This is a genomic window from Paraburkholderia sp. UCT70, assembly GCF_050434085.1.
GTDB classification, from domain to species: Bacteria; Pseudomonadota; Gammaproteobacteria; order Burkholderiales; family Burkholderiaceae; genus Paraburkholderia; species Paraburkholderia tuberum.
Genome location: NZ_JBNPVZ010000004.1, coordinates 3,841,530 through 3,899,200, shown reverse-complemented (window position 1 = coordinate 3,899,200; position 57,671 = coordinate 3,841,530). Strand labels below are relative to the sequence as shown.

Here is a 57,671-nt window from a genome sequence, read left to right as displayed (position 1 = left end):
AGCAGCAAGTCCGGAGGTTGCCGCCTGATGCGAGGCCGCCGCCGGATTCACGACCTGAGTCGCGTACGTGCGGCAGCTATAGTCGTCCTGCTGGAACTGATTGAGGGTCTTGCCGTTCGCTGGGACCGCCATGACGGTAGGAGCACTCGGCGGTGTAACCGCACACCCCGCCATGCCCAACCCAACAGCGAGGCTGACAAGCAGTAGCGCGGTACGAGTCGATGTCAGATTCTGGTTCATTGATAATCCTCTCACGATGATGCAGCGCGAAGTAAGTGCTCAGAAGTGGTAAGCAGCGCCCACCGATCCAAATACAGCCGCGCGTCGTTCAACGATCGGACTGTTCGCAGCATCGCCGAGCAAGGAACCGACGCCTAAGGCGCTTTGCAGTGACCACTGCTGGTTCAGCCGATGATCCCAGTCGACCTTGAGGTCGACTCGCGAAAAGCCAGCTGAGGGGTGATACGGCGAGAGGCCGGCCGTGCTGGACGCAGCCTGCTCGCTGTCGATTCCGAACCGCGTCTGCTGCGAAGGTCCGTTGGACCACACGGTGTCGGCGGACACCTTCACCCGGTCAACGGCTTTCTGGACCAGCGCATACGACGCGCTCAGCGTGACACGATTGCCATAGCCGGCATGCGCGGACTGAAGGAAGCGGAGACTCGCGCTCGCTGGACCATAGTGCCAGCGCGCGAACGCACCGAAGTCGAAGGACGTTGCGATATCTCCGATGCCGTTGAGCACCGCCGCATCGTCCTGGTTGCGGCCCAGCTGAACGCCGATCAGCGGGCCCACCGCAACACTCGGCCCCAACGGGTAGGCGACGCCGCCCGTGAGCCCCTGCACGAAGATTGCCCCCTTCGACAGCGACAGTATGGGCAACGGCAGCACACGATAGGACTTGCCGCCTTCATAGTGGGGCAATGCGGTCACGTCGACGCCCACGGTGTTGTCCGGCGACGACTGCGCCAACGCCGGTGACTTATGCAGGCACGCGCTGGCGATGACAGCGAGCGCGCCCAGCCACCGTCGTGCGCGGCCTCGCTTGAAAACTGCGGTGACAAAGCGATAGTCAAGCATGTTCAAGCCCATCCATCGATGGTTGTCGGGCGAACCGCAACGCCCACGCTGATATCAATCGCCAGGGACCCAGCAGGCGCCTTGCCGACAGCCATAGAAATTGCCGCACTGGCAGCAGACATGAGAACGATTCGAAATTTCACTTCACACTCTCCATGTGATGGATTCGCCCCACTGGCGAACCCCGCATGACACAGCCGCCAATGTAGAGAACCTGTGCGCTACATGTTGTTAGAAATGTGTTGCATGCCATGTCAAGTCAGGTCGCGACGAAGCGATACCGCACGAGTGGACGTAATGGGGCCTTGCACGCAGTTCGAGACGCGGACTTTGAAAGACAGTCGTGGGCGCTACCGCGCTCTGGACCACGCAGGTCGGCAGATGACGTCGCAACGGCGCGCCCGCTATCATGGGATCGGGCCTAGCTCTTCGACGACATCCAGCCGCCGCCAAGGCTCTTCACCAGCCCAACGCCGCTTTTCGCCAGTGCCCCCTGCGTGTCGTTCAGGTTCTGTCTGGCCGTCAGTAGCGTCACTTGCTGAGTCAAATCGGAGTGCTCGCTCGCGGCTCCGGCCGTCAGTTGTGCGGCGACGCTCTCCAGCAACTGCTGGTTGCGCTGGTAAATGTCGGCAAACGCGTGCTCCTGCTGGCGCAGATGGTTCAGTGACGACAGGTTGTCTTCCACGTTCTGGAACGCCGTGAGCACGGCTTCGCGGTAAGATGCGACGTCTTCGTCATAGGTCGCCTGCGCCTTGTGCACGGCGGCCACGCGGGCACCCCCGTCAAACAGCGTGGCGGCAAGTGAGGGACCGAGGGTCCACATCCGGGTCGGCAATGAGAACAGCGTCGCGAAGGTGTTGTGTTGCACGAGACCCTGTGTCGATAGATCGAGGTCGGGAAAGAATGCGGCCTGCTCTACCCCGATGAGCGCGTTCGCAGCAGCAGCGGTGCGTTCCGCGCTGACCACGTCAGGCCGTCTTTCCAGCAACGCCGAGGGCAGCACGGATGGCACCTCGGGCTGGCGAAACACATAGTCGAGCCGCGGTGCAATCGACAACGAAGCCGGCGGCACACCCGTGAGCGCCGCGATTGCGTGCTCGTCCTGCTCGCGCGAGGTCTGTGAAATTTGCAGGTTCGCGACAACCGCCTCCTGCGTGTCCTGCGCATTCAGCAGATCGACTTGCGACGCGGTCCCCTGTGCCAGCGCTGTGCGCGTGATCGCGAGAATCCGCCCGTTGACCGCCTCCTGCTGCCGCAACAGGTCGATGTCGATATCGAGCTGGCGGATTTCGAAATAGTCGGTCGCCAGCGTCGCGGCAATCGACAAGCGCTCGCCGGCAAGCGTCGCATCCGCGCTCTGCGCGTTCGCCTTGCCCGACTCGATCTGCCGGCGCACGGCGCCCCACAGATCGACTTCCCAACTCGCGTCGGCCTTCGCGTATTCCGTCGTCGTGCGCGAACTGTGCGAGGCCGACGCGTCGACACTGATCGTCGGAAACAGGCTCGCCCGGTCTGCAGCGACGGTGGCCTGCGCGAGCCGATAGGCGGCCGCCGCGCCTGCAATCGACTGATTCGACTGCAGCGCTGCGTCGACGAGCCGGGACAGGTCGGGATCGTCGTACGCGTCCCACCACCGGGTTGAGAGCGATGCCTGCGGGTTGGGCGCCGCAAGTCGCCACTGTGTGCCCGCTTCCTTGAACTGCGTTGGAATCGCTACGGCCGGCTGGTGATAGTCCGGGCCGACCGCGCAGCCCGAAAGCCAAAGCGTGGCGCCGAGCGCACAGGCGCAGCAGCGCATGCCGACCGACACGGCCGACAGGTATCCGATGGGCGATTTCATGCGTGTTTCCTTCGGCGCCGCAACCGCTGCGACGCCCGATCGAGCCAGAGATAGATGACAGGGGTGGTATAGAGCGTGATGACCTGGCTGAACACCAGACCGCCGATGATCGAGATGCCAAGCGGCTTGCGGAATTCGGATCCGTAGCCTGACCCCAGCACGAGCGGCAGCGCGCCGAAAATTGCGGCGACCGTCGTCATCATGATCGGACGGAAGCGGATCAGGCCCGCGCGCACGATCGCCTCCTCCGGCGGCAGTGCATGCTGACGCCCTTCGGCAATCGCGAAGTCGATCATCATGATCGCGTTCTTCTTCACGATGCCTATCAGCATCAGCACGCCGATCAACGCGATGATCGACAGCTCCGTGTGAGTGAGCAGCAGCGCGATCAAAGCGCCGACGCCCGCGGAAGGCAGCGTCGAGAGAATCGTCAAAGGATGGACCAGGTTCTCGTACAGCATGCCGAGCACGACGTACACCGACAACAGCGCGGCGAGGATCAGCAGCGGCTCGCTCGCCATCGACTCACGAAACGCTGCTGCCGTGCCGGCGAACGCGCCGGAGATACTCGCCGGCATTCTGAGCGCAGCGACGGCCTGACTGATCTGCTGCGTCACGGGTCCGATCGATGCACCGGGGCGCAGGTTGAACGATACGGTAATGGCGGGGAACGTAGCCTGGTGATTGATCGAAATGGCGCTGGGGTCGGTCGAGAACCGGGCCATCGCGGCGAGCGGCACCAGCGCTGAACCGTTCGCCTGGGCCGCGGCCGACGGCGTAGCGGCGCTTGCGCCGGTTGCCCCCCCGGCGGCGGTCGTCGACGCGCCGCTCGTGGCGAGCGTCGGGCTCGCTGGAACATGGATGTCCTTCAGTACCGAAGGACTTGTCCAGTACTCGGGTGCCACCTCCATCACGACGTGATACTGATTCGCGCTCCCGTAGATGGCCGAGACCTGCCGTTCGCCGAACGCGTCATAAAGCGCCTCGTCGATATCTTTGAAGCTCACGCCCATTCGCGCGGCGGAGTCGCGGTCGACGTCGATGCCGAACTGCATGCTCTTGTCCTGCTGGTCGGTGTTGATGTCGGCCAGCGCCGGCATCTTGCGCATCTGCGCAACTAACTTCGGCACCCATCGATCGAGTGTCGCCTGGTCGTCCGCGGTAAGGGTGTACTGGTACTGCGCGGCGCTCTGTCGGCCGCCGGCCGCGAGGTCCTGCAACGACTGCAGATAGAGCTGTGTCCCCGGCATATCGGCAAGCCGTCGGCGCACCTGAGCGATCACCTGATCGGCCGTCGCGCGACGCTCACCCAGGGGCTTGAGCGTGACGAACAGCAGTGCGTTGTTGAGCGCGTTTGCTCCCCCCACGAAGCCACCCACGAACGCGACGTTCGGATTCTCCTGCACCGCCTTGTTGACCATCTGGAACTGATGCTGCATCTCGTGCCAGGAGATGCTTTGCGACGCCTGCAGCGTGCCAAGCAGCAGCCCCGTGTCTTCCTCCGGGAAGAAGCCTTTCGGAACCACGGTGAACAGCCAGAGGTTCAGCACGAACACCAGCACCGTCACGCCACCCATCGATAGCGGATGCCGGATGACCCAGCGCAACGACGTGCCGTACAGGCGAGAAAATCCGCTCTCGTGATGGTCGCCGCCGTTCCCGCCTTGCGGTCCGCCGCGCAGGAAAATGCTCGTCAGCATCGGCGTGACCGTGAGTGAAATCAGCATCGACATCACGATCGCAACGGAAAGCGACACCGAGAATTCACGCAGCAGCCGGCCCATCAGGCCACCCATGAACAGCAGCGGGACGAATACCGCGATCAGCGAAACGCTGATCGAAAACACCGTGAAGCCCACTTCCTGCGCTCCTGCGAGTGCTGCCTCGATGGGGTTCTTGCCGCGCGCCAGATGCCGCATTATGTTTTCGACGACGACGATTGCATCGTCGACCACGAAACCGGTCGAAATGGTCAAGGCCATCAGCGAGAGGTTGTTCAAGCTGTAGCCAAGGAAATACATGACCCCGAATGTACCCAGCAGCGACAGCGGTACGACGATCGCCGGAATGAGCGTCGCGCGCCAGCTGCGGAAGAACGCGAACGTGACGGCCGTCACGAGCACGATCGATACCAGCAGGGTGATTTCGACGTCGAGCAGCGAGCCGCGAATCGTCTTCGTGCGGTCCACCGAAATCGCCAGCTTGATGGTCGACGGGATCGCCGCTTCGAGCGCCGGCAGTTCGGCCTTCACGTTGTCGACGGCGTCGATCACGTTCGCGCCCGGTTCCTTATAGAGGACCAGCAACACGGCCGGCTTGCCGTTCGACAGGCCGTAGTTCTCAAGCTGCTCGACATCCTGACGTACATAGCCGAGGTCCGACACACGCACGATGTTGCCGTTGTTCTGCCTGACGATCAGCCGTCCGTAGTCGCCGGGCGAATACAGCATGTCGTTCGCGCCGATCGAATAGTTCTGCCCGCTCGCCGACATCGATCCCTTGGGCAAATCGACATTCGCATTCCCGATCGTGCTGCGGATCTGCTCCAGACTGATGCCGTAGTGGCTGACCCGATCTGGATTCAGTTCAACCCGCACCGCCGGCAGCGCGGCGCCCCCCACCACCACGTTGCCCACGCCGGTTGTCTGCATCAGCTTCTGTTGCAGCACCGTCGACGCCGCGTCGTAAAGCTGGGCTGGCGTGGCCGTGTCGGAGGTCAGACTGATCACGAGGATGGGCGAATCCGCGGGATTGTCCTTGCGATACGTCGGGCTGCCGTCCATATTGGGCGACAGGTTGGCTTTCGCCGCGTTGATCGCGGCCTGCACGTCGCGTGCCGCGCCGTCGATATTCCTGCTCAGGTCGAACTGCAACGTGATCTGCGTTTGCCCGCGCGAGCTGACCGACGTCATCTGGGCCAGGCCCGCAATATGGCCGAACTGCCGCTCGAGCGGCGTTGTGACCGAGGTGGCCACCGTCCTCGGATCGGCGCCGGGCAGTTGCCCCTGCACCAGGATCGTAGGAAAGTCGATTTCGGGCAGCGGCGCAACCGGCAGTAGCCTGAATGCCAGGATACCGAACAACGCAAGGGCGACCGCCAGCAACGTCGTCGCGATGGGCCGCCTGACGAATGGGCCAGACAGGTTCATTGCACATACTCCGTTACGATCGGCTCGTCCGCGGCAAAGCGTCTTTCCAGACGATGCATCGCCAGATAGATCACCGGCGTCGAAAACAAGGTCAGCAACTGGCTGACGCACAGGCCGCCGATAATCGCGATGCCAAGTGGATGCCTCAACTCGGAGCCCATGCCGGAGCCGAACGCGAGCGGCAGTGCGCCGAACAGCGACGCCATCGTCGTCATCAGGATGGGACGGAAGCGCTGTTCAGCCGCACGCCGGATCGCATCGTGTGCGGACAGGCCGCGGTTGCGCTGCCCGTCCAGCGCGAAGTCGATCATCATGATCGCGTTTTTCATCACGATGCCGATCAGCAGCACGATACCGATCAGGCCCATGATGTCGAACTGTGTTCCGGTCATCAGTAGCGCCAGCAGTGCGCCAAGCGCCGCCGAAGGGAGCGTGGACAGGATCGTGACCGGATGAATGAAGCTCTCATACAGGATGCCGAGCATCAGATAGACCACGATCACGGCAGCGGCGACCAGGTACCCTTCACTCGCCAGCGACGACTGAAAGGTCGCGGCCGATCCTTCCATCGACACCTGCACGGACTGCGGCAACGCTATCTGTTCCTTGACCCGGTCAATACGGGCGATCGCAGTGCCGAGGCTGTACCCGGAAGCGAGATTGAACGACACGTCCGCATACGGGAACTGGCCCTTACGATCGATCCTCAACGGCGCGGGCATCACCTTCATCGTCGCCATCGACGCGAGCGGCGCGAGGCTGCCCGACGACGTATCGACATAGAGTCCTGAAAGCAGATGCGCAAGGTCGTCGGCGTTGTTTCTCGCGACCAGCACCACGTGATACTGGTTCAGCTGCGTGTAGATCGTCGACACCTGGCGCTGACCAAACGCGTCGTACAGCACGTCGTCGATCGCCTGCGGCGTGATGCCAAGGCGCGACGCGGTATCGCGGTCGAACGTGAGTTGCACCTGATTGCCTGACTGCATCGCCTCGCTCTGCACGTCGGCGAACGCCGGGTCGCCGCGCAACGCGCCTACCAGCACGCCCGTCCAGTGCGTGAGCAGCGCCGGATCGGTCGACTGCACGCCGAGCCGGTAGCTCGTCGTCGAGACGGTGTCGTCGAGCGTCAGATCCTGCACCGGACGCAGAAACAGCCTCACGCCCGCGAGGCCTGCGGTGTCATCGGTCAGGTGGCGGATCACCTCGTCGATGCGCGCTCGCTCGCCCTTGTCCTTCAGATTGATCAACAGCGTGCCCTGATTGATCGTCGGCCTCGTCTGGTCGATGCCGACAAACGACGAGAGACTTGCGACTGCCGGATCGCGTGCGATCCGGTCGACGACCTGCTGCTCTTGGCCGATCATGCGCTGGAACGAAATCGTCGGTGCGGCCTGCACGACACCTTCGATCAGACCTGTGTCCTGCTCGGGAAAGAAGCCCTTTGGCATCAGCATCAGCACGACGAACGTCAGCGTGGCCGTCAACACCACCGATGCGATCGTCAGGTGCCGATGCGATAACACCCAGTCGAGACTGCGTATGTACCTGCTGTTGAGCCGGTCGAAGAAATCGACCCGATGCGAGTGCGGCTGCGCTTTTAACATGCGCGAGCACATCATCGGCGTAAGCGTCAGCGACACGAACGCCGACAGGACGATCGCCACGGACAGCGTCAGCGCGAACTCACGGAACAGGCGTCCAACCACGTCGCCCATGAACAGCAACGGGATCATCACCGCAATCAGGGACACTGACAACGAGACAATTGTGAAGCCAATTTCCTTTGCCCCCTTGATCGCAGCGGCCATGGGGGTGTCCCCAGCCTCGATGTAGCGCGTAACGTTCTCGATCATTACGATCGCGTCGTCAACGACAAAGCCTGTCGCGACGGTCAGCGACATCAACGTCAAGTTATTCAGCGAAAATCCGAGCCCGTACGCGACCGCGAGTGTGCCGGCCAGCGAAAGCGGCACGGTGACTGCGGGAATCACGGTAGCGGGCACATTGCGCAGGAATACGAAGATCACCATCACGACGAGCGCCACGGCAATTGCCAGCTCCGTTTCGACGTCGGCAACCGAGGCGCGGATCGTCTTCGTTCGATCCGTCAGCACCGCGACCTTCACCGATGCGGGCAAGCTCGCCCGCAGTTGCGGCAAAATCTTCTGCAGGCTCTCGACCACATCGATCACGTTGGCGCCTGGCTGCCGCTGAATATTCAGCACGATAGACGGCGTGCTGTTGGTCCACGCCGCCTGTTGCAAATTCTCGGCGCCGTCGATCGATCTGGCGATCTGCGCCAGCCGAACCGGTGCGCCTTGCCGGTACGCGATGATCAGGTCGCGATAGTCCGCCGCCGATTGCAGCTGGTCGTTCGCGCCGATGGAATACGACTGGTATTTTCCGTCGAGACTGCCCTTCGCCTGGTCAACATTGGCATTGCCGAGCGCGGTGCGCACGTCGTCGATCGACATGCCGAGTGCGTTCAGCGCGCCGGTATCGGCCTGCACCCGCACGGCCGGCCGCTGGCCGCCGCTGATTGTGACGAGGCCCACGCCTGAAATCTGCGAGATCTTCTGGGCAAGCCGGGTATCGGCCAGATCCTCGATCTTCGTCAGCGGCAGTACGTCGGATGTCAGCGACAGCGTGAGCACCGGGGCGTCGGCAGGGTTGACCTTGCTGTAGACAGGCGGATACGGAAGATTAGCCGGCAGAAAGCTCGAGGACGCGTTGATCGCGGCCTGCACTTCCTGCTCGGCGACGTCGAGCGAAAACGACAGATCGAACCGCAACGTGATCACCGACGTGCCGCCCGAGCTCGTCGAGTTCATCGCCTTCAGCCCCGACATCTGGCCGAGCTGTCTTTCGAGCGGCGAGGTGATCGACGAACTGACCACATCCGGGCTTGCGCCGGGATACTGCGTGTAGACCTGGATCGTCGGATAGTCGATTTCCGGTAGTGCCGAAACAGGCAGCAGGATGTATCCCAGCACCCCGGCCAGAAACAACGCGATCATCAACAGCGCAGTCGCAATCGGTCGCTCGATAAAGATTCGTGAGGCGTTCATCGTCGGCTTCCGGTCAGTGCGCCACGACTTTCACGAGCGAGCCGGTATCAAGCCTGTCGGCACAGTCGGTCGCAACCCGCTCTCCTGCCTTCACACCGCCATCGAGAATCGCCGTGTCGTCGCCTTTTACCGGCCCGGTCTTCACGTTGCGCAACACCACTGCGCCTGCGCCGCCGATCACGAAAACGAAATCGCCGTTCGCGCCATGCTGGATTGCCGTAGTCGGCACAACCGGAATCCGCTGCAGAGCGTCGACCTGCATCCTGACATTGACGAATTCGTTCGGGAACAGCGCGTTGCCGGAATCGGGGAAGACTGCTTTGACGTTGATCGTGCCGGCGCTCGTATTGACGAGGTTGTCGACCGCAAGCAGCGAGCCCTTCGCGAGCAACGATCTCCCGTCGCGGTCATAGGCCAGCACCTGAACCTCCCCGTGCGACATCGCTCGCCGGATCCGTCCCAGGTAGTCTTCCGGCACCGAGTAGATCACGGTCGCCGGCTGCAGCTGCGTGATGACCGCGATACCGGTCGTGCTGGTGCTGCTCACGTAGTTGCCGGGGTCGACCTGGCGCAGACCCACCACGCCGTCCACGGGAGACGTGATGGTGCAATAGCCGACCTGAACCTGCAGATTGTTCACGTTGCCCGTGTCCGCCAGCACGGTGCCTTCGTCCTCCTGGACGGCAGCAACTTGCGTATCGAGCGTCTGCTGCGTAATCGAGCCCGCTTTGATCAGCTGCTGATAACGTTGCAGGTCCAGTTTCGCGTTTGCGAGTACAGCCTGGTCATGGCGCAGCGTACCCTGTGCCTGCAGCAACTGCGCTTCGAGCGCCCGCGAATCGATGCGTGCAATCACCTGTCCTTTCCTGACCGTCTGCCCCTCGCTGAAATCGACGGAACGCAGTATCCCGTTGACCTGCGTGATGACCGTGACGGTACGTGTCGGTGTCACGGTGCCGAGCGAATCGATGTAGACAGGAACATCGGTAACCGAAGCCGCAACCGCGCTCACGGGGATCGGATCTGGTGCGACAGCCGTCTGACGGTGACCGTGAGCCTGGTGGAACCACCCAATAGCCACGACGGCGGCCATAAATGTACTTAGTACTACAAGGTACTTTGTAAGGTCTTTCATCATACAACCTGAAAAAAATGGCCATCTCATCAAATACTCACGCTGCCCTGCCGGACCTTTGGGCGGGGCTCGAGCATCACATTAAGTCGTAGTCCGTGCGACACCACGAGGACGGCGCAGTCATCGCGCCGACAAGCGCCCGTTAAGGAATGGGAATGTGCACCACGGCCTTGAGTCCGGACGGCGAATTCTGGAAGAGATCGAGCGTGCCGCCATGCTGCTGTGCGACGTGCTCCGCTATCGCGAGACCGAGGCCGCTTCCGCCCTTTCGATCCGCCTCAGAGCCGCGCCTGAATGGTTGCTTTATCAACGACAGAAGCTCTTGAGGCAGGCCCGGTCCCCGATCCTCAACCGCAATCGTGACACTTCGCGCGTCCATGGTAGTCCGGACTGCGAGCCCGACCTGACCGTGCACGACCGCGTTCTGCATCAGGTTCATCAACAGACGCTGCATGCCGACCGGTCGGAACGCAACAGGTGGCAATTCCGCGAGCGACAATTCGAACGTGCGACCGAGACCTGCATAGTCGGCGGCGAGTTGTTCGATCAGCGCGTTCAGATCGCCGTGCGTCGCCGGTTCGCTATCCCACCCACGGGCGAAATCGATAAACTGCTGGACGATCGTGTCGATCTCCTCGACAAAGCGTTCCGCACTGGCGGCCGGTGCCTCGAATGACTCCGGTGCGAAGATGGCCATGCGCAGCTTGGTCAGCGGCGTGCGGATATCGTGCGATATGCCCGCAAGCATTTCGGCGCGCGTCGCTTCGAGATCTTCGAGCGTCGACGCCATCCGGTTGAACGCCTCCGCTACTGTTGCCAGCTCGCGCGGGCCGCTCACGGGAACCGCTTCGGGCCAAACGCCACGCTCGATGGTGCTGGCAGCGCGCGCCAGCCGGCGCAGCGCCTGTTCGACTGGCCTGTGGATCAGATAGGCCCCAAGAGCAGGAAGGGTAGCCGCACTTAACAACAGGCCGATCAGCGCCCAAGGCAGCGTACTGCTCATGGCCGAGGTTCCACGCAACCCCACCCAGTAGTGCATGTCCTGCACATGTAGACGCACCCAGATCCGGTGCCCGTCGCGCTCCCAGCGAAGCTGTTCGTCCGGGGCAAGTTCCGATGCCAGTCGACCGAAGAAGCGGTGCGCCATGTAGTCGGGAGGCAACCCGTCGTGAGCCTGTGGCGGCGGCAGTTCACCCTGGGGCGCTCGATTCATTTCAAGCAGTTGCCGGTTTCGCTCGTCGTCCGGCAGGACTGACAACAGCCGGTCCAGGATCCGGATCTGCGATGCCACGAGCGCTGCGCCATCGTCAACTCTTGGCTTCTGGATAAAGTTCAGATAGACGGCAAAGACCAGGATCTGACTTGTCAGCATCAGTACAATCAACAGCAATACGTTGCGCGCGAAAAGGGAACCCCGCCATACCGACATACCGCTTCCATTCATCTCGCTCTCTCGATGACCTGCTACGCAGGTATACATAAAACAGTCAGATGCCTTTTGCATTCGATTGACCAGTCCCGGGATCGCAGCGGGTCCTCTGCATCCTTGCCCGGGAAAGACACTCATCCACTTGCGCGGTCGTGCCGTACAGCGCGTCCAAAAAGATGGCGGACGAATTGCCATAGCGTCGCGCGAGCGCCGCCAGGTTCATTAGTGCCGCATACGGCACTGTGCACTGCGATGCCAAGCTATTAAACGATGGTGGATTATCGCTGCGGGGGACAATCGTTTGGGTGCACGTCCGTTCAGGCTCACACACCCTCCAACCGCAAGTGCACCCAGGATGCCCCGCAGCACGAAGTCGGCAAGCCGCAGACCGCGGCGAGCAGCCCTGGCGCCGAAGCGATGTGCGACATGGCTTTGCTGCTTTGATGGACAGGAGTGATGGGGCGCACGAGACGGGTTCGGCGCCGACATTTCACGACCAGTGACCGGCCACCCAGACCCCACCTACCCAGTGACCAGGCATCCAGACGCGACGCGGCATCCTAACTACATACATCACAGGACGACGTGGCATGACGACGACCGCCATTGGAGGTGGGGGCGCTGGCGCAACCGTCACAACCGGTGCGACTGCCGCTGGCACGGCTGCTGCATAACCGTTTTGCACGACCACGGTCGACGGCGCATAGACAGGTGCCGCAGGAACGACCGCGACGGGAGCCGGCACGGCGACACCGACGACCACGCCGGCGAATGCCGAAGCAGTCATGGATGTGAGCACAGCCGCACCCACCAGCATGGCAAACGTTCGAGTTTTCATGAGCATCTTCCTTAACAAGGGCACGACGTGTATCGCGCGCCGAGAAGGGAATGTACAGAAATCGCGACCTCAAATCTGTTGGAAAGGTGTGTCAAAAAATGTCACTTTGGCACCGGCGCGGGAACGACGATGCTTGATTGCTCGTGTAACACTACGACACCTAAGCGCTTCTTCCGACAAAGCCGCGTCTTACCGTGGGCAGGCGTTCAAAGTTGAGTGAATCTCGACAACTGACCCTGAAACGTGATCCGCTCGGGCTTGAACCCGCCCCGTGCGGAACGTCTGCCGTTGGGCATTTTCTCTAAGAAAACAATAATTCACCGACGTGTTGCGTTGAGATTCGGCCCTACGTGAAAGAACAGGCGAGCCATGACGAGGCAGCGACTTGGGAGCGGAGCGCCCACTCGAAACGTCAAACCCAGGGAAATCCCATAAGCGCGGGCCGTTACGATGGTCAGCCTTCAGGCAAGTCGAGGGGGCTCATGAATGTGCTTCACGGCTGAGGCACCAGTCGGTCCAGGTATATCTGGACCGTTGCAGCGGCCATAGTGGGATTGTGAAATTGATAGCAGCTGCAAGGACGATACTTGCAGAACCGTAACGCTATAACTGAGTGCGAAAGATTTGAGATCTTTCCACTCTGAAGATCAGCGACAAATATGTCCAACTGACCAGTCGGTAATTGCGCTCCTCCAGATAGCGAAATATTGGCGGAATCTATTACTTCCCTTATCGAAGTCAGCGTAGACTCCACAATAATGATCTTTGGTTTATACCTGCTGATATCAATCGATCGCAAGACTTCGTAATCGTGACCTTCCACGTCGATGGAAAGCAGATCGATTTCCTGACCGGCGTACGGGGTGTGCCCGAGAACGTCGTTCAATGTGGTGGTTTCAACGGTCCGGACGGAGATTGGTTTCTGGACTTCGGCCGCAGCCACTATGGGATCTATGGTCGAAGTCAACCCATAATTTGAAAAATTATAGATTTCCTTGAGCTGTATGTCGTTCGAGACGGCCGCACATACATTGACATCCTCAGACCGCGCAAGAGAAAACGCTTCAATTTTCACTGGATCCATGTCTATGTTGATGCCGCGCCAACCACGCTTGTAAAGCGCATGTGTGTTCGAGAACTTGACAGGGTGGTATGCACCAACGTCGACATAAACACCCTTATTGCACCGGGGACTGATTATCTCGCGCAACACCGCGTCCTCTCCAAACTGCGAGTAGTACAAACGCGGCCCGCGTGTTATCCACGTTTTGCGGACGAGCCAAAGGAAGTGTCCGAACGTCTTCAGGTTCAACATAATCGCTCCCCACTTCGAAACGATAACGGCAAAAGGTCAAACAGCGTTTGACCTGGAAGCTTGCCGAGCAGAAGGTCGGTCCGACATTACGTTAGCTAATAGTCACATAGCAGGCATCATTACCGCCGCAAATGTACCGCAGTACGGACCAAACGATATTCGCGAATTAGCTACATGCTCGGAAAGTCGTTGAGCGTTACATCTGCAGACTATTCGACGGTTAGCCGAACATTAAGCGAAAGTCATAATATTGTGTATTTTTGGCCGAAACTGTCGAGTATGCAAAAAGCTTCCGGTTCCGTTCGGTTCGCGTGTCGTCGACTACAGCCGCGGCCGATTCAGACCGGCGAAGCCTTCTGCATGAGGCCACGATCCGCCAGTTTCGGTCGCCCGACAGCGCGCTCGTTTCACTTCACTTCTGCGCAGGCCGGTGCAACGCATTACCCGCCATCCACTTGAGCCGTTCGCAATTGACCTTGATGCGAGCCGCGAATTCCTTCGGATCGCGCTCGTGCAGCGCATTCATTTGGCTATTGGTGCTCTCCGCGCGATGCCAGCCCGTATCCCAGTGCTGATCGAAATCGGTCGCACCGGTCAGGACCTTTCGGAGCCGCTCCTTATAGGCACCGATCCGCTCGGGCGACACGTCGCAAAACGCCTGCGCGAAGCTCGCGCGCTCGGCCGCCGTCTCCGCGCTCATGTTGGCGTCGCTCGCGCCGCTCGCGAGCGGCGCGGCGAGCGACAGCACCGACAGACAGAGCGCTGCGCAAAGCGGCCAATAGCGATACGATAGGTTCTTCATCTTCGACTCCTGACGATCCTTCGTGGCGACCAGGGATTGTCCCGATCTTCAACGCCGCCTCGCCGATTGTGTCCTGATTGCACTGCACGATGGCGTTTTCGCGCGCTATCCGATGCATCGCGTGGCCAAACCGCGGTGCTACGCTCGTTAAAGCGGCATTCGCGACGTGCCCGTTCCGGGGAGCCGTGGCGCAAGCACCGCAACGCCACGGCCTATCGGCAGGCCGCGACAGAAGCACGAGCGCCAGGCATGAGAACGAGCTCGAACACGACGCGCAACGAGCACAGAACGAAAGCACGACACGAAATCAAACACAAAAAGGCGAGACATCGCTGCGGGAGTGACTGCGATGGCATTTAGAACATATACCGTACTGACGCTGTTGGTGACGAGCACTGCCGCGTTCGCGTGGCGGCCTGTCACCTATCCGATCCGAAGTCAGAGCCCTTACGAGCGCAGCATCGACAACGCGATGTGCTACGCCGAGGCGAACCGCGTGACCGGGGTCAACATGGCCCACGAGTCGCAGATTCCGCCGCGTCAGCCGCCCGCGGCCAAAGGTGCGTCGACCGGCGTACCGTCGAGGCCGCCGCTTCCGCCCAGTTCCTTCTCAGCCACGCCGCTGCCGTGGAGCGCGAGCGCGCCCGAAGCCGCGAGCGCGCCGTTGGCTGGCGCGCAAGCGCCTGGCGGCGCATCGTCGGCGAAACCGGTGAACGAAGCCGCGGCCGGCGCCAGCGTGCCAGGCGCGCCAGCCACCGCGGCGGCGAATGCACCGCCGAACGCATCGGCGGCGGCACCGGGCGAGAGCGCGAACGCGGCACCCGGCGCGTCGGATGGGGCGGCCGCTTCGCTGCAGGCCAACGCGGCGTCGAACGTGAAGCTGCCGCCGCTGCCCGCGCCCGAGCCGCCGATGACCCGCTATTGGGCCGCCTTCGGCGCGTGCATGCAAGCGCGCGGTTACGTCGTCCAGTAGTCCAGCCGACGCCGCTGGCGGGCGTCGTTGCATTCATTCTTTTTGATGGCGCCGCCCTTCGGCGCCAGTGGAGCGACACGGCCATGCCGCGCGACACGACCTCCGACCAGCCATTTTTCCATCACTGCGCATACTGCGGCGTGCCGCTGTCGGGCCGCTTTTCGCCGTGTCCGGCATGCCATGCGCTGCCGATCGATTCGTTCGATACGGACGACAAGCCCGGCGAGCGCTCCGCGCGATCCCGGGCGCTGAGCGCATCGCGCACGCAGCTCGAACCGCTGCCAGCGGCCGCGAGCTTGCCCGCGGACCGTTCGTCGCGACGCTCCGCGCAAACGAAGATGAGCCCCTACGATCTGATCGACGAAGCGACGTTCGAGCCGGGCGGGCGTCGACGGCGGCATCCGCTCGCGCTTGCCGCAGCCGTGCTCGCGACGCTCGGCGTCGTGTACGTCGGCTTCGTTCTACTCAACGACGACGATGCGAGCGTCGACACACCGGTCACGGTCTTCGGCACGGTGCGCCCGGACAACCCTGGCCAAGCCCCTGCACAGAACGTTGCGCAGAATGCGTCGCCGTCGGTTGCCGCGGCGCCGAAGCCGGCGTCGATCGTCGCGCAACGGCCGCGTCCCGTTGTCGTCGCGCGGCAGCAACCGGCGAACGTGCACGCGGCCCCCGTCGCGCCACCGGCACCGCCCGTCGTTGCGACCGCGTCCACCGTAGCGCGATCGTCACCGCCTGTCGTGGCGACCGCGCCGACCGTCGCGCCATCGTCAACACAGGTCGTTGTGACCGTGCCCGCCGTCGCGCCATCGTCAACGCCCATCGTGGCGACAACGCCGACCGTTGCGCCATTGTCACCGCCGGTCGTTGCGACCGCGCCTGCCGTACCGCGATCGAGCCCGCCCATCGTGGCGACCACACCGACCGTTGCGCCATCGTCACCGCCCGTCCTTGCGACCGCGCCTGCCGTTGCGCGATCGGCTCCACCCGTCGTGGCGACCGCGCCCGTCCCAGCGCGACCGTCAACGCCCGTCGTTGCGACCACGCCGACCGCAGCGCGACCGACACCGCCCGTTGTCACGACCGCGCGCCCCGTAGCGTCAACGAAGACATCGAGCGCGGCCATCTCCGCGCCCACGCCGCGTGGCACGGCGGTCGCGTCGACCAGCACCAACACCAACACCGACACGATGGCCGCCCCGCTCACGCAAGCCGACAAACAGCGCGCCGACGCCGAGCGCAATCTGAAAGCCACGCACGGCTATCTGCAACGAGGCAATCTGGCGGCGACCAGAGCACGCCTCGCCGCCGTAATCACCGCGCAGCCCGACAATCGCGACGCGCGCAGCATGCGCGCCCAGGTGAGCACGCTAGAGCAGCAACGCGACGCGTTGCTGAGCCTCGCGCGCGGCTGCAGCAACGTGGGACATTGGGAGTGCGCGTCGCACAACGCCAATGAAGCATTGCGGATCGATTCGAGCAGCAAGGCCGCGCAGCGTCTCGTCGCGCTCGCGTCGCATGAGTCGGCGTGGCAGACCACGCAACCGACGGCGGAAGAGTCGCGCGAATTGCGCGATCTGCTGCGTCATCACTAAGGATTGCGAGGTATCTCGCGGGACGGCGGCACGGGCACGCAGTCGATCACGCCCGCCCGCGCGGCGCCCCGAAAGACGCGCGCGCGGGCAGCAGTGTCAGCCGGCGATGCTGTCGTAGCCGTAATAGCCGCCCTGATACCCTGAGCCGAGGAACGCCGCTTCCTGCGGCACGTCGGTGAGCAGCACGCCGCGCAGGCCGACGCCACCGTTACGCAGCCGTTTGGTGGTTTCGATGATCTCGTGCAGCGGCTGACGCCCATGCCGCACGACGAGCAGCGTCGTCGCCGCGTATTTGCCGATCAGCGTCGAGTCGGTCACGGCGAGCACCGGCGGGGTGTCGATGATCACGACGTCGTATTGCGGTTTCAGCACCTCGAGCATCGCTTCGAAGCGTTTGCTCATCAGCAGCTCGGCCGGGTGCGAGGGCAGCGTGCCTTTCGCGAGCACGTCGAGGTTGGGCAGCACGTCGCGCTGGATCATCGCGTCGAGATCGCCGCCGCACAGCACGTCGGACAGTCCCGGCCGATGGCTGACGCCGAAATGCGAATGCACGTCGCCGCGTCGCATGTCGCCGTCGATGATCAGCACGCGCTTGTTCGCCGACGCGACCAGCGTCGCCAGATTCACCGACAGGAACGACTTGCCCGCATCGGGCCGCGAGCCGGTGATCATCACGACGTTGTTGGCCGCATGATCGAGCGACAGCTGCAGCGAGGTGCGCAGGTTGCGCACGCCTTCCACCGCGATATCTTCGGGCGCCTGTTGCGCCAGCACATGCTGCCCGCGCTGGCGCAGCGACACCTTTTCCTGCAGCCGCAATTGCGTCTGGCTGCGCGGCACCACCGCGAATACCGGCACGCCGAGCATCCCCTCGAGTTCGTCCGGACGCTCCACGCCGCCGCGCATCGCGCGCCGCAAGAAGACCAGCAGCAAGCCGAGCGCGAGGCCGCCGCCGAGCGAGATCAGGATCACCAGCATGCGCTTCGGCAACACCGGATCGTCGGGCGTTTCGGCGAAGTCCACCACGCGCACGCCGCCCACCTGCCCCGCCTGCGCGACCCGCAGTCGCTGCACGCTGTTGAGCAGGTTCGTGTACAGATCGGTGTTCACGTGCACGTCGCGCTGCAGACGCAGCGCGGTCTGCTCGGTGTCGGGCATCGTCGAGACGCTGTGGTTCATTGTGCTCTGCGCGCCCTGCAACGCGGCGATCTGCGCATCGAGCGCGGCGACCATCGGATGATTCGGCGTAAAACGCTGCAACAGCTCCGCGCGCTGCTGCTGCAGATCGAGCAGCTTCGTCTTGTTGTCGACGATCTGCTGCAGCAGCAGCTTGCTTTCTTCACCGAGATCGACGGTGCCATGTGTATTGCGGAACTTGCCGTAGCGCTCTTCCGCGTCGTCGAGCGCCTTGCGCGCGTCGGGCAGTTGCTGTTCGAGATACGCGAGCGTGTGGTCGGATTCGGTCGAACGGCTCGCGAGATCCTGCCGCACGAACTGGCGCGCCACGTTGTTGACGATCGCCGCGGTCAGCGCCGGATCAGCGCCTTCGAGACTCACGCGGATCACGCCGGAGTCCTCCGCCGTTTCCTGCACGACCATCGTCTTCGCCAGACGCTCCACCGTGCCGAGCGTCGACGCGCGCGTCAGCTCGAAACGCGAGCCGGGCGCGCCGACCAGTGTGTCGACGTGCAGCGTGACCGGGCCGACCGCGGTATCGGTTTGCACGGTCTCGCCGACGCGCCCCGACAGGATCGCGCTGCCGTGAGGATCGCGCAGCATGAAGGTGTTGCCGGCGCCCGCGACCAGCGTGAAGGTCTCGCCATACAGGTCCTTCGACGTGTCGAAGCGCGACACCGCGATGCTCTCGTTGCCCCACGCGAACCCGCGCAGGTTGACGAACGACGGCAGCCGGAACCACCAGTGCCCGTTCACGAGTCCGGCGATCTTGCTGCCGATCACCGGCAGATAACGCGGCTTCGCCGTGATGTCGAGGTGCAGCGCGCGGACCGCCTCCTCGGTGACGAGACGCGACTTCAAAAGCTCGATCTGCGCCGCGGTCGACGGCTTCGAATCGTACGCGCCGGGAAGCGGCGCCGCCGCGTCCCGGCCGCTCGCATTGACGTTCACCGCGTTCGCCGCCCTGTCCTGGACGTGAAACAGCACGTCCGAACGATAGACCGGCGGCGTGAGGAACGCGTACGCGCAACCGAGCGCGAGCGCGATCAGCGTCACGGTGAGGATCGTGCGCCAACCGCGCACGATCGTGCGCACGTAGTCCGACAGATGCGACTGCCCCGGTTCATACACGCCGGCGTAACGGTTTTCGTAATTGATTGCCATGTTTTCACCCAACAAGGCCTGCCGGTTCAGATATCGCGTCACGCATGCGTCACTTCGACACGACGACTCCCGTCACCGCCGCGTTGATCGCAGGCAACAGCAGGTTCAACACACGGTTGAAGCGAACCAGACCGCCCTGACCGACGTACACGATGTCCTTCGGCTGCAGCTCGAACTGGTTCGCGAGCAGCATCGCCACCGGCGAGGTCGCATCGAGGTGATAGATCTGCGGCGATTCGCTGGTCGAATTGCGGATCACGAACAGCTGCTGCCCCGAGGCCGTATTCGAGTCGAAGCTGCCGCCGTCGGAGACTGCCTGCGACAGCGTCAGCGAGCCGTTGCGCAACGGCAGCACCGTGGCCGGCTTGTTGACTTCGCCCATCACGTAGACGCCGCTGTCTTCGCGCCCGTTCACGCGCACGGTATCGCCCGGCTGCAGATAGATATCCGACGGATTGCGGCCGCGCTTGACGAGGTCGTCGATGTTCAGCCTATAGGTCGTGCCGTTGCGGATCAGATCGACCCGGCTGCGATCCGCGGTCGTGTTGAAGCCGCCGCTCAGGCCGATCGCGTTCGTCAGCGACATCGGAACGTCGTTGATCGATTGCGTGCCCGGTGTGCGCACTTCGCCGTCGATATACACCGTCGCGTTACGGAACGACGCGACGCGCACCGTCACCTCGGGCTTCTGATAGACCTTGCTCAGCCGCGAATGCAGCTCGCGCTGGATCGTCGCGACGTCCTTGCCGGCGACGTGCAGGTTGCCCGCGTACGGAAACTGGATGTCGCCGTTCTCGTCGATCAGGAAGCCCGGACTTGCATCGGAAGGGCGCGAGGTCGTCGGCGGCTGTCCCAGCGCGGCCGCGAGTTCCGGGTGATCCCACACGACGATCTGCAGCACGTCTCCGGGGCCGACCCTGTAGACGGCCGGCTTGCCGAACAGACCCGTCGTCGTCGGCGGCAACGCCGAGGCAGTCTGGTCGGCATTCATCTTCTTCAGCAGTTCCAGATTGATATCGGTGATCGGAATCTGCTTCTGCTGCGAGGCTTCGGTACTGAATTCGCCACCCGTGTCCTGAATCGCGGCCGGCGTGATCATCCGTTGTCCCGGTACGATCTGACATCCGGAAAGCAATGCTGCGCTTGCGAAAACCACAAGACTTCCTGTGCGAAAACCAAGTGAGCTCATGATCTTTACTCCTTCGCCCCGAGGCGTTGTTATCGACTTTCTAGTAAGCGTTTCGATGCACCAGTCCGGCGACAATCGTCGCGCCGATGATCCGCATGTCGAGTGCGAACGACCAGTGACCCAGGTAGTACAGGTCATGTTCGACGCGACGCTCCATCTTCTCGATGCGGTCGGTTTCGCCACGGAAGCCGTTGATTTGCGCCCAGCCCGTGATTCCCGGTTTGATCCGGTAGCGATTGATATAGCCCGCGACCACCTTCTGATAGAGGTCGTCGTGCTCGAGCGCATGGGGACGCGGTCCTACGACCGACATGTCGCCACGCAACACGTTGAAAAATTGCGGCAGCTCGTCGAGGCTCGTGCGGCGCAGAAACGCGCCCACTTTCGTCACGCGCTTGTCGTTGCGCGTCGCCTGGCTCAAGGTGCCCTTCGCTTCGGTATGCGCGCGCATCGAGCGGAACTTGTAGATCGTAAATACACGGCCGTCCGCGCCCTTGCGCTTCTGTTTGAACAGCACCGGTCCGCGCGAGGACAGCTTGACCGCGATCGCGATGCCAAGCAGCAGCGGCGCGAGGGCAACGATCGCGGCCGCGGCGAACAGCCGGTCGAAGACTTCCTTTTTCAGCATCGCGTTGGCCGACAGCGGCGAGGCGACCAGATTGATCGCCGGCACGCCGAGCAGATCGACCACGCCACTGCCTTCGAACAGCGCATGGCTGCGCACGTCCGGCATGAAGCGGATATTCACGAGGTCGTCGCGGAACTCGTCGATCAGCGCGCAGATCAGCGGCTCCTCGGACAGCGACAGCATCAGCCATAACTCGTGCACGTCGTTGGTGCGAATGTAGTCGGCCAGCAGATCCACGCGATCGAACACCGGCACGCGCGGATTCGTCACGCCGGAGTCGTCCGGGCGTGTGTTGTAGACGGCGGTCGCGCGAAAGCCCGCGGTCGGCGCCGACTCGATGCGGCGCAGGAGCGCATCGCACTGCGAACCGCTGCCGACGATCGCCACCTGATGCAGGTTCATACCCGCGCCGCGCGCCCGCGCGAGCACCGCGTGCATGATCACCCGATTCGCGATCAGCAGGCCACCCGTCGTGGCGGTCCAGTACGAGAACCACAGCCGCGACACGATATCGATGCGATGCAGCGAGTACATCAGCACGAGCGCGCAGGCCTGCACGATCAGCCACGCGAGCGACACCTGACCGGCAAGCCCGAGCTTCGAGCGGCCGCGCCATGATTCGTAGACGCCGAACGCGGGAAAGATCGCGAGCGCGAACGCAGCCGAAAACATCACCAGCGCCCAGTAGAAACCCGACTGGCCGAGATAATCAAAGCGGATCCGCGACGCCACGGTCGCACCCGCCAATACCAGAGCGACATCGAAAATCCGCGCGAGCAGATCCTGAAACTTGCGCATTTTACTTACCTCGTTCTGCCGTTCCTGTACGCAAAAAGGGGCGTGCATGGGCTGCCTACGGGCAGCGGCCGTAGTTGTCGTCAAACCTCACGATGTCGTCTTCGCCGAGATAGGTACCCGACTGGATTTCGATGATTTCGAGCGGCACCCTGCCGGGGTTTTCGAGCCGGTGACGCGTGCCGAGCGGAATGTAGGTCGATTCGTTTTCGCTGAGCAGGAACTGCTCTTCGCCGCGCGTGACGAGCGCGGTGCCGCGCACGACCACCCAATGCTCAGCGCGATGATGATGGAGTTGCAGCGACAGCTTTGCGCCGGGCGTCACGACGATGCGCTTGACCTGGAAGCGCTCGCCGCGATCGATCGAGTCGTAGAAGCCCCACGGGCGCCGCACCTTGCGATGCGCGTCGGCCTCCGGCGCGTGCTGCGCCTTGATGCGCGACACGAGCCCCTTGACGTCCTGCACATGCGAGCGATCCACCACGAGCACCGCGTCGGCGGTCTCGACCACGACGACGTTCGCGGTGCCGACGCACGCGACGAGCCGCCCTTCCGAATGCGCATAGCAGGACACCGCGCCTTCGAACGCCACGCGGCCGCGCCCGGCGTTGCCGTTCGGGTCCTTCTCCATCGCGGCCCATACCGCGTCCCATGAGCCGAGGTCGGACCAGCCGGCTTCGAGCGGGATCACGACGCCGGGGGGAATGATCGCGGCTCGACTTTGAGCTTGCAAAGCGTTCTGTGCCGCGCCTTGCGCTTCGACGTTGCTCGCGCTGTCGTCTTGCGCCGGCGCCGGTTCGGTCAAACGCTCCATCACCGCGTAGTCGATCGAATCGGCGGGCACGTCGAGGAACGCGTCGTGCGATGGCCGGAATACGTCGCCGTCCTGCTTGCCGCTCGCGAACGCGGTTGCGCACGGCGCATGCATGTCGGGCCGCAGCGCCGCGAGCGTGTCGAGCCACACGCGCGCACGCACGATGAAGATGCCGCTATTCCACCAGTAGGTGCCGGCCGCCAGGTATTGCCTCGCGATTTCCTCGGCGGGCTTCTCGACGAAACCGTCGATCGCGTGGCCGCCAGCGGCCAATGCCGCGCCGATCCGGATATAGCCGAAGCCGGTGTCGGGACGCGTCGGCGGCACACCGAGCGTCGCAATCGCGCCCTCGCTCGCGTGGTGCGCCGCGCACGCCAGCGCGCGCTGCAGGGCAGGCACGTCCGCGATCGCGTGGTCGGCCGGCATCACGATCAGGATCGCGTCGTCGCCGGCCGCGCACGCGAGCGATGCCGCGAGCGTCAGCGCGGGCGCCGTGTCGCGGCGCGCGGGCTCGACGATCAGACGCGCGTCGACGCCGTTTTCATGCAACTGTTCGGCGATCACGAAGCGATGCTCCTCGCCGCACACGACGATCGGCGAAGCGTCGACGCTCCAGCCCGCCGGGAAGCCCTCGAGCCGCCGCGCGGTCGCCTGCAGCAGCGAGTCGGAGCCGACCACGTCGATCAGCTGCTTCGGAAAGTTTTCGCGCGACACCGGCCAAAGCCGCGTGCCCGAGCCGCCCGCGAGAATGACCGGGACGATGTGCGCGCAGCGCGCGCCAGCAACCCCGGCGCTTGCGCCGTTCGGCTCGACGGATCGGGCGCTCACACCTGCCTGCGTCAACATATCGGGAATCCTTTTCGATCTGCAAGGTACGGCGAACAACGGACCGGTCCCCGCCTGTCATGCGCGGTTACCGGGCTGGCTCCGTCGGTGCTACTCGCCTGCCATGCGGCGGCTTTGAATCCTGAACTCGGTCGGCGAAATCCTCATCCGCTTGCGAAACACTTTCGCGAGCCGGTCGCCGTTGCCCATCCCGGTGCGCCGGGCGATCTTGTCGACCGGCAATTCCGATTCGGTCAACAGACTGCACGTCACCGCGAGGCGCTCGTGCAACAGGAAACTCGACGGCGTGATACCCATTTCCATCTTGAAGCGGCGCAGAAAGTTGCGCTCGCTCATCGCCGCGAACTGCGCGGCATCCGCAATCGAAATCGACTGCTGGCAGTTTTCCTGCAGCCAGCGCGCCGCCGCGCGAACCTTGTCGCCGGGACTCATGCCGCCGTCCTCGCCGAGCAGCGGCGCGAGGTTCGCGCACGAGTCGGACAGCAGCCGCTCGGCAGCCGAGCGCGCGGTCGCGTTGCCCAGATCGCGCTTGATCATCGCGAGCGCGCTGCGCATCGATTCCAGCCGGTCGTTAAGGTCGACAACGCCCTGCTCCGCCGAGCCCACGCCATTTCTGGCCAAGGCCGGCTCGCGCGGGTCGCTCCCGTCCTTGTCCTCGGGCAGGGCCGCCGCGTCGAGCACCGCGCGCCCTTCGGCGATCGGCCGGATCATCGCGGTGTTGCGACGCACGCGCCGCAGCCATCCAAGCAGACGCTCATCGCGCGCCGCCGCCGCCGCACCCTTGCCGCCCGCCACATAGAGCGCGTCGAAGCCGCCGTAATGGCGCGCGTCGAGTCCGTCGGTCCAGACGCGCAAACCCGACGACGAAGTCACCATGCCGCCGCCGGCGGACAAGAACGATACGTCGTACAGCCACGCGCCCGAACCGGAAGTGGCAAGTTCGTTGGCAGCCTGGAACACCTCGGCGATAACCCCCGCCCCTTGCAGCGAGCAGTCGTTGAACAACAGAATCGCGACACGACGCACGCCCTTGTTCGGAGCATGCACCCAGCGCAGCATTGCAGACTCGAGACTCGCGCAGGTCATAGTCATCCTCTCGACAGAAAACGATCTACTACACCTTTTACGATCACGCACAATGCGAACTCCGCGCAGTGCATCATAGCGACGGCCTCCGGCGCTCTGCCGTCATGTCCGAAAGTGCAGACATATTGGCACTATGAATACGTGATCGGCCAGTGCAATTCGGCACAATACCGAAACGATCGTCTTTTCACTGGATTAATCGTCTAACCGCATATGGTTGAATATGTACTCGCAAATCTTAATGCAATTTAAAAAATGAACGTGTACGCCAGCGCACACTGCGCGGCTACTCGAAAAACGGCGTGTCCCTGCCTTATGTACCCACCGAGGCGTATTTTAAAAGAGATTTTTTGCCGGATTTGGCTATTGATGAGTGGAACACGCCCCGCCCCTACCAAGCGGCCCGACTCCATCGACAACGTCCCCTGACGATCCGCGCAAGCGCCACGCAACCGACCCTTCCGCCGTCCAATACAAGCACTCAACGCGCCAGAAAAGATTATTTAATCCATTTTTTCTTGATGGCGGGAATATAAACGTGGCGATTAACGTTTCAAACCTGAAACACGGATATCGGACGACGTTAGCGCCCGCGCAATAGGCGGGCCAATGGCGGAATAAGTCGGGTGCGAGCGGGTGCATTTCCGCCAACCGGTTGCGGAAATGGACTACGAGGTTTCCGCAAGGGGGGTCGGGGACAGCGAACGAAGTCCGCCATCCCTACGCAACGACTGTGACACCTGTGCAAAACGCGCCGCGAAATGGCACGACGCGACGATAGTTCGGCGTCGCCTGACAGGTTTACGGCGGGCAAGCGCACATAGAAGTGGTTCTGAACGGGTTACGATGCCCCCGACAAACGCGCTGGAACCGCACACATGAACGGCATTTCATGGATCACGCTGATACTTGCCACGATGATCGGCGGGTTCCTGTTCGCGATGATCGGCGTGGTGCTGCTCGCGCTGCTGCTCGGCAACGTATCGGACCGGCTGTCGAGCAACGACGAGACTCGCCAGGACTCCTAGGGCCTGTTCACGCTACTTCGAAAGATCCTCGAGCGCGACATCGCGCGTCTTCGGTCCCAGCGTACCGATCGCGACCATGACGATCGCCATTGCCCCCGAGATGAACACGAACACGCCGTTCACGCCGAAGCGACCGAGGCAGGCGGCGATCACGAACGCCGAGAACATCGCCGAAATCCGGCTCCACGAGTAAACGAAGCCGACCGCGCGCGCGCGTATGCCGGTCGGAAACAGTTCGGCCTGATACGCGTGATAGCTGTATGAAATGATGTTGCCCGCGAGCACGAGGCACACGCCGAGACTCACGAGCAGCACCGTCTCGCGCGCCTGGCTGAACGCGAGTCCGCACACGACGTTGACAGCCGCCATGCAGATGATGACGGTCTTGCGCTCGAAGCGATCGGCGATCAGCAGCCCCAGCAACGGCCCGAGCGGCGCCGCGATCGCGATGATGCTCGCGTACATCAGACTCGTCGTCACCGTGATGCCCTGCCTGATCAGCAGCGTCGGAATCCAGTTCGCGAAGCCGTAGTAGCCCATCGTCTGGAACACGTGAAAGATGATCAGCATCAGCGTGCGCTTACGATACGGCGGCACCAGCAGATCGCGAAACGCCGCGCGCGCGCGCATCGGTTCGGGCAGCGCCGGCTCGGGCAACGGCAGGCCGCATTGGCGCCGATACTCGCGCGCGACGCGTGCTTCGAGACGCGTCATCACCGCGTCGGCTTCGTCGAGGCGGCCTTTTTGCGCGAGCCACCGCGGGCTCTCCGGCAAGCCGCGGCGAATCCACCAAACCACGATCGCGCCAATCGCGCCGATCAGCACGACCACACGCCAGCCGTCGAGACCGAACAGGCGTTGCGGCACCAGCAGATACGACAGGAACGCGACGATCGGCACCGCGCAGAAGCCGACCGCCTGCGAGCACGCCGAAGCGCGCCCGCGAATGTGCTTCGGCACAAGTTCGGAAATATACGTGCCGATCGTGACGATCTCGACGCCGATGCCGATCCCCGCGATCAAGCGCCAGCAGTTCAATCCGAGCGCCGTGTGCTGGAACGCCATCACGACGTTGGCCGCCGTGTACCACAGCAGCGACCAGGTGAAGATCGCGCGCCGGCCGAAGCGGTCGGCGAGAAAGCCGCAGGCCGCCGTGCCGATGAACAGGCCCGCGAACAGCGCGGCGATGAAACTCGCGACGCCGCTCGTGCCGAACAGGCCGCGCGTCGTGGCCGTCAGCAGGCCGCTGTGCACGAGTCCCGGCGCGATATAGCCGGAGTACATCAGGTCGTAGAGTTCGAAGAACATGCCGAAGCTCAGCAGCATCACGAGTTGCCAGATCGTGCGAGTCGCGGGTAGCCGGTCGAGCCGCGCGGAAATGCGCGCGCCGTCGAGCGCGATCGCGCCGGCGCGGTCCGAGCCTGCTGCATCTGCGCCCGCGTCCGTGGGTGAGTCGCCCAGCGCGCCGGCATCGCCGAGCGCCGTTGCGTACATCGCCTGATTCGACGATTTCATCGTCTGTCTCCAGAATTATTGGTCTATTGCCCGCTGCACCGGGTCAAGCGCGGCACGACGCTCACGCAGCCGCGCGCGGCGCCCGCGATTCCACGCCACCGCCGAGCTCCGCGATCCGCGCGTCGTCGAACCCGAGTTCGCGCAGCACCTCGACGGTGTGCTCGCCGATCTTCGCGATCGGCCGACGCGGCCCGAGACGCGCACCGTCGAGAGAAATCGGCAGCAACGGCATCGCGGTTTCGCTGCCGTCGTCGAGCTTCAGCGGTACGAGGCCGCCGCTCGCGTTCAGGTGCGGATCGTCGAACAACTCCTCGGGCTTCGTGATCGACGCGAACGGAATGTGATTGCGCTCGAACAGCGGCACGAGCGTCGCGCCGTCGAGACGGCTCAGGCTTTCGCCGAGCGTCTGCAGCAGCCAGCCGCGCGCGAGCACGCGGTCGTTGTTGGTCGCGAGGCGCGCATCGGCGAGCAGATCGTCGCGTTCGAGAATCGCGCACAGCGCGCGCCACTGCGCGTCGCCGGTCGCGGCGATGAACATCTGCTCGCCGTGCGAGAGCGTAAACACGTCGTAGACGGCCCAGGCGCTGATGCGCTCGGGCATCGGCGCGGCGGCCACGCCGGTCGCCGCGAACTGCTGCATGTGCTGCGCCGAGAGCAGCACGCAGTTCTCGAACAGCGCGCTCTGCACCTCCTTGCCGCGGCCGCTCGCGTGCCGTTCGTGCAGCGCCGCCAGCACGCCGATCGCGCCGAACATGCCGCCCATGATGTCGTTGACCGAGCTGCCCGCGCGTAGCGGACGGCCCACCGGACCGGTCATGTACGCGAGGCCCGCCATCATCTGCACGACTTCGTCGAGTGCCAGACGATGTTCGTACGGACCATTGAGAAAGCCCTTGTGGGACACGTAAATCAGCCTGGGATTGCGCTCGCGCAGCGTCGCGTAATCGAGGCCGAGACTCGCCATGCGGCCGGGCTTGAAGTTTTCGACGAAGACGTCGGCGCTATCGACGAGTTGCTTCAGCGCGGCGAGACCGGCTTCACTGTCGAGATCGAGCGCGACGCTCTTCTTGTTGCGATTGAAGGTGCGGAAAAAGCCCGCGCCGGTGCCGAGCAGCCGGCGCGTGCTGTCGCCGCGCGGCGGCTCGACCTTGATCACTTCGGCGCCGAGGTCGCCGAGAATCATGCCGCAGGTCGGACCCATCACCATATGCGACAACTCGATCACGCGGATGCCCGCGAGCGGCAAGGAACCCGGCTCCGGCGAAGACGTCGACGACGAAGCTGAAGCAGCGGAGGAAAGCGGAGTCATTGCGGCACCTGCGGAACGGAAGAATGGGGACAACGCAAAGATTCGGCGTAGCTGGCGGAGTCGCGCGCGACCGCTTGCGCGTGCGCGAACTGTTTCGGCAATCCCGCTCGCGCGAGATAGCCGTACAGCGGCTCGCCCGGCAGTGCTTGCGCCAGCACCGCGCGCGATGCGAGTAGCCGCGCGATGTCGATGCCGGTGTCGTAGCCCATGTTGTGGAGCATGAACACGAGGTCTTCGGTATTGACGTTGCCGGTTGCGCCCGGCGCATGCGGACAGCCGCCGAGACCAGCCAGCGACGCATCGAACTCGCGGATCCCGTGCTGCAGCGCGACCAGCGTGTTGGCGAGCCCGAGGCCGCGCGTGTCGTGGAAATGCAGCGAGCGCAGCCTGTCGCCCGCAACGTCGCGCACCAGCTCGATGACCTCGCCGACCTGACGCGGCGTCGCTTCGCCGGTCGTATCGCCGAGCGCAATTACGTCGGCGCCGGCCTGCATCGCGGCGCGCGCGATCGCGGCGATATCCGCGTACGGCACGGCGCCCTGCAGCGTGCAGCCGAACACCGTCGACAAACCGGCGATCAACTCGACGCGGCGCCCACCTGCCGGGGACGCGCCATCGATCAGCTCGCGCATCGCGGCGAACGCGTCGATCATCTCGGCGGGTGTCTTGCGCACGTTCGCGGCGCTATGCGCGGCGCTCACCGAAATCGGCACGACGATGCGCTCTACGCCAGCCTCGAGCGCGTGCTGCGCGCCCTTCAGGTTCGGCACGAGCGCGCTCACGCTGAGATCGTCGTAGCTACGGGCGTGGGCGACCACGTCGGCGGCGTCCGCCATTTGCGGAAGCAGCTTCGCCGGCACGAACGACGCGACTTCCATGTGGCGCACACCGGCCGCGTAGGCGGCGTCGATCCAGCGCCGCTTGTCGTCGGTGGACATGATGCGGGCAATGCTTTGCAGACCGTCGCGCAGACCGACTTCGGTCACGACGACGCGCTCGCGGGTTTCATTCATTGGTTGGAATCCTGGTCGTGGACGCGGGCTTCAGAGGCCCGTTGGATGGAAGTGATGCGCTGATTGGGTCACAGCGTGCCCGCGTGACGACGTGCGGCAAAGTCTGCTTTGACGAAGCACACCATCGCCGCTCGCGATGGCCGCTCAGGCCGATGGGGCGGGCTTTGGCGCTCGCCTGGGTGAAATGCTTAGGGGTTTGTCTGGGGAGGTGGCGAAGGCGCGGGTGACGAGGTGCGTCGCCCGTCTTATCTGGCGCCCAGCAGATGCTCGAGCAATCGCGCGGCCGCCAGCGTCAACGCCGCGCGATCGCGCATGCAGATCACGAAGCGCCGCGCGGCCCAAGCCTCGCGCAACGGCACGGCGACGATGCCGTACTCGTCGGCCGCATGGCGCGGCAGCGCCTCGCGCGGCAGGATCGCGACCGCGAGACCCGCCTGGATGAAGCGATAGGCGGCGTCGAACGTCGATACATAGGTGCGGTAATTCAACTCGCTGCCCTTCTCCAGCGCGATGCGCTGCATCAGCGCGTTGACCGACGCATTCGATGCGAGCCCCAGATGATCGAACCCGAGCGTCTGCTCGAAGCCGATCTGCGTCTCGCCCGCGAGCGGATGCGCGCGCGGCACGATCAGCGCGAGATGGTCGGCGCGATATGGCAACGTGTCGAGACTGCCGAGCGGCACGGTGTCGCGGCAGATGCCCAGATCGGCCACACCCTCTTCGAGCCCGCGCACGATGTCCGCGCTGACGCGCTCCTCGACGTCGACGCGAATCGCCGGATTCGCCTGCAGAAATGCCGACAACGCCTCGGGCAAAAACTCCACCATCGACGACACGTTGGCGAGCACGCGCACATGCCCACGCGCGCCGGCCGCGTACTCGCTGAGCTCGGCCTGCAGGCGTTCGTGGCCGCGCATGATGAGCCGCGCGTGGCGCAACAGCGCTTCGCCGGCGGCGGTCGCGCGCACGCCGCGCTGGCTGCGCGACAGCAACGCGACATCGACGAGCGCTTCGAGATCGGCGAGCCGCTTGCTGACCGCCGACGGCGCGATGAACTCACGCTCGGCCGCGCGCGCGATCGTGCCTTCCTCGCACACGGCGATGAACAAGCGCAGCGTCACCTGATCGATTTGCCACATCGGCGCAGCGGATTTGTGGGTTTGGGGTTGGGGGAAATTATGGTTGATCGTTGAAAACTGTGGAGGGATTTCGGTCGCTTGCGTAATCTGGCACCTGGATTCTGGGGAGTTGGGAGGAAATTGCTGGATCGTCCAACTGAAGGAGGTGCTCGCGGCCACGCATCAACGAAGCACACCTTCGGTGCGTTCACGCTTCCCACGCTTGACGCTCGAATGGAAAGCCCCGCAAAGCGAGGCGATTATTGCAGCCGTACCGTTCGGAAGCTATTGGGCTTCGGGTGGCTCGACTCCGATAGAGTCCAGCGTTTCCGTAATTGAGGTGGTTTCGCGTAGATCGCTGCCGGTTATTTGCTGACGGTGGCTATCAAAAAACTCCGTCTTAGTATCGATTACAAGCGTAATAGGAGTGCCGCCGTGCGGACTATGCCAGATAGCCTGGAACCTGTATGGCCCCATTCGCGCGCCGCCCATTTGGGGCATTGTCAGACTATCTATTCGGACTCCCCATCCCGTATCTGTAACCGAAAACGATTGCAATATAAATTCCTTGAATTGCGGGCGATTGTTCAGCATTGGCACGATGTTATCGTTGAAGCTAACCGACCCTTCTGCGTAGGCAGTCGGAACAAGCAACGTACAGAACAACCAGGCGCTGAGTGCCTGTGCTAAACGTTGTTTATCCATAACCCTATTGCTCAATGGTGGTGCCGGTTTGCGTGACCCGGCCGCGTGGAGCCCCACGTGAACGAGGCAGCATCGCGCTATCTGCCGCGTTGGCCATTTTTTTCCGAGCACGTCTGTGGCTCGATACTGTGCTTCAGTCCACCGGGGACAGATTCCGGCTGGTCTTTTTCCGGCGGCTCTATCGTTACACTCTCGATGTATTCTTGAATGCGAATCGCCTTTTTCAAATCGCCTCCCACCTTCTTCCCGCGCGCGTCGATAAAATCAGTGTGCGTATTTATAGTGAGAATCACTGGCTTTACACCTGAATTCCCGTGCCAATTTGCCCACATTGAGTAAGGCCCGATTCTATCCCCTCCTAGAGCCTTCGATTGAATGTCGCCGATTCGCGTCCCCATTGGATCGCCGACGATATCGAAGTTACAAAGCACGAGCTCTCTCAAAACGGAGTTTTTATTCAATAGCGGAATGATTGTCGAATCAAAATCGACCGATCCCGTCCCATCTAGCGCGAAAGAGACAAATGGAAAAAACAACAGGAGAGGAAAAGCTTTTTTCATTTAATAACCCAGGAATTTGACACGGGCGTTTTGGAGATCCCCTCCCGATGCTTGCCATGCGCGCGTCGCCGCGCTTCCGGGACCACTGAAGTGGTCGATATGTGCGCCGCGAATGCCACCGCCCGTATCATCGGCAGACCGCTCGCCGACTATTCGCCTACCATCGCTAGAGGCAATATAAACCCGCGAACGCCCGGGAATAACGGTAGGATCAGTAGCTATCGAACGATTCGCCACTACATCAGCAAACCGACCATGTGCGGCGTCAGTTTCACTCAGGCGCGCTTGTGCAGGCTTGTTGAGGATATCCGGATTTCCCGGCTGCATTTTTATGTCATCCGCCGCCGCCGCCATTCCACCGGACGAAACGACGATCCAACGTCTCGCCTGTTCCCTGCATTGGTACGCCGGCTGCACCATATAGGAAGTCTTGCCGATGACTTCCAGACACGCCAGGCGCCTGAACCATTGGGCCGTGCGCATCACGTTCGTCTGCAATGATGTAATGCGTAACCTGAAAGCCAGCTTCGTACCATGCTTCCTTCAGCTTTATCCGCAGAGGAACCGCCGTTATATTTTCGTCGGCGACCGCAAGTGTCAAGTCTCCTGATTCGCGCGATTCGAGAATAACCGTCGCGCAACCGTCTAAATCGGTCGGGCCCGAGACCTGTACTGTGTCGTTCGGACGACTACTGCTGATAGATACGGTGCGACCGAAAACAGAATTTCGTCGACGACTTTTCATTGTGACTTTGATAGCCAGACGGTACAGAATCTTTCCGTGCATCACACGCGAGGATGAGGGAATGATAGGCAACTTGTCGCCGTAACTGTTGTCTGGAATATTCCACGACAACAGGTTCGCGGCAATCCGAACTTCAACGCACGAGTTCGGGTTCGTGTTTGTACACGCGGTGTCGTGAACCGTTAGCCAATCCGGACTTTCCGGCATTCCTATTTCTCCAATTGAAGTTTGAGGCTTGCTGTTCCGCGAGTAACTACGCGCACAGTGTGTCCGCTCTGGCTTGTGGTTCCTGTTATCACCCGTTTACCGTCAACGACAATTCTGTAACGCACGTTGGCGAGGGGTTGGCCATCGCTTTTTTTGAGCACGTAATACTCGTCGTGAGTGCGAATTTTCGACGTCAGCGCTGAGGCTGCCGTGCGACCGCGGCAATCGCACGCCCATGCATAACCCAGGGCGTCGGCCATTTCGTAACCGGTCGAATACGACCGAAGCCTATCCTGCGGAAACCATTCGCCAGTTTCGACGTTCATCGACATTGCAGACGGCATTGACGGGAAGTTTGAGTATATTGAATAGGTGACACGACAAACTTGGCACTCTTCCTCGCCCACGGCACCTTCCTTTTTCTGTTGCCCCATTTGTCCTCTTTTGATTTTTCAGAAAACACCTGGCGAATTAAGCATCCTAAACGGGGGCACGGTCAATGATTTTAATTTGAGACAAAACTTCTTTGACAGATATTAACGATTGCTCTGGCCATCTCATTTTTAGGCGATTTTTTCCAGATATCACGGCCAAACAAAAAAGCGGCATTGAGCCGCAATGCCGTTCAGTTAAGCAACTGAGCGGCATTTTTGTTTTTCTGACAAAAAAGCCGTTGTAAGCGAGCATGGCGATGTTAGCTTTCATCGCCATGCTGGCCGATGCGCTGAAGCGAGTCATCGCGCGTCGAGTCTCACCCATCCCCGCCCTTGCCCGCGATTTTCGGTCTGGCTATGCTGGCGGGTGCGCCGGCTGCCCGCAGGCGACCGCCCCAACCAGAACAACGCTCGAGAACCTGCCCATGTCCACCACCAGTCTGTTTTTCACGGCCGCCGGCGTCGGCCTCGCGATCGCCGCGCCGGTCGGCCCGATGGGCATGCTGTGCATCCGCCGAACGCTGAGCGGCGGTCCGCGAGCGGGACTCGCGATCGGCTTCGGCATCGCCAGCGGCGACGCGGCCTACGGGCTGATCGCGGCGCTCGGCCTCGTCGGCATTTCTCAGTTCATGCTCGCGTACGACCGCCCGCTGCATCTGCTCGCGGGCCTGTTCCTGCTGTATCTCGGCGTGCGCGCGCTGCTGCAGAAGCCGCCCGCTGAAACCGCCGACGGCAATGGCAACGGCAACGGCAAGCTCGCGCAGATCGGCCGCGCCGGCGCGCTGCGTGCGTACGCGAGCGCGCTGCTGTTGACGCTGACCAATCCGCAGACCGTCATCATGTTCGCGGCGCTATTCACGACGCTCGCGCCACGCGGCGCGTTCTCGCCGGCCATCGCGCTGACGACGGTCGGCGGTGTGTTCGCCGGTTCGATCGCGTGGTGGTGCTGTCTGGTGACCATGGTGTCGCTCGCGCGTCATGCGATCGGCAGCAGGCTACGCGTCGCGATCGATCGCGTGGTCGGCTTCACGCTCGCGGCGTTCGGCGTCGTCGAAATCCGCCGCGCGCTCTGAGCGGCACCTCACACGCCATGCGGCACATCAGCGCCGTACACGCCTAACGCAGCCCGCTGCCAGCCGCGACGCGCTCCCCCTGAACAAGTGCCGCACGTTGGCGCGGCAGTTTTGCGACAATAGCGCCTTTCGCCGCTGAGGCGCCGGCCGACACGGCCGTGCAGCGCACCGCACGCCGCCACACCCACCCGCCCCGGCGCGTACGCCGGCCTTGCCGCCCCAACCCTTCACCCGCGCTGCGTCAGCTGTCCGTTCAATGGCTCTACCCCACATCGATCTGCTGTACTCCGTCTCCGGCCTGTTCGTCGGCTTTCTGGTCGGGCTGACGGGCGTCGGCGGCGGCTCGCTGATGACGCCGATCCTCGTCCTGCTGTTCAAGGTGCACCCTGCCACCGCGGTCGGCACCGACCTGCTGTACGCGGCCGCCACCAAGGCGACCGGCACGCTGGTGCACGGGCTGAAGGGCTCGGTCGACTGGCAGGTCACGCTGCGCCTCGCGGCCGGCAGCGTGCCCGCGGCGACCGTCACGCTGATCCTGCTGCATCGCTATGGAATGGATACGCCCGGCGCGGGCCGGCTGATCCAGGTCGTGCTCGGCGCGGCGCTGCTGATTACCGCGATCGCGCTGGTGTTCCGTCCGCAGCTCGCGGCGCTCGGCGCGCGCAAGCAACGCGCGCCGAGCCAGGCACGCACGCTCGCGCTGACCATGCTGACCGGCGCGACCCTCGGCGTGCTGGTGTCGTTGACGTCGGTGGGCGCGGGTGCGATCGGCGTCACGGTGTTGTTGCTGCTGTATCCGATGCTGCCGACGACGCGCATCGTCGGCTCCGACATCGCGCACGCGGTGCCGCTGACCTTGCTCGCGGGCGCCGGACATTGGCTGCTCGGCTCGATCGACTGGTCGATGCTGCTGTCGCTGCTGGTGGGATCGCTGCCCGGCATCGCGATCGGCAGCTATCTGGCCTCGCGCGCGCCGGACGCGCTGCTGCGCAATCTGCTCGCCGCGACGCTGACGCTGGTCGGCGTGCGGCTGGTGTTGTCGTGAGGCGCTGAAGACGCGTCAAGCGCGCACACCGCAACCCGTGTCTATTTGAAAAACCGGCAGGTCAGATCCGCCTCGAACTGCCTGACCCACTGACCGTGGCGGTCGTAATACGACTGTGACCAGCTGCCGCGCCGCACGGTGACGACCCGCTCGTGCGCCGGCTCACCGGGTGCCGCGCTCGCGCTGATGTCGAAATGCGCGGGCGCGAAACCGTGTCGCGCGCACACCAGTTCGAATGCCGCGCGATCGCCGATCGGCAGATCGATATAGCGAAACAGCGTGGTTTCCATGACCTTGGCTCCCTCTTCCCTCTTGGTCACAGTACGCCTCGCGATGCGTCGGTAATGTGTCGCAGCGCACGAATCCGCGACGGCCGCGCCTCCATCAGGACCTGTGCGTGCGGCAAGCCGCATTGCTGCGGTCCCGCAAACCTCGCGAGTGCCACGCCTTAAAACCGGCTGCGAAAAAAAAGCTCCGGCGATCATGCCGGAGCCTCCAGGTTGATAGATAGACCTCGCGCCGCGATGCAAGCGCGGCGTCAAACCGTCTCCGCGACGCCGGTGACGGCGCCCATGCACCAAGCCGCGGCGCGACGCGGCCCTTGCGGCGCCGCGCGCGCACGCGCATCGCTTACTGCTGCATCACGGTCAGCTTGTTCGACACCGACGTCACGCCCGCGACACCCTTGGCGGCTTCGCCGGCCGAATCGATCTGACCCTGGTCCGGCACCGTGCCGGTCAGCGTCACCGCGCCGCCGCGCGCGCGCACGGCGATGCTCGATACGTCGAGACCTTGGGTCTTGGCCAGCGCGGCGCGCACCTTGCGGCCGAGTTCGTGATTCGCGTGCTTGCCGGCCTTGACTGCGGCTGCCGCCGACGCCGTATCGGTTGCCGGAGCGTTTTGGGCGTAGACGTTGCACGCCACCACCATCGCCACAACCGGACCCAGTGCTTTCAGAAAACCGACCGTCTTCATAGCTCTCTTCTCCTTGGTTTCACATTGGACCGCATGAACAAGCGGCATCGTTACGACTACGGGCGGCCGTCATCGCGCGAACGCGCGCGTGAGCGACGGCCATCAACGGCTATGACAGGATGTGCAAGAGGCGAGAGAGGCTAATTACCGGTAACCGGCAAACCGCGACGTCCGCCGACGCACCCGGTTCTTGTCCGTCTTGCCGGGGTCGCGCCGCAAACGCTGGATCGCGGTAGCGATGCACAATTTAATCTAGCCGGCACAGAAGCGCAAAGGGTTTAGCGTGCGGCGTGGCGCGCCGACAGCGGGCGCATCATGCGTGCCGGATAGAATCAGACACGCTCCGCGGTCGCGCAAGAATTTGCACAGCCGTCATGCCAGCGCTCATGCTGGCGTTCACCGCGGCGCTCACCATTTGTTACGCGTTTGTCGGCGTGACGGGCGGCTACGCGTTTCGCGGCCGCGCCAATCTCAGGTACCATCGGCGCGACGCGTGCTGGCGCGCCGCCCAAGCCGCCTTCGCGCATTCGCGCATTCGCGCATTCGCGCATTCGCGCATTCGCGCATTCGCGCATTCGCGCATTCGCGCATTCGAGCCCGATCGACTGCCGCTTTCAGATGATCCGATGAAGCCTGACACCGGCCGCACCCGCCCTACCCATCTCGTCGCCCGTTTTGTCGCGATCTCGTGGCGCGACCTGGCGGTCTCGTTCGGCCCGCTCGTGCTGCTCGTGATCGTCGCAATCTGGGCCGCCGTGCGGCTGATCCAGCCCGCCCCGCCGAATACGCTGACGATTAGCGCCGGTCCCGTCGGCAGCACATTCTGGATCGCCGCGCAGAAGTACAAGACGATCCTCGAGCGCAACCGCATCACGCTGAACGTGCTGGCCTCGCAGGGCTCGCAGGAAAATCTGAAGCGGCTGTTCGACCCGAACGCAAACGTCGACGTCGGCTTCGTGCAGAGCGGCATCGCGCCCGCCGGGCTCGACAAGGACAAAAGCCTGATGTCGCTCGGCAGCGTCGCTTACGTGCCGCTCGCGATCTTCTACCGCGGCGCCCCCGTCGACTGGCTGTCCGGGTTCAAGGGCGAACGCCTCGCGATCGGCCCCGAAGGCAGCGGCACGCGCGAGCTCGCGCTCGCGCTGCTGAAGGCCAACGGCATCGTGCCGGGCGGTCCGACCCAACTGCTGCCGCTGACGGGCGACGCAGCCGCCGACGCGCTGATCGACGGCACGATCGACGCGACCTTCCTTGCGGGCGACTCGGCGCAGCCGGCCGTGATGGGCAAGCTCTACCGCACGCAGAACGTGCGCTTCTACGATTTTGCGCAGGCCGACGCGTACACGCGCCGCTTTCCGTACCTGACGCAGCTGAAGGTGCCGATGGGCGCCTTCGACCTCGGCAAGAACCTGCCGGCGAACTCGATCAGCATCGTCGCGCCGACCGCCGAGCTGATCGCGCGCGATTCGCTGCATCCGGCGCTGTCCGATCTGCTGATCGAAGCCGCGCGCGAGGTGCATGGCGGCGCGACGACGATGCAGCGCGCCGGCGAATTTCCCGCCCCGCTCGCGCACGACTTCCCGCTTTCCGACGACGCCGCGCGCTACTACAAGTCCGGCAAGAGCTTCCTTTACCGGACGCTGCCGTTCTGGATCGCGAGTCTCGCGGACCGCCTGCTGGTGATCGTCGTGCCGCTGATCGTGCTGCTGGTGCCGGCGCTGCGCGTCGTGCCCGGGTTGTACGCGTGGCGCGTCAAATCGCGCATCTATCGCTGGTACGGCGCGCTGATCGCGATCGAACGCAGCGCGCTCAGCGAACATTCGTCGGCCGAACGCGCGTCGCTGATCGAGCGGCTCGACGCGATCGAAGACTCGGTCAACGGCATGAAGATGCCGCTCGCGTACGCGGACCAGTTCTACGTGCTGCGCGAGCACATCGGCTTCGTGCGGCGGCGGCTCACGGAAAGCCGCGACACGCGGGGTGGGCTGGACGAGGCCGACGAGCAGGTGGCCGATAAAGTCAAAGGCTGAGCGCCTCTGACGATACCGCCGGAACTACGCCCACCTGCCGCCACCAGGGGATATCGACCGGTGCAAGCCGGGACCGCACCGCGTAAGATCGCTACAATTTTGATGAGATAACGGACGCACCGTCCGCATCGTCCGACACAGGCACCCTCCCGGGAGACATTTATGACCGTTGGCATCGACGCCCAACAGCGGCAGTGGTTTTACGATTTCGTCTCGCCGTTCACCTACCTGTTGCTCGAGCAATACGACAAATGGCCCGGCTTCGACTTCGCGTTCACGCCGGTCGTGCTGAACGATCTGTATCGCCACTGGGGCCAGCGCTCCGCGTACAGCGTGCCCGCCAAGCGCACCTTCATGTACCGGCACGCGCTGTTTCGCGCGGAGCAGCTCGGTATCCCGTACAAAATGCCGCCCGCCCATCCGTTCGATTCGATCAAACCGCTGCTGCTCGCGACCGCCGCGAACGGCGACGTGCAATTCGTGCGCGAGATTTTCCGCTTCATCTGGCGCGAGGGGCGCGATCCGTCGAGCGACGAAGCGTTCGCCGAGCTGTGCGAGCGCGTCGGCAAGCCGGACGGCCCGGAGCTGATCCAGGACGAAGCCGTGCAGGCGCAATTGCAGCGCAATACCGCCGATGCGATCGAACTCGGCGTCTATGGCGTGCCGACGTTTCGTCTGAACGATCAGCTGTTCTGGGGCGAGGACGCGCTGCCGATGGTGCTGTACTGCGCGCGCACGCCCAACTGGCTCGAATCGCGCGAGGTGAAGCGGATCAGTTCGCTGCCATGGGGGCTGCCGGACAAACCAACACCGGCATAACACGGCGGCCGCTGCGGACCGCGCCCTGGTTGCGGCTTCGGCCCGAACGAATCGATGCCGGCAGGCGTCGCGCTGATGCCGGCCATACCGTGCCCACTATGCCGCCGAAGCGCAAACGAGCCTAAGGTTAAGCTTTCGCACCCCACGCGCGCGCCGCGCGGCGAGCTCATCGGCAGCGCCCGCGCCGCCACGCTTCGATCATGGACGACACCGCCGCCTCCCTCGATATCTGGCTCGTGCGCGTGCTGCGCACGCTGCTCGTCGAGCGCAGCGTCACGCAGACCGCGTTGCGGCTGAACCAGACCCAGCCCGCGATCAGCACCGCGCTGCGCAAGCTGCGCGAAACGCTCGGCGATCCGATTCTGGTGCGCGGCAAGTCGGGCATGGTGCCGACCGAATACGGCGAGTCGCTGCTCGCGGCCGCGCAGCGCGTGCTGCGCGATGTCGATTTCGTCGCGACGCCGCATGGCGATTTCGACCCGGGCCGCTCGCGCCGCACTTTTCGCGTCGCCGCGCCCGACTATCTGAACGACTTCTTCATGCCGACCGTGATCGCGCGTTTTCGCGAAGCGGCGCCGCATGCGCGGCTCGAAATCGAATCGCTGGGGCCGCTGCTCGATCATTCGGCCGCGCTCGACGCCGGCGAACTCGATCTGGTGATCGGCAACTGGCCGAAGCCCGATCCGCGCTTCGAGCGCAGCGACCTGTTCGCCGATACCGTCGTGTGCATGATGCGCGCGGACCATCCGCTGACACACGAGCCGCTCAGCCGCGAAGCCTATCTGGCCGCGCCGCATCTCGCGCCGACACCCTACAGCGGCGCGCGCGGCGGCGCGATCGATACCGGCTTCGCTCGGGCGAAGGCGAGCCGGCGCATCGTCGCGACGCTGCCCTACTTCGGCCTCGTCGCGCAGACGCTACTGCAATCGGATCTGATCTTCACGACGACGCGGCGTTTCGCGATGCACTACGCGAGCATGTTGCCGCTCGCGGTCGTCGACGTGCCGATCGCGTTTCCGCGCATCCGCTGCTATCAGTTGTGGCATCCGCAGCCGGATCGGCCGAGCGATATCGGCTGGCTGAGGACGTTGATGTCCGAGGTGTCGGGTGAGCTGGTCGCGCGCAAGCCCCCGTTGCGCCGTATGGCCTAAACCGTGATCTGCTCCGTTGCGCGGACGTGGTTCGCGGCCTGCCCCAACGCATGAACCGTCGCGGCCTGCCGTGTCCTCAGTCGCAGTAGTTGCGCGCACACCGCAATCGCGATCGCGGCGGGCGCCTTGTCGATGATCCCTTCGACGCCGATCGGGCAGGTCATCTCCGCGAGCCGCTCCAACTCCACGCCTCGTTCGAGCAGTCGCCGCTCGAACTTCACGCGCTTCGTGTTCGAGCCGATCATGCCGAAGTAGCTGAAATCACGCCGTCGCATGATGCGCAAGGCCAGCGAAAAATCGAGCGCATGGTTGTGCGTCATCACCAGAAACCACGCGCCGGGCGGCGCCGCGTCGACGATCGCCTCGGGCGTGTCGGTCGCTTCGATCTGCACGTTGGGCGGCGTTTCGTCGGGGAACAGCTCGTCGCGTTCGTCGACCCACTGGACCACGCACGGCAGGCTGCCAAGCAGGTGCACGAGCGCATGACCGACGTGTCCCGCGCCGAACAGCACGATGTGCATCGGCGCCGGCCGCGGTGCAAGCTCGGACCCGGTACCGCCCGGACAATAATTCAGGCGTGCTTCCATATTGCGCTCCCAACTCGTTTGCCACTTGCCATCACGCCTGCCGCGCGGCCGCCGTCGCGGCCCGCGCCGCGCCGACCGCTTTCAGGATTTCCTCGTTGGTCGCGGGCGCATTGAGCGGCGGATTGACCTGATGGCCGCCGACCGCAGACACCGCGTCGCGCACCGCGAAAAACACCGAGAACGGCAGCAGCAACGGCGGCTCGCCGGTCGCTTTCGAACGATGGATGCTGTCCTCCGCGTTACGGTTCCTGAACAGCCTGACATTAAAAACCGGCGGCACGTCGTTGACGGTCGGGATCTTGTACGTCGAGGGCGCGTGCGTCATCAGCTTGCCGCCCGCGTCCCACCACAGCTCCTCGGTGGTGAGCCAGCCCATGCCCTGAATAAACGCGCCTTCCACCTGGCCGACGTCGAGCGCCGGATTCAGCGAGGCGCCGACGTCGTGCAGCGCATCGGCGCGCAGCACGCGCATTTCGCCGGTCAGCGTGTCGATTACGACTTCCGATACCGCCGCGCCATACGAGTAGTAGTAGAACGGCCGTCCTTGCAGCTTCGACTGGTCCCAGTAGAGCTTCGGTGTCGCGTAGAAGCCGTCGGACCACAACTGGATGCGCGCGAGATAAGCCTTCGCGACCACTTCCTCGAACCGCACGGCGACCTCGCCGACCATCACGCGATCATGCGCGAAGCGCACGTCCCGCGGCTTCACGCTGCCCGCGCCGAAGCGCTCGGCCGCGAACGCGGCGAGCCGCTCGCGCAACTGGCGCGCGGCGTCCTGCGCGGCTTTGCCGTTCAGGTCGGACCCGGTCGACGCGGCCGTCGCAGACGTATTGGCGACCTTGCTGGTATCGGTCGCGGTCACCCGAATCCGGTTGAAACCGACGCCGAGTTCATGCGCGACGACCTGCGCGACCTTCGTGTTCAGCCCCTGGCCCATTTCGGTGCCGCCGTGGTTCACGAGCACCGAGCCGTCGGTGTAGATATGCACGAGCGCTCCGGCCTGGTTGAAGTGCGTGACGTTGAACGCGATGCCGAACTTGACCGGCGTGAGTGCCAGGCCCTTCTTCAGGATCTCGTTGTTCGCGTTGAATGCGTCGATCTCCTTGCGGCGCGCGCGATAGTGGCTGGTCGCTTCGAGCTCGTCGATCAGCTCGTGAATCACGTTGTCTTCGACCACCTGACCGTACGGCGTCTGGTTGCGCTCGGTCTTGCCGTAGAGATTGCGGCGGCGCACGTCGAGCGCATCGATGCCGCACGAGCGCGCGACGTTGTCGAGGATGTACTCGATCGCGAACGCGCCCTGCGGGCCGCCGAAGCCGCGAAACGCCGTGTTCGACTGCGTGTTGGTCTTGCCGCAGAAGCCGTCGATCGAGACGTCCGACAGCCAGTACGCGTTGTCGAAGTGGCACAGCGCGCGCGTCATCACCGGGCCCGACAGGTCGGCGGAAAAGCCGCAGCGCGAGGTCATGTCGACCGCGACGCCTTCGATCACGCCCTCTGCGTCGTAGCCGACTTCGTACGTGTAGTGGAAATCGTGGCGCTTGCCGGTCACCATCATGTCGTCGTCGCGATCCGGGCGCAGCTTGACCGGGCACAGCAGCTTCCACGCGGCGAGCGCGGCGCAGCACGCGAACAGCGCCGACTGCGATTCCTTGCCGCCGAAGCCGCCGCCCATGCGCCGGCATTCGATCACTACGTTATGCGAAGCCACGCCCAACGTGTGCGCGACGAGCTGCTGCATTTCGGTCGGATGCTGGGTCGAGCAGTAGACGTGCATGCCGTCGTCGTCCTTCGGCACCGCGTACGAGATCTGCCCTTCCAGATAGAACTGCTCCTGGCCGCCGAGCAACATCTCACCGGCCTCGCGATGCGGGGCACGCGCGATCTTCGTGCCAGCGTCGCCGCGCGCGAGCTTCATCGGCGGCAGCACGAACTGGTTCGCGGCGCGCGCCTGCTGCGCGCTCAGCACCGCCGGCAGTTCTTCGTAGACCACGTCGGCGCGCCGCGCGCCGAGACGCGCCGCCTCGTGCGACGTCGCGACCACGATGAACATCGGCTGGCCGACGTATTGCACGACGTCGTCGGCGAGGATCGGATCGTCGCCATGGACGATCGGGCCGACGTCGTTGACGCCGGGGATGTCGTCGGCGGTGAAGACCGCGACGACGCCGGGCGTCGCGCGCACCTTGTCGAGCGCGATCGAGACGATCTTCGCGTGCGCCTTCGACGACAGCCCCAGCGCCGCGTGCAGCGTGCCGGCCAGCTCGGGAATGTCGTCGGTGTAGGTCGCGCGGCCGCTTACGTGCAGATGCGCGGACTCGTGCGGACGCGAAACGTGCACCTGGGTGAAGTCGTCGAGTTCCTGAACCTCTTTCAGGAACGGTTCGGCTTGCTGGTTCATGGTTGTGTTCTCCGTATCCTTGAACGCGCGGCGCTCAGGCGCTGGCGCCGGCCGGCGCGACCGCGCGCACGTCGAGCGCGCTCTTCGGCAGCGGCTGCCGCGCGCGCGTTTCGAGCCAGAAGCGGTACAGCGTGTTCTTCGCCGCTTCGAGGCGGTAGTCGCTGCTCGCGCGCATGTCGGTGAGCGGCGCGTAGTCGTTGCCGAGCGCGAGCATCGCGGCCTGTGCGGTCGCCTCGTGCCATTCGGCGTCGCGCAGCACGGCTTCGGCATTGAGCGCGCGCTTCGGCGTCGCGGCCATGCCGCCGAACGCGATGCGCGGCTCGCGGATCGCGTCGCCGTCGGCGATGAACGAGAACGCCGCGCAGACGGCCGAGATGTCCGAATCGAAGCGCTTCGACAGCTTGTAGGTACGAAAGCGCAGGTTCGCGCGCGCACCGCCGCGCGCGGGCACCTTCAGGCCGACGACGAACTCGTGCTCGGCCATGTCCTTCTTCTGATACGCGAGGTACAGGTCTTCGAGCGGCATCTCGCGCTCGATGTCACCGCCACGCACGATCACGCGCGCGCCGAGCGCGATCAGCCCCGGCATCGAATCGCCGATCGGCGAGCCGTTCGCGATGTTGCCGCCGAGCGTGCCGGCGTTGCGGATCGGCAGCGACGCGAAGCGCTGCCACATTTCGGTCAGCTCCGGGTACTCCTTCGCGATCTCGGCATACGCTCTTTCGACGCTGACGCCGGCGCCGATCTCGATCCAGTCGTCATTGGTGTCGAGCTTTTGCAGCTCGGCGATCTGTCCGACGTAGACGAGGTTGCCGAGCTCGCGCATCTGCTTGGTGACCCACAGGCCGATGTCGGTGCTGCCCGCGAGCAGGCGCGCGGCCGGTTCCTGGTGTTTGATCCGCGCGAGCGCCGCGACCGTGCGCGGCGCGGCGAAGCGCCGGCCCGCGTGCTCGTACTGAAACGTGTCGCGGCGTTCGAGCGTCGCCAGCGTGTCGGCGAGCGCCTTTACGTCGACTGGCGCTCGCGGCGCGGGCGCGTCGAACATGCGCTCGGCCGCGTCGACGATCGGCCGGTAGCCGGTGCAGCGGCACAGGTTGCCGGTCAGCGCATTGCCGATCGCCTCGCGCGACGGCACCGTGCGGTTCGCGCACCCATGCTCGTGGCCGTGCTTCTCGTAGAGCGCCCACATCGACATGATGAAGCCCGGCGTGCAGAAGCCGCACTGCGAGCCGTGGCAGTCGACCATCGCCTGCTGCACCGGATGCAGCGAGCCGTCCGGCTGGCGCAGGTCTTCGACCGTGAAGAGCGCGCGGCCGTCGAGGGTCGGCACGAACTGGATGCAGGCGTTGACCGCCTTGAAGTCGACGCCGCCCGCCGGATTGCGCTCGCCGATCACGACGGTGCAGGCGCCGCAGTCGCCTTCGGCGCAGCCCTCCTTGGTGCCGGTGCAATGCGCGTCCTCGCGCAGATACTGCAGCACCGTGCGGGTGACGGGCGCGTCCTCGATTTCGCGGATCGCGTTGCGGTGATAGAAACGAATCGGCTCGGTCATGTCTCGGTGCTCTCGTCTGTTGCGTGTTCGCGCGGACACGCCGCGTCGATGGTTTGAAAGCTATCACCGTCAATAAACGCAACCCATAGCTCGAATCGCATGGGGGACATATTCGTCGCGCGATATCGAGGTGGAATTGCGTACGGCAGCGCTTATGTTGATCTGACGCTTTTGCCGTTTTTATCCATTTTTGCCGGTTTGGCGGACATGCCAGATTTTGGCATGCCCTCTCGCCTCGCCGAACAATCGCGCGCTAGCGGCGTGAAAACGGACCTTTATCACGTCACAACCCGCCATTGATTCGTCCCATTTTTTAAGCAAACCCTGCAAGGGAATCGGTTCCATGGGACAATCACGCCTTCCCGCCGAATTCAAGTCTCGTTTTCCCGATGTCCACCGACTCCGCGTCCCCCCGCAGCGAATTTTCGACGACCCTGCAGATCATTCCGGTCGTCTTTTTCACCTTTCTTTGCTACCTCGCGATCGGTATTCCGCTCGCGGTGCTGCCCGGCTATGTGCACGCCGACCTCGGCTACAGCGCGGTGCTGGCCGGCGCGGCGATCAGCGTGCAGTACCTCGCGACGCTCGCGTCGCGGCCGCTCGCGGGCCGCTCGGCCGATACGCTCGGGCCGAAGCGCACGGTGTCGATCGGTCTGCTCGGCTGCGGCGCGAGCGGCGTGCTGCTGTTGCTCGCCGCGCTGACCGGTCGCTGGCCGGGGCTGAGCCTCGCACTGCTCGTGTGCAGCCGGCTCGTGCTCGGCTTCGGCGAGAGCCTGTGCGGCACCGGCGCGATTCTGTGGGGAATCGGCCGGGTCGGCACCTCCAACAACGCCCGCGTGATTTCGTGGAACGGCATCGCGACCTACGGCGCACTCGCGATCGGCGCACCGCTCGGCGTGATGATCTCGCGCTCGATCGGCTTTACCGCGCTCGGCATTCTGGTGATCGCGCTCGCGGGGCTCGGCTATTACCTCGCGCGTCTGATCGCGCCGGTGCCGGTCGTGCATGGCGAGCGGATGTCGTATCGCAGCGTGTTGACGCGCGTGCTGCCGCACGGTATGGGTCTCGCGCTCGGCTCGGCCGGCTTCGGTTCGATCGCGACCTTCATCACGCTGTTCTATGCGGCGAAGCACTGGCCGAATGCGGCGCTGTCGCTGACGCTGTTCGGCACGCTGTTCATCGGCGCGCGCCTGCTGTTCGCGAACACGATCAAGACCTACGGCGGCTTTCGTGTGGCAATCGCGTCGTTCTCGTTCGAATGCGCGGGTCTGTTGATGCTGTGGCTCGCGCCCGAGCCGCATATCGCGCTCGCGGGCGCCGCGCTGACCGGCTTTGGCTTCGCGCTGGTGTTTCCGGCGCTCGGCGTCGAGGCGGTCGGGCTCGTGCCGCCGGCGAGCCGCGGCGCGGCGCTGTCCGCGTACTCGGTGTTTCTCGATCTGTCGCTCGGCATTACCGGGCCGCTGGCGGGGTATATCGCCGGCGAGTTCGGTTACGGCTCGGTGTTCCTGTTTGCCGCGATCGCGGCTGCCGCGGCGGTCGTGCTGTCGACGGTGCTGTATCTGCGCAACGCGAAAGTAACCAGTCTGTCTACCGCGCAGTAAGCACTCGCAGTGAACGCGCGCAACGACCGCGCGGCGCAGACGCAACAAGGCCGCGACGCGCGCCGCGGCCATTCGATCCCGCTGTCCATCCTCGCGGCTAATCTCTCTCCGCCGCCATCTCCTGCTCGATCGTCGTCTGCGCGCGCACCGCGATCTGGCCGTGATTGATTCGGCTCGACACGTTGTACACGCCGATCAGCATGAACAGCTCGGTGGCGGCCACCGAGCATGCGGTGCCGACACCGCCCCAGAAGTAGATGCTGATCGGTGCCTGCACCAGATGGAACAGCGCGCCGTAGACATAGATCCGCTTCAGCAACGACTGATTGCCCGACGCGATGATCGTCAGCATCACCTGGGTCGTCGTCATGCCGACGATCGCCGGCACGAACACGAGAATGCGCAAAATGCGGAACGTCTCGCCGAACGCCTCGCCGAGAAAACGTCCGACGAACCATTCGCCGAGCACCGTAAAGCCAACCAGAATCAGCACCGCCGACGCCGCGAACGCGACCATGAAGCCGCGGTTGACCTTGTGGATATAGGCGATGTCGTTGCGCTCGTAAGCGACGCAGATCTTCGGAAAGAACGCCTGGATGGCCGGCGCCGTGCACGCGCGTAGCGCGTTGGTGAGTCGCTCGGCCGCCACGTAATAGCCGACCGCACCCGGGCCGCTGATCATGCGCAGCATGATCACGTTCGCGTACATGTACACGGATGTCAGCGCCGAACCGAGAAAGATGTGATACGCCTCTTTCGCCTCGGCCATCACGTCGGCCCAACTGACCCGCACGGTCAGCAGGATCTCGCGCTTCCAGATCAGCGCGCCCATCAGGATCACGCCGCACACGAAGGTCGGCGCATATTGCAGAGCGGCCGCGAGCATCACGTCGTCGCGAGTCCTCACGAACAGGAACAGCGGAATCAGCAGACCCACGCGCGTCGCGAGCAGCGTGCCCGCGAGCACTGGCAGGCGCTGCGTGCCTTCGTAGAAGCAGCCGGGCGTGAGCACGCCGCCCCAGATCACGAGCGAGCCCAGCAGCGTCGCACCGCGCTCCTGCGGCGACATGTGCGCGGCGAAGGCCCAGCCGACCAGCACCAGCGAGCACAGCAACGCGAGAATCGCGCGGCCGATCGTGGTCGACCAGTAGATGCGGTTCACGACCTCCGGGTTATCGATGTGCACCGCCACCTTGCGCGCGCTCGACAGGCCGAAGCCGAAGTCGACGATGACGAGAAGAATCTGCGAAATCGATTGCGCGTAACCGATCACGCCCAACCCGGCCGGCCCAAGTACGTGCGACAGATACGGCAACGTAACGAGCGGCAGCACGTAGTTCAGTGCGTACACCGAATACAGCGCGATGATGACGTTTCTCGTCGACACAATCGTCCTGTTTGCAGTAGGCGGTTAAAACTCAGGTCGAAAAAACAGAATACGACACGAAAGCAGGTTCACTTAGCGCGATATCGATCTTGTTGTAGCGATCGTCTTCACCATTTGCGTTCAACACCGCGCTCTTCACCGCATTGCCGATCAGATTGCTTACCACGGTCTTGTAGTTGGCGTCGGTTGCGTCGGTTGCGAACAGGATTTCGGCGAGTAGAGCATGGCCGCGTGTGGCCGCGCGCAACACCACGCGGCCCGAGGTCGAGCGCAGCACGTTGATCGCGATGCGCGTCGTCTCCTGCGACACGGTCTGGTTTCCGCAATGCAGCGCCGCCGCGACGCCGCCGCGTTCGTAGCCGACGCCGAGATTCAGCGCATGCACGAGGCTCGCGTCCTTGCCGCCCGCGATCGCGCCGCCGCCCGGATACGCCTTGGCGTAACCGACGATCGTGTCACCCGCGCGATCGCCGAAATTGCCCTGAATCGTGATGCCGTCGAGCGGTGTGCTGCCCGGCGCGGTCGAACTGCCGTACACGAACTGCGGGCCGTCGCAGCCGGCGTTCTCGTCGTCCTGGCCGGGACGGTAGCGATTGCCGACGATCGTCGCCCCCTGCTGGTAATCGATCTGGATGTGGCAACTCTGACCGGCCGGAACATCGAGGTACGACGGATGGCCGCGCGTCGAGAATTTCCAGCGGCCGATCTTGCCGTCGCCGCCGCAACCGTTGCGCGAGAAGTAATTGCCGTTCACCACCTTGCCCCAGTTGCCGCTCTTCATATAGACGCCGGCAAAGCCATTGCGATCGAACACCGCGCCGACGATCAGCGACTCCGCGCCGAGAATCACGCCGTGTCGCGCGTTCCATTCCCAGCGTCCGCCGATCACCTGCCAGAAGTTGTCGACGATATCGGCGCCGGCCGTATGGCAGAACATGCCGATGCAATTGATCAGCGAGCCGTCGGTGTGCTCGGTCGCGTAGAAGCCGCGCTCGCACATGTACGCATAGCAGCGCTCGAGCGTCGAGGTGACGCCGAGTTCGTAGCCCGCGCGCGAAAAACCGATCGCCGTGCAACGACTGGCCCCGGCCGATGTACCGAAGTGGATGCCGATCGCCGTGTTGCCGGTGTGCGCCGGATAGTTGGCGAGGTAGTAGATGACCTTGTCGTAATGCGCGGGCCGCACCTGCACATGCTCGACGAACGCCGAGTCGCCCAGCGTCAGCGCCGCCGACCTCGGGCCGCCCGAGTCCTGTCTCTCCAGCACGGTCGCCCCCATCGCGATGTCGGTGATCACCACGTATTCGCCGCCGCCGTCGCCGCGCAGTCTCGAGCCGTTCGCGGTGGCCAGGTCGCCGGTGTAACGCCAGATGCCGCGCGGCAGATACAACCCGCGCGCACCGCTCGCGAACGCTTCCCTGAGTTCAGCGCCGCAGTCGTAACCGGACGCGCCGCGCTGGATCGCCGCCAGCCGGTGCGGATCGACGAAGCGCGCGACGCTGACCTCGAGTCCCGCGACGATATCGCTGAGCGTCTTCAGATAGCTCGGCGCAACCGGTTCCGATGCGGCACGCTCGGGCACGGACGCGGCGACGCGCAGGACGCCGCCGGCGCCGTCGCCCGCGCCGTTACCCATACTCGCGAACGCGCCGCGCTCGCGCGGCGCGTGCCCCGTCGCGCGCGCGATGCCCAAATCGGCGGTGCTTGCACTGGCCCCGGCCAGGCCGCCGAGCAGGAACGTCTTGAGCGCCTGTCGCCGGGTTTTCATCTAGCCTTCCCCCATTGCGTTACTCCGTTCTTTTTTCACGCCGAGACATCGACAGGCATCAGTCCACCGTGATGCTTTGCCCCTGCTCGGCGGCCGGACGCGCGCTCACGGTCATGGGGACCGGCACCGCACGCGCCTTCGCGCTGCGACTCAGGCCCTGCACGCCTGGCGGTCTGAACAGCGGCACACGATACTTGCGGCTGAAACGCCACAAGCTGTTCATATGCCGGCGCCCCGCCTTGCTCAGGAAGCCCGCTGCCGACGCACGCTGATGCTCGTGCGTGAGTCGCGCGCCCGGCACGCACAGCACGCGGTAGCCCGCCTGCCAGATGCGCGCGCAAAAATCGACGTCCTCCATATAGAGAAAGAAGTGCTCGTCCATGCCGCCGAGTTCGCCGAACAACGCGCGCCGCACGATAAAGCCCGTGCCCAGCACCCACTCGGCCTCGAACGGCGTGCCCGCGGCCCACGCTTCGCGCATCATGTGGTTGTCGATGCGGCGCTTGAACGCGCCGAGCCGCCTGAGCGGCGAACGCCGGCCGAGTATGTCGAGCACCGAATAAAAGCGCCGCGCGGAAAACTGCCGCTCGCCATCCGGATAGATCAGATCGAGACCGACGAGGCCGACATCCTTCTCCGTTCTGAACAACTGCACCGCGTTTTCGAGCGATGTATCGACGAAATAGGTGTCCGGGTTCAGCACGAGCACGAGTTCGCGCAGACAACCGACCATGCCGAAATTGACGCCGGCTCCGAAGCCGCGATTGATCGACGTTTTGACGAGCCTCACTCCCGTCGGAAGCGTCTCCCTCAGATAGGAAAACGAATTGTCGGGTGAAGCGTTGTCCACCACGACGATGTCCTCCTTATCCGCAATCGAAAGTTCAAGCACGGAGCGAACGCAATTTCCGACCAGTTTTGGCGTGTTGTAATTGACGATCACCACGCTAAACATTCCCTTCAGGTTCATCCCCACCTCCTGCTTTACATCAGGTGTTTGTGGAATTACCCCCAAACACGGCTTTCTGGTTCTTGCACCTTGCTTCGCGCTGTTCGCGCGCACTACCGACTACCCACTGCTCGTCCGCGCGATGCAGACGATCTGGAGCGCACTGCCTTCTCGTTCGCTACGTGCTGTTTGCACGCGGTCCGCCCACGTAATCGAACACTGGCAATGTCATCAGGATGAAGACAAACGGAATCACTTCGATCGATTGATAGAAGATCGTTTGAAATAAAGCGGCCCACACGCACAACGAAATCCGGCTCGCGCTGCTCGCGAGTTTCGTCACCGATATCAGCACGCCGTAATAGAAGATCGCGCCCATCAGGCCGATATTCAGAATCTGCTGCAGCACGCTCGATTCGACGATGCCGAACTCCTGTTTCACCGGCTCGGGTGCCGAGTTCGTGACGAGCCCAAAGTACGTGCCGGCGATCACGTTGACCGGCAATACGAGCGACTTGGCCTTTTCCCATGCTTCGGTGCGGCCGTCGTTGCCGTCCGATTGCAGATCGGTCGCGCCTATGATCCGTTCGGTGCCGACGTTGACGACACTGTCGTTCTGACTGCTCACCGCGACGCCGAAGATCATGATCGCCATCGTCGCGAACACGGTGGCAACGATCAGTTTCGCGTTTCTCGTGATGAACTGGATCGGCGCCTGCACGAACGCGAGCCCGAACGTGCCGAGAATGATCAGCATGCCGCTACGCGACAGCGCCGAGAAAATCGCGAAGCTGAGCACCACGCACGCGAGGCCCGACAGCACGTTCTTGCGCACCAGATAGTCGACGCCGCACAGCGACGCGGCAATCGCGACGAACAGCGGGTAGTGCAGATAGCTGCCGGTCAGCGACGGCGCGCGCAGATTGTCGAAGCCGTACGTCGCGCCGGGCAGATCGATCGGGAAGACGTTCTGCTGCTGCGCGAGCGCGACGCCCGCCTCGATCAGCGCGATCAGCACGAGCCCCGCATAGGCGACGCGCGGCTGCACGAAGCGCCTCTGATAGTTCGAGATCGCGTAGAAGTAGATGAACAGCGTGAAGATGAAGACGAACAGATAGGACGGCCCGAACTCACCGGTGAGCGCGAGCGTCGCGACGATCGACAGCCCGGTCGAGAACAGCATGCCCACGAGGAAGCCGAACGACAGGCGTCCTTCGTCGCGGAAGTAAGCGGCGATCGCCGTCGGCGAGATGTACCACACGAGCAGCCCGACGATACCGCCGACCTGGATCAGATAGGCGGCGTCCTTGCCGATCAGATACTCGAGCACGCCGCGCGAGGCACACAGCACGACGGCCAGCAGATAGGCGATGGTTGCGATCATGGCGTCAGGCCTGATACGCCACGGAGGCGTTGACGTTGACCGGATCACCGCGGTAGATGCGCTCGATCACGTCCTGGAACTCATCGATTTCGCAGACGTTGAGCAAGGTGCCGTCGTGCTCGACGCCTTCCGCGCCGAGCGGCGTCGAGACGACCGGCAGTTTCGCCGCGAGCATTTCGAGCGTCTTCAGCTTGACGCCGGCGCCCGACAGCAGCGGCACCACGCCGATATCGGCGGACTCGAAGTACTTGCCCGGATTTTCGACGAAGCCGGTCACGCAAATATCGTCGCTATTCAGGCGCTTTACGCGGTCGCTCGGATCGGAGCCGACCACGAACAGCTTCAGTTGCAGGCCGCGCCGGCGCAGCGGCAGAAAAATCGTGTCGATGAAATTGAGCAGCGCCTCTTCGTTCTCACGGCGTTGCATCGCCCCCCAGAACAGGATGTTGCCTTTCTCGACCGTGTCTTTCGAGCGCCGCACTTCCTTCAGAAACGCCGGCAGTGAGATCGGCACGACCTGCAACGTGCCGACCCCGGGGTACAGGCCGTTGATCAGCTGCGCGTCCTTGCTGGACAGCACGAGCACCTTGTCGGCCAGCTTCAGCAGACGCTGCTCGAGCATGAACGTCTGCCGGGTGAACAGCCATCCTTCGATGGACTTGACGCGCAACATGACCTGGATCTGCACGTCATGCGCGCACATCACGATCTTCACGCGGTCGTGGAAACGGTCGCGCAGATTCTGGGCATACGCAAAGCATTGCGAAAACTCGAGCCGCACGGTGTCGTATCGGTTCCGGTCGACGAGCTCGCAGAGGTACTTGCCGATCGCGGGCTTATAGCGCGAGAACAGGCGCGGTGAAAAAGTCAGCGGATTCGCGAGGAACGACGGAATCAGGTCGAACCGGCTCACGTACTGGATGTACACGTTGCGCACGTTCGCGCGGAACTCGATGGCTTTTTCGTCGACCGGCACGCGCGACACGATCAGCACGTCGAGCTCCGATTCCGCGCTCAGTTTGATCAGGTAGTCGTAGGCCAAACGGTGGCCAGCTTGCGGCGCGTTTTTCTGAGGCAGAAAAGGCGTGACGAATAGCTGTTTCATCCGAGTAGTCCCTTGCCTGTACGGTACGCGCTCGGCGAGCGCGGCCGTAAGATCCCTTCGCATTGCCATGTTGGTGTTCTGATCGGTCCAGTCGGGCGCGACGCCCCGCACTGCGGGCGCGTCGCGAACCAGGCGCCCGTGCTTATCTGTCGTACGGTTTGTAGATGTAGGCCGCGTAGCGATAGCGTCCGTAGCCGTAGCTGTAGCGTCCCGGCCGCATCCGCAGTCCGTTCATGATCACGCCGCGCACCGGCAGGCCGACCTTCTGCATCTGGCGGACCGACTCCCGCAGCTCGCCGATGCCCGTGACACCCTGACGCGCGACGAAGAACGTCGTACCTGCCACGCAGGCGAGCCGGACCGCATCCGCGGCGAGCAGCACCGGCGGTCCGTCGAGCAGCACGACGTCGTAGCCGGTCGCGACCTGGCGCAGCACCGCTTCGAGCCGTGTGTTCGACAGCACGTCGCTCGGGCTCGCAACCTGGCGGCCGCTCGCGATGAAGTCGACACCCTGGAAACGGGTCGCGCGAATCAGCTCTTCGGGACGGTACGCGCCCTGGATCAGATCGGTGAGGCCAGGGCCGCGATCGCCGCCGAGATGCCGATGCAGGAAGCCGCGACGCAGGTCGCCGTCGATCAGCAGGACGCGCTTGCCGGTCGCACCGATTACCGCAGCGAGATTCAGCGACACGAACGACTTGCCGATGCCCGGCGTCGGGCCCGTGATCAGCACGATATGGTTGCGCGCCTTGGTCATCGTGAATTCGAGCGCGGTGCGAAAGCCACGCAGACTTTCGATGGCCGGATCGATCACCGCTTCGCCCGCGAGCACGAGCGCCTTCGATTCCGGACGGCGACGGCTGTGCGCGAACCGCTCTTCCTGACGGCTGAACGGCACGCTCGCGTAGACCGGCAAACCGGTGCGCAGCTCGACTTCGTACGGATCGTCGATCGCGTCGAACAGACGCTGACGCACGAGCGCAATCACCGCGCCGACGAACACGCCCAGCATCAGCGCGCCGATGATGATCAGCAGCGGCTTGGGCCGCACCGGCGTATCGGGCGCGACGGCGCCGTCGACGATGCGCACGTTGCCGGACTTCCCCGCCTTGATCAGCTTCAGCTGTTCGAGCGTATTGCGCAGCGACGTATCGAGCTCGGTGCCGACCTGCACGTCGCGCTGCAGGCGCAGCACGTTCTGTTCGAGCGGCGGCAGCGATTGCGTCCGGCTCGCGAGATCTTTCGCTTCCTGTTGCGCCGCATGCAACTGCGCGTTGACCGACTGCACGGCCGGATGCTGGTCGGTGAAGCGCGACAGCAGTTCATTGCGCTTCTGTTGAAGTTCCGCGAGCCGCGTCTGCGCCTGAACCGACAGCTGCAGCAAGTTGGTCGCTTCCTCGCCGAGATCGACGGTGCCATGCTTCGCGCGGAAGTCGTTGAAGCGCGTTTCCGAATCGGAAAGCTGCTGGCGCATTTCCGGAAGCTGTATTTCGAGGAAGCGGATCGAACGCTCCGCTTCCTCGGATTTGCGTTTCAGGTTCTGGCTCACGTATTCGCCAGCGATGGTCGCGAGAATCGCGCTGATCCTCTTCGGATCGCTGCCTTCGAGCGACACGCCGAGGATGTCCGATTCCTTGCCTTTTTCCGAGATCGTCAGTTCCTTGCGCAGCTTTTCGGTCGTCGTCAGCGCGGACTGGCGCCGCACTTCGAAGGTCGCGCCGGGATTCGCCTCGATCCGGTCGACGACGAGCGTGAGCGGCCCGTAGTTGGTCGTCGCGCTCAGCGGTTGGCCGACCGTGCCTTCGAGCTTCAGCTTGCCGTATTGCAGCTCGTAGCTCGATCCCTCGCCCATCTTCAGCACGAACGGACGGTCGAATAGCTCTTCGGGGACGTCGAATTTCGACACCGTGATGCGCTCGTTGCCGTACACGTAGCCGTGCGGTCCCGGCGTCGACAGATGATCGGAATGACGGCCGAGCCAGCGGCCGAACAGCGGGAAGTAGCGCGGCGCCGCTTCGATGTCGAGATTGAGCTTGTCGACCGCGCGGCCCACCACCATGCGCGAGCCGATCACCTGTGCCTCGCCTGACGTCGCGGTCTTCACGTCGAACATCGCGGACACGTCGCCGATCACGCTCTTGGACGAGGTACCCGCGTTCTCCTCGACCTGCACCAGAATGTCCGCGCGATACACGGGTTGGGAGAACACCGAATAAGCGATGCCGAGCGCGACCGCGATGGCCGTCGTGATGGCAATCAGCTTGCGATTGTCGTACAGCGCATCCAGATAATTCGCGAAGCCTGCCGGCGCATGTTCGCTGTTGTTGTTCCGGCTATCGAACGGTGTACTGCTTTGGTTCATGCGAGTTCTCCCAAAGTCTCGACGGTTTGCCACTTATTCTCAGCGCCGGGACCGGCACGTCGCCGCATACAGTCATGCCTGTGTCCATCGAGCTGACCGCCTCGATCGGACGGGGGTAGCCGATTTACGCCACATCGGCTACCTTTGTGTGTAACAGCGCCTATGCGAGGTCGGCTCTTTTCCCTAACATCGCACCACATGCTTTCTTACGGACCCCGAAATGAACAAACTTCTTGCCGCCGTATTGCCGGTATTGCTGACCGCCCAGGTGGGTTACGCCCAGAGCATCGTGTCCGCCGCCTCTTCCGCTTATGCGCCGCGTTATGTGGCCAATCACTCGCAACTCGACGCGATGACGCCTCATGCGGCCAGTTCCACCACGCTCTACGGCTCCTCGTCGGATTTCGCGTACGCTAAAAAGAACCGCTATGTCGCGCCCAACGTGTACACCCAAACGAAAAACAGCCTTCCGAAGCAGAAACGTACAAGCGTTGCACAGCCTGTCCGCGGCAAGAACTCAGCGGACCCCTACGGCAGCGATTTGTGGAATTCAGACCAGACCTACGCGTCTCCCGAGACCTCCGATCCATACAGCGTGCGCTGAGCTGTAGCGCATCACCGTCTGGATACCCCCGTATCGCCGATGTGGCCGCTTGCGGCCACATTCCTGTTTGGTTGAACTGACTGCCGGGCCCGGTCGCGAAGGTTCCCCGATTAGCCGCGTCTCGTCCGCCGTTTTTCCACGCAAACGCTCACGACATACACATGCTTTTGTTCTAATGAGTCTGGCTTTTTCGCCGACCCATTGAGTCGTTCATCGCCAACTCCGCGCCGTCACCGCGGCCTCGTTTACTCTGTCGAGCCACGCGCTTCAGCGCTCGATAAAATGCCTTTCCTTGACGATCATAATATTCAGAGAGCCCGTCCTTACAACGTTCGGCAGCGCACACAAAAGCCGATTGCTACAGGATTGCTTCAGACCAATCACGCGATAAAAAAACACGTGTTCAAAACGACGATAACGGCACGGATATACACGCCGTTTGCCACAATCAGCGCCGACTATTTTCAGGGCGTCGGACGCGGATTATCCGCATAGCGCGCGCGAAGGCGCGACGGCGCGACGTGCGTCGAACTTTCGCCGATGTGCATGATTTCAGCCAGACGCCGCGCGTAATGCTCGGGAAGATATTCTTCGACGTCGTACTTTCTGTGCTCATCGGCCAGATGAATGGCGAGTTCGCCGAGCGCCTGTTTCAGACTGCCCGGATCGAACTTGAACTTGATCTTGTTGCCGACCGATTCCGCGGTCACCGCCATGCTGCCGCCATCGCGAACCAGCACCGGCAGACCGAGCATCGCCGCCTCGATCACGACAAGGGGCGCGTTCTCCGCGCCCACCGACGGCACGACCACCGCATCGGCGAACTCGCGCATGGCGGGAAACAAGTGCTGCTGCGGCATCGTGCCGAACAGGATCAGCTTGCGCTGTGCGATCAGCGACGCGTAGCGCTGCTCGATCGCCGCGCGGTCCGGGCCGTCGCCGTACACGCCGATGCAATTGATGCGCTGGAAGCCCGTCGCCTCGCAGAGCGTCAGAAATTGCGGCAGGCCTTTCTCCGGCGAGATCCGTCCGACGAACGCGATGTTGAAGCGCTCCTTGTCACGCACCGTGACGATTGGCATCGCGCTCGGCACCGCCGACGGATTGTGCACGATGACCGTATTCTCGATGCCGACGCGATGCAGCGCCTGCTGCATGAACAGGCTCGGGCACAAGATCCTGTCGAACACGCGCGCGGGCTGATAGGCCGTGCGCACCGCGTGCCACCACGCCTTCGTCATCAGATCGTGCACGAGGCCCTTCGGCGTCGGCCGCAACGTGAAGACCGCGCGTGTGCGCAGCACGTCGAGCGGCAGAAT

The 57,671-nt window shown here is 63.7% G+C and carries 48 protein-coding genes (2 of these 48 cut by a window edge); 10 read left to right on the top strand and 38 right to left on the bottom strand.

Annotation, left to right across the window (positions count from 1 at the left end; all coding sequences use genetic code 11):
* The 10 genes from OKW41_RS43685 to OKW41_RS43640 all read right to left on the bottom strand — a co-directional run.
* Nucleotides 1-240, bottom strand: partial view of a glycine zipper domain-containing protein gene (locus tag OKW41_RS43685; protein ID WP_429576256.1) — the 5' end (the start) only. The gene continues 315 nt to the left of window position 1, outside the view; the window shows 240 of its 555 coding nt (coding positions 1-240); the start codon lies at nt 238-240; its stop codon lies off the left edge, out of view.
* 39 nt (nt 241-279) lie between these two features.
* Nucleotides 280-1,080 (bottom strand): MipA/OmpV family protein, encoded by an 801-nt coding sequence (locus tag OKW41_RS43680; RefSeq protein WP_429576255.1) that lies wholly within the window; start codon nt 1,078-1,080, stop codon nt 280-282.
* Between the two features lie 421 nt (nt 1,081-1,501).
* The gene (locus OKW41_RS43675; RefSeq protein ID WP_429576254.1) at nt 1,502-2,920 is read right to left on the bottom strand and encodes an efflux transporter outer membrane subunit; all 1,419 of its coding nucleotides are present in this window, start codon (nt 2,918-2,920) and stop codon (nt 1,502-1,504) included.
* On the bottom strand, nt 2,917-6,069 hold the full coding sequence (locus tag OKW41_RS43670) for an efflux RND transporter permease subunit (RefSeq protein WP_429576253.1): 3,153 nt from the start codon (nt 6,067-6,069) through the stop codon (nt 2,917-2,919). Before OKW41_RS43670 ends, OKW41_RS43675 begins: the two co-directional genes overlap by 4 nt.
* Complete coding sequence (locus OKW41_RS43665) at nt 6,066-9,140, bottom strand: efflux RND transporter permease subunit (protein WP_429576252.1); 3,075 nt, start codon at nt 9,138-9,140, stop codon at nt 6,066-6,068. Before OKW41_RS43665 ends, OKW41_RS43670 begins: the two co-directional genes overlap by 4 nt.
* 13 nt (nt 9,141-9,153) lie before the next feature.
* Nucleotides 9,154-10,152, bottom strand: a complete 999-nt coding sequence (locus OKW41_RS43660; protein WP_429576251.1) for an efflux RND transporter periplasmic adaptor subunit — start codon at nt 10,150-10,152, stop codon at nt 9,154-9,156.
* A 265-nt stretch (nt 10,153-10,417) separates the two neighbouring features.
* Complete coding sequence (locus OKW41_RS43655) at nt 10,418-11,704, bottom strand: ATP-binding protein (RefSeq protein ID WP_429576250.1); 1,287 nt, start codon at nt 11,702-11,704, stop codon at nt 10,418-10,420.
* Nucleotides 11,705-12,194: 490 nt separating this feature from the next.
* Entirely contained in the window at nt 12,195-12,542 is a 348-nt protein-coding gene (locus OKW41_RS43650; RefSeq protein ID WP_429452950.1) for a hypothetical protein, read from the bottom strand.
* A 493-nt stretch (nt 12,543-13,035) separates the two neighbouring features.
* A complete protein-coding gene (locus tag OKW41_RS43645; protein ID WP_429576249.1) occupies nt 13,036-13,857 on the bottom strand; it encodes an FkbM family methyltransferase in 822 nt (273 codons plus the stop codon).
* A gap of 412 nt (nt 13,858-14,269) precedes the next feature.
* Nucleotides 14,270-14,659: a hypothetical protein gene (locus tag OKW41_RS43640; protein ID WP_429576248.1), complete on the bottom strand. Its 390-nt coding sequence runs from the start codon at nt 14,657-14,659 to the stop codon at nt 14,270-14,272.
* Nucleotides 14,660-15,008: 349 nt separating this feature from the next.
* Here OKW41_RS43640 and OKW41_RS43635 point away from each other — a divergent pair, with 349 nt between their 5' ends.
* Both OKW41_RS43635 and OKW41_RS43630 read left to right on the top strand, forming a co-directional pair.
* Entirely contained in the window at nt 15,009-15,632 is a 624-nt protein-coding gene (locus tag OKW41_RS43635; protein WP_429452956.1) for a hypothetical protein, read from the top strand.
* A gap of 83 nt (nt 15,633-15,715) precedes the next feature.
* Nucleotides 15,716-17,227: a hypothetical protein gene (locus OKW41_RS43630; RefSeq protein ID WP_429576247.1), complete on the top strand. Its 1,512-nt coding sequence runs from the start codon at nt 15,716-15,718 to the stop codon at nt 17,225-17,227.
* Between the two features lie 96 nt (nt 17,228-17,323).
* Here OKW41_RS43630 and OKW41_RS43625 read toward each other — a convergent pair whose 3' ends face one another.
* The 5 genes from OKW41_RS43625 to OKW41_RS43605 all read right to left on the bottom strand — a co-directional run bounded on the left by OKW41_RS43625 (nt 17,324) and on the right by OKW41_RS43605 (nt 24,925).
* Nucleotides 17,324-19,567 carry a polysaccharide biosynthesis tyrosine autokinase gene (locus tag OKW41_RS43625; RefSeq protein WP_429576246.1) on the bottom strand — a complete coding sequence of 748 codons (2,244 nt, stop codon included), beginning with the start codon at nt 19,565-19,567 and terminating at the stop codon, nt 17,324-17,326.
* A gap of 49 nt (nt 19,568-19,616) precedes the next feature.
* Complete coding sequence (locus OKW41_RS43620) at nt 19,617-20,756, bottom strand: polysaccharide biosynthesis/export family protein (protein WP_429576245.1); 1,140 nt, start codon at nt 20,754-20,756, stop codon at nt 19,617-19,619.
* Nucleotides 20,757-20,796: 40 nt separating this feature from the next.
* Nucleotides 20,797-22,182 carry an undecaprenyl-phosphate glucose phosphotransferase gene (locus OKW41_RS43615; protein WP_429576244.1) on the bottom strand — a complete coding sequence of 462 codons (1,386 nt, stop codon included), beginning with the start codon at nt 22,180-22,182 and terminating at the stop codon, nt 20,797-20,799.
* A gap of 55 nt (nt 22,183-22,237) precedes the next feature.
* A complete protein-coding gene (locus OKW41_RS43610; RefSeq protein ID WP_429576243.1) occupies nt 22,238-23,839 on the bottom strand; it encodes a sugar phosphate nucleotidyltransferase in 1,602 nt (533 codons plus the stop codon).
* A gap of 90 nt (nt 23,840-23,929) precedes the next feature.
* On the bottom strand, nt 23,930-24,925 hold the full coding sequence (locus OKW41_RS43605) for a helix-turn-helix domain-containing protein (RefSeq protein WP_429576242.1): 996 nt from the start codon (nt 24,923-24,925) through the stop codon (nt 23,930-23,932).
* Nucleotides 24,926-25,803: 878 nt separating this feature from the next.
* Here OKW41_RS43605 and OKW41_RS43600 point away from each other — a divergent pair.
* Nucleotides 25,804-25,953 carry a hypothetical protein gene (locus OKW41_RS43600; RefSeq protein WP_176109418.1) on the top strand — a complete coding sequence of 50 codons (150 nt, stop codon included), beginning with the start codon at nt 25,804-25,806 and terminating at the stop codon, nt 25,951-25,953.
* 12 nt (nt 25,954-25,965) lie between these two features.
* Here OKW41_RS43600 and OKW41_RS43595 read toward each other — a convergent pair whose 3' ends face one another.
* From OKW41_RS43595 to OKW41_RS43550, 10 genes are all read right to left on the bottom strand, one after another.
* The gene (locus tag OKW41_RS43595; RefSeq protein ID WP_429576241.1) at nt 25,966-27,468 is read right to left on the bottom strand and encodes an MFS transporter; all 1,503 of its coding nucleotides are present in this window, start codon (nt 27,466-27,468) and stop codon (nt 25,966-25,968) included.
* 61 nt (nt 27,469-27,529) lie between these two features.
* Complete coding sequence (locus OKW41_RS43590) at nt 27,530-28,777, bottom strand: CaiB/BaiF CoA transferase family protein (RefSeq protein ID WP_429576240.1); 1,248 nt, start codon at nt 28,775-28,777, stop codon at nt 27,530-27,532.
* Nucleotides 28,774-29,790, bottom strand: coding sequence for a hydroxymethylglutaryl-CoA lyase (locus OKW41_RS43585; protein ID WP_429576239.1), 1,017 nt, complete (start codon nt 29,788-29,790; stop codon nt 28,774-28,776). Before OKW41_RS43585 ends, OKW41_RS43590 begins: the two co-directional genes overlap by 4 nt.
* A gap of 245 nt (nt 29,791-30,035) precedes the next feature.
* Nucleotides 30,036-30,929: a LysR family transcriptional regulator gene (locus OKW41_RS43580; protein ID WP_429576238.1), complete on the bottom strand. Its 894-nt coding sequence runs from the start codon at nt 30,927-30,929 to the stop codon at nt 30,036-30,038.
* 264 nt (nt 30,930-31,193) lie between these two features.
* Nucleotides 31,194-31,613, bottom strand: a complete 420-nt coding sequence (locus tag OKW41_RS43575) for a hypothetical protein (RefSeq protein WP_429576237.1) — start codon at nt 31,611-31,613, stop codon at nt 31,194-31,196.
* 77 nt (nt 31,614-31,690) lie between these two features.
* Complete coding sequence (locus OKW41_RS43570; protein WP_187627369.1) at nt 31,691-32,173, bottom strand: hypothetical protein; 483 nt, start codon at nt 32,171-32,173, stop codon at nt 31,691-31,693.
* Complete coding sequence (locus OKW41_RS43565) at nt 32,174-32,500, bottom strand: 3D domain-containing protein (protein WP_429576236.1); 327 nt, start codon at nt 32,498-32,500, stop codon at nt 32,174-32,176.
* A 7-nt stretch (nt 32,501-32,507) separates the two neighbouring features.
* Entirely contained in the window at nt 32,508-33,125 is a 618-nt protein-coding gene (locus OKW41_RS43560) for a hypothetical protein (protein WP_429576235.1), read from the bottom strand.
* Nucleotides 33,126-33,127: 2 nt separating this feature from the next.
* Complete coding sequence (locus OKW41_RS43555) at nt 33,128-33,559, bottom strand: hypothetical protein (RefSeq protein ID WP_429576234.1); 432 nt, start codon at nt 33,557-33,559, stop codon at nt 33,128-33,130.
* A 46-nt stretch (nt 33,560-33,605) separates the two neighbouring features.
* Nucleotides 33,606-33,863, bottom strand: coding sequence for a hypothetical protein (locus OKW41_RS43550; protein WP_429576233.1), 258 nt, complete (start codon nt 33,861-33,863; stop codon nt 33,606-33,608).
* Between the two features lie 121 nt (nt 33,864-33,984).
* On the opposite strand from OKW41_RS43550, the gene OKW41_RS43545 reads away from it, so the two are divergent.
* Nucleotides 33,985-34,632, top strand: a complete 648-nt coding sequence (locus tag OKW41_RS43545) for a LysE family translocator (RefSeq protein WP_184062202.1) — start codon at nt 33,985-33,987, stop codon at nt 34,630-34,632.
* Between the two features lie 256 nt (nt 34,633-34,888).
* A complete protein-coding gene (locus OKW41_RS43540) occupies nt 34,889-35,677 on the top strand; it encodes a sulfite exporter TauE/SafE family protein (RefSeq protein WP_429452979.1) in 789 nt (262 codons plus the stop codon).
* 41 nt (nt 35,678-35,718) lie between these two features.
* Here OKW41_RS43540 and OKW41_RS43535 read toward each other — a convergent pair whose 3' ends face one another.
* Entirely contained in the window at nt 35,719-35,967 is a 249-nt protein-coding gene (locus OKW41_RS43535) for a hypothetical protein (protein WP_184041125.1), read from the bottom strand.
* 340 nt (nt 35,968-36,307) lie between these two features.
* Complete coding sequence (locus OKW41_RS43530; RefSeq protein ID WP_429452981.1) at nt 36,308-36,652, bottom strand: BON domain-containing protein; 345 nt, start codon at nt 36,650-36,652, stop codon at nt 36,308-36,310.
* 374 nt (nt 36,653-37,026) lie between these two features.
* Between OKW41_RS43530 and OKW41_RS43525 the strand changes: the two genes are divergently transcribed.
* The 3 genes from OKW41_RS43525 to OKW41_RS43515 all read left to right on the top strand — a co-directional run bounded on the left by OKW41_RS43525 (nt 37,027) and on the right by OKW41_RS43515 (nt 40,652).
* On the top strand, nt 37,027-38,682 hold the full coding sequence (locus OKW41_RS43525; RefSeq protein ID WP_429576232.1) for a TAXI family TRAP transporter solute-binding subunit: 1,656 nt from the start codon (nt 37,027-37,029) through the stop codon (nt 38,680-38,682).
* 162 nt (nt 38,683-38,844) lie between these two features.
* Nucleotides 38,845-39,501: a 2-hydroxychromene-2-carboxylate isomerase gene (locus OKW41_RS43520; RefSeq protein ID WP_429452986.1), complete on the top strand. Its 657-nt coding sequence runs from the start codon at nt 38,845-38,847 to the stop codon at nt 39,499-39,501.
* Nucleotides 39,502-39,701: 200 nt separating this feature from the next.
* A complete protein-coding gene (locus tag OKW41_RS43515) occupies nt 39,702-40,652 on the top strand; it encodes a LysR family transcriptional regulator (RefSeq protein ID WP_429452988.1) in 951 nt (316 codons plus the stop codon).
* Here the strand turns inward: OKW41_RS43515 and xdhC are convergent.
* The 4 genes from xdhC to OKW41_RS43495 form a co-directional block, all read right to left on the bottom strand.
* The gene (gene xdhC, locus OKW41_RS43510) at nt 40,649-41,239 is read right to left on the bottom strand and encodes a xanthine dehydrogenase accessory protein XdhC (RefSeq protein WP_429452990.1); all 591 of its coding nucleotides are present in this window, start codon (nt 41,237-41,239) and stop codon (nt 40,649-40,651) included. The two genes, OKW41_RS43515 and xdhC, sit on opposite strands and share 4 nt — an antisense overlap.
* A 31-nt stretch (nt 41,240-41,270) precedes the next feature.
* A complete protein-coding gene (xdhB, locus tag OKW41_RS43505; RefSeq protein WP_429576231.1) occupies nt 41,271-43,640 on the bottom strand; it encodes a xanthine dehydrogenase molybdopterin binding subunit in 2,370 nt (789 codons plus the stop codon).
* Between the two features lie 34 nt (nt 43,641-43,674).
* Nucleotides 43,675-45,192 (bottom strand): xanthine dehydrogenase small subunit, encoded by a 1,518-nt coding sequence (gene xdhA / locus OKW41_RS43500; protein ID WP_429576230.1) that lies wholly within the window; start codon nt 45,190-45,192, stop codon nt 43,675-43,677.
* A gap of 180 nt (nt 45,193-45,372) precedes the next feature.
* Nucleotides 45,373-45,537 carry a hypothetical protein gene (locus OKW41_RS43495; protein WP_429576229.1) on the bottom strand — a complete coding sequence of 55 codons (165 nt, stop codon included), beginning with the start codon at nt 45,535-45,537 and terminating at the stop codon, nt 45,373-45,375.
* Between the two features lie 44 nt (nt 45,538-45,581).
* Between OKW41_RS43495 and OKW41_RS43490 the strand changes: the two genes are divergently transcribed.
* A complete protein-coding gene (locus OKW41_RS43490) occupies nt 45,582-46,793 on the top strand; it encodes an MFS transporter (protein ID WP_429576228.1) in 1,212 nt (403 codons plus the stop codon).
* Nucleotides 46,794-46,890: 97 nt separating this feature from the next.
* Here the strand turns inward: OKW41_RS43490 and OKW41_RS43485 are convergent, their stop codons facing one another.
* The 6 genes from OKW41_RS43485 to OKW41_RS43460 all read right to left on the bottom strand — a co-directional run bounded on the left by OKW41_RS43485 (nt 46,891) and on the right by OKW41_RS43460 (nt 55,748).
* A complete protein-coding gene (locus OKW41_RS43485; protein ID WP_429452997.1) occupies nt 46,891-48,180 on the bottom strand; it encodes an oligosaccharide flippase family protein in 1,290 nt (429 codons plus the stop codon).
* A gap of 31 nt (nt 48,181-48,211) precedes the next feature.
* Entirely contained in the window at nt 48,212-49,948 is a 1,737-nt protein-coding gene (locus OKW41_RS43480) for a hypothetical protein (protein ID WP_429576227.1), read from the bottom strand.
* Nucleotides 49,949-50,006: 58 nt separating this feature from the next.
* The gene (locus OKW41_RS43475) at nt 50,007-50,918 is read right to left on the bottom strand and encodes a glycosyltransferase family 2 protein (protein ID WP_429576226.1); all 912 of its coding nucleotides are present in this window, start codon (nt 50,916-50,918) and stop codon (nt 50,007-50,009) included.
* Between the two features lie 157 nt (nt 50,919-51,075).
* A complete protein-coding gene (locus OKW41_RS43470) occupies nt 51,076-52,281 on the bottom strand; it encodes a hypothetical protein (protein WP_429576225.1) in 1,206 nt (401 codons plus the stop codon).
* A 4-nt stretch (nt 52,282-52,285) separates the two neighbouring features.
* Nucleotides 52,286-53,386, bottom strand: coding sequence for a glycosyltransferase (locus tag OKW41_RS43465; RefSeq protein WP_429576224.1), 1,101 nt, complete (start codon nt 53,384-53,386; stop codon nt 52,286-52,288).
* 142 nt (nt 53,387-53,528) lie between these two features.
* Complete coding sequence (locus OKW41_RS43460; RefSeq protein WP_429453007.1) at nt 53,529-55,748, bottom strand: GNVR domain-containing protein; 2,220 nt, start codon at nt 55,746-55,748, stop codon at nt 53,529-53,531.
* A 220-nt stretch (nt 55,749-55,968) separates the two neighbouring features.
* On the opposite strand from OKW41_RS43460, the gene OKW41_RS43455 reads away from it, so the two are divergent.
* Nucleotides 55,969-56,352, top strand: coding sequence for a hypothetical protein (locus OKW41_RS43455; protein ID WP_429453009.1), 384 nt, complete (start codon nt 55,969-55,971; stop codon nt 56,350-56,352).
* A 464-nt stretch (nt 56,353-56,816) separates the two neighbouring features.
* On the opposite strand, the gene OKW41_RS43450 is transcribed toward OKW41_RS43455, so the two are convergent.
* Nucleotides 56,817-57,671 carry the 3' portion of a glycosyltransferase gene (locus tag OKW41_RS43450; protein ID WP_429576223.1) on the bottom strand. 390 nt of this gene lie beyond the right edge of the window, so the window shows 855 of its 1,245 coding nt (coding positions 391-1,245); the start codon falls outside the window, past its right edge; the stop codon is at nt 56,817-56,819.

Excerpts from the sequence above, each read along its gene's own strand:
- OKW41_RS43610 (WP_429576243.1), bottom strand. The coding sequence starts at position 23,839 with ATGTTGACGCAGGCAGGTGTGAGCGCCCGATCCGTCGAGCCGAACGGC.
- OKW41_RS43630 (WP_429576247.1), top strand. The coding sequence starts at position 15,716 with ATGCCGCGCGACACGACCTCCGACCAGCCATTTTTCCATCACTGCGCA.
- OKW41_RS43540 (WP_429452979.1), top strand. The coding sequence starts at position 34,889 with ATGGCTCTACCCCACATCGATCTGCTGTACTCCGTCTCCGGCCTGTTC.
- OKW41_RS43580 (WP_429576238.1), bottom strand. The coding sequence starts at position 30,929 with ATGTGGCAAATCGATCAGGTGACGCTGCGCTTGTTCATCGCCGTGTGC.
- xdhB (WP_429576231.1), bottom strand. The coding sequence starts at position 43,640 with ATGAACCAGCAAGCCGAACCGTTCCTGAAAGAGGTTCAGGAACTCGAC.
- OKW41_RS43515 (WP_429452988.1), top strand. The coding sequence starts at position 39,702 with ATGGACGACACCGCCGCCTCCCTCGATATCTGGCTCGTGCGCGTGCTG.
- OKW41_RS43520 (WP_429452986.1), top strand. The coding sequence starts at position 38,845 with ATGACCGTTGGCATCGACGCCCAACAGCGGCAGTGGTTTTACGATTTC.
- OKW41_RS43495 (WP_429576229.1), bottom strand. The coding sequence starts at position 45,537 with ATGGAACCGATTCCCTTGCAGGGTTTGCTTAAAAAATGGGACGAATCA.
- xdhA (WP_429576230.1), bottom strand. The coding sequence starts at position 45,192 with ATGACCGAGCCGATTCGTTTCTATCACCGCAACGCGATCCGCGAAATC.
- OKW41_RS43480 (WP_429576227.1), bottom strand. The coding sequence starts at position 49,948 with ATGAAAACCCGGCGACAGGCGCTCAAGACGTTCCTGCTCGGCGGCCTG.
- OKW41_RS43575 (WP_429576237.1), bottom strand. The coding sequence starts at position 31,613 with ATGGATAAACAACGTTTAGCACAGGCACTCAGCGCCTGGTTGTTCTGT.
- OKW41_RS43670 (WP_429576253.1), bottom strand. The coding sequence starts at position 6,069 with ATGAACCTGTCTGGCCCATTCGTCAGGCGGCCCATCGCGACGACGTTG.
- OKW41_RS43470 (WP_429576225.1), bottom strand. The coding sequence starts at position 52,281 with ATGATCGCAACCATCGCCTATCTGCTGGCCGTCGTGCTGTGTGCCTCG.
- OKW41_RS43475 (WP_429576226.1), bottom strand. The coding sequence starts at position 50,918 with ATGAACCTGAAGGGAATGTTTAGCGTGGTGATCGTCAATTACAACACG.
- OKW41_RS43565 (WP_429576236.1), bottom strand. The coding sequence starts at position 32,500 with ATGCAGCCGGGAAATCCGGATATCCTCAACAAGCCTGCACAAGCGCGC.
- OKW41_RS43680 (WP_429576255.1), bottom strand. The coding sequence starts at position 1,080 with ATGCTTGACTATCGCTTTGTCACCGCAGTTTTCAAGCGAGGCCGCGCA.
- OKW41_RS43650 (WP_429452950.1), bottom strand. The coding sequence starts at position 12,542 with ATGAAAACTCGAACGTTTGCCATGCTGGTGGGTGCGGCTGTGCTCACA.
- OKW41_RS43560 (WP_429576235.1), bottom strand. The coding sequence starts at position 33,125 with ATGCCGGAAAGTCCGGATTGGCTAACGGTTCACGACACCGCGTGTACA.
- OKW41_RS43675 (WP_429576254.1), bottom strand. The coding sequence starts at position 2,920 with ATGAAATCGCCCATCGGATACCTGTCGGCCGTGTCGGTCGGCATGCGC.
- OKW41_RS43530 (WP_429452981.1), bottom strand. The coding sequence starts at position 36,652 with ATGAAGACGGTCGGTTTTCTGAAAGCACTGGGTCCGGTTGTGGCGATG.
- OKW41_RS43525 (WP_429576232.1), top strand. The coding sequence starts at position 37,027 with ATGCCAGCGCTCATGCTGGCGTTCACCGCGGCGCTCACCATTTGTTAC.
- xdhC (WP_429452990.1), bottom strand. The coding sequence starts at position 41,239 with ATGGAAGCACGCCTGAATTATTGTCCGGGCGGTACCGGGTCCGAGCTT.
- OKW41_RS43615 (WP_429576244.1), bottom strand. The coding sequence starts at position 22,182 with ATGCGCAAGTTTCAGGATCTGCTCGCGCGGATTTTCGATGTCGCTCTG.
- OKW41_RS43665 (WP_429576252.1), bottom strand. The coding sequence starts at position 9,140 with ATGAACGCCTCACGAATCTTTATCGAGCGACCGATTGCGACTGCGCTG.
- OKW41_RS43600 (WP_176109418.1), top strand. The coding sequence starts at position 25,804 with ATGAACGGCATTTCATGGATCACGCTGATACTTGCCACGATGATCGGC.
- OKW41_RS43635 (WP_429452956.1), top strand. The coding sequence starts at position 15,009 with ATGGCATTTAGAACATATACCGTACTGACGCTGTTGGTGACGAGCACT.
- OKW41_RS43550 (WP_429576233.1), bottom strand. The coding sequence starts at position 33,863 with ATGACTCGCTTCAGCGCATCGGCCAGCATGGCGATGAAAGCTAACATC.
- OKW41_RS43465 (WP_429576224.1), bottom strand. The coding sequence starts at position 53,386 with ATGAAACAGCTATTCGTCACGCCTTTTCTGCCTCAGAAAAACGCGCCG.
- OKW41_RS43535 (WP_184041125.1), bottom strand. The coding sequence starts at position 35,967 with ATGGAAACCACGCTGTTTCGCTATATCGATCTGCCGATCGGCGATCGC.
- OKW41_RS43620 (WP_429576245.1), bottom strand. The coding sequence starts at position 20,756 with ATGAGCTCACTTGGTTTTCGCACAGGAAGTCTTGTGGTTTTCGCAAGC.
- OKW41_RS43640 (WP_429576248.1), bottom strand. The coding sequence starts at position 14,659 with ATGAAGAACCTATCGTATCGCTATTGGCCGCTTTGCGCAGCGCTCTGT.
- OKW41_RS43655 (WP_429576250.1), bottom strand. The coding sequence starts at position 11,704 with ATGTCGGTATGGCGGGGTTCCCTTTTCGCGCGCAACGTATTGCTGTTG.
- OKW41_RS43490 (WP_429576228.1), top strand. The coding sequence starts at position 45,582 with ATGTCCACCGACTCCGCGTCCCCCCGCAGCGAATTTTCGACGACCCTG.
- OKW41_RS43595 (WP_429576241.1), bottom strand. The coding sequence starts at position 27,468 with ATGAAATCGTCGAATCAGGCGATGTACGCAACGGCGCTCGGCGATGCC.
- OKW41_RS43645 (WP_429576249.1), bottom strand. The coding sequence starts at position 13,857 with ATGTTGAACCTGAAGACGTTCGGACACTTCCTTTGGCTCGTCCGCAAA.
- OKW41_RS43460 (WP_429453007.1), bottom strand. The coding sequence starts at position 55,748 with ATGAACCAAAGCAGTACACCGTTCGATAGCCGGAACAACAACAGCGAA.
- OKW41_RS43590 (WP_429576240.1), bottom strand. The coding sequence starts at position 28,777 with ATGACTCCGCTTTCCTCCGCTGCTTCAGCTTCGTCGTCGACGTCTTCG.
- OKW41_RS43585 (WP_429576239.1), bottom strand. The coding sequence starts at position 29,790 with ATGAATGAAACCCGCGAGCGCGTCGTCGTGACCGAAGTCGGTCTGCGC.
- OKW41_RS43625 (WP_429576246.1), bottom strand. The coding sequence starts at position 19,567 with ATGGCAATCAATTACGAAAACCGTTACGCCGGCGTGTATGAACCGGGG.
- OKW41_RS43545 (WP_184062202.1), top strand. The coding sequence starts at position 33,985 with ATGTCCACCACCAGTCTGTTTTTCACGGCCGCCGGCGTCGGCCTCGCG.
- OKW41_RS43570 (WP_187627369.1), bottom strand. The coding sequence starts at position 32,173 with ATGAAAAAAGCTTTTCCTCTCCTGTTGTTTTTTCCATTTGTCTCTTTC.
- OKW41_RS43555 (WP_429576234.1), bottom strand. The coding sequence starts at position 33,559 with ATGGGGCAACAGAAAAAGGAAGGTGCCGTGGGCGAGGAAGAGTGCCAA.
- OKW41_RS43455 (WP_429453009.1), top strand. The coding sequence starts at position 55,969 with ATGAACAAACTTCTTGCCGCCGTATTGCCGGTATTGCTGACCGCCCAG.
- OKW41_RS43605 (WP_429576242.1), bottom strand. The coding sequence starts at position 24,925 with ATGACCTGCGCGAGTCTCGAGTCTGCAATGCTGCGCTGGGTGCATGCT.